Source organism: Ramlibacter cellulosilyticus, assembly GCF_014297465.1.
In the GTDB taxonomy this organism is placed as follows: Bacteria; Pseudomonadota; Gammaproteobacteria; order Burkholderiales; family Burkholderiaceae_C; genus Ramlibacter; species Ramlibacter cellulosilyticus.
In genome coordinates, this window is sequence record NZ_JACORT010000003.1 from 112,401 (window position 1) to 168,369 (window position 55,969).

Sequence of the window (55,969 nt, forward strand, 5' to 3'; positions counted from 1 at the left end):
AAGGGCAACCCCGCCCTGGGCGCGCCCAACCTGGCCGACGACATCTGGCTGCACGGCTGGGGCGAGCAGGCGATCATCGCCATGATCAACAACGGCAAGACCAACCAGATGCCCGCCCAGGAAGACAAGCTCACCCCCGCGCAGATCCACGTGCTGTCCGGGTACGTGTGGGGCCTGTCGAACAAGCCGCAGGTGGCGGCGAAGCAGTAGCGTCGTATCCGTCTCCGTAGGGAGGCGGTGCGACAGCGGAGAGTTGGAACGCAGAGGTCGCAGAGAACCACCGAAAAGGATGTTCTCTGCGACTTCTGCGTTCCTTCTGTTTCCACCCCCACCCCGCCCCCCGGGGAGACAGGGTACGTAGGCTGGGTTGCCCGAAGGGCACCCCAGCTTTTCGCAACGGCGCGGGTTGCTGGGGTGCGCTCCGCGCAACCCAGCCTACCGGTGCTGGGGGTTGTCGAACAAGCCGCAAGGGAGGCGGTGCGACAGCGGAGAATTGGAACGCAGAGGTCGCAGAGGATACGCAGAGGTCGCAGAGAACCACCGAAAAGGATGTTCTCTGCGACCTCTGCGTTCCTTCTGTTTCCACCCCCACCCGCCTTCGCGTAGAGACGGAGAGCACCTCCCGAAGCCGAGCTGCGTTTCTTCCTTGCGTCTGATCAAGGTCAACTGGCACATCCCTTGCCCGGCGCACCATGGAGGGACCATGAAAGTGATCCCCATCGTCCCGGTCGCGCCGTCCGAAGAGGACAGCCAGGGGCTGTACGTTTCGGAGAAGAAGATCTACCCCCGTGCCGTGACCGGCACGTTCGCCAAGTGGCGCTGGGCCTTCGTGTGGCTCACGCAGGTGATCTTCTACGGGCTGCCCTGGCTGCAGTGGGGCGAGCGCCAGGCCGTGCTGTTCGACCTGGCCGCGCGCCGGTTCTACATCTTCGGCTACGTCCTGTACCCGCAGGACTTCATCTACCTCACCGGCCTGCTGGTGCTGAGCGCGCTGTCGCTCTTCCTCTTCACCGCCGTCGCCGGCCGCCTCTGGTGCGGCTTCGCCTGCCCGCAGACGGTGTACACGGAGATGTTCCTCTGGATCGAGCGCAAGGTGGAGGGCGACCGCCCGCACCGCATGAAGCTCGATGCCGCGCCCTTCTCGCTGGAGAAGCTGGTCAAGAAGTGGTTCAAGCACCTGCTGTGGGGGATGGTGGCCATGTGGACCGGCTTCACCTTCGTCGGCTACTTCACGCCCATCACCGACCTCGGCATGGAGTTCCTGCAGACGCGCATGAGCTCCTGGGAAGTGTTCTGGGTGTTCTTCTACGCCTTCGCGACCTACGGCAACGCCGGCTTCATGCGCGAGCAGGTGTGCAAGTACATGTGCCCCTACGCGCGCTTCCAGAGCGCCATGTTCGACAAGGACACGCTGATCGTCAGCTACGACGCCGTGCGCGGCGAGCCGCGCGGCACGCGGGGCCGCAAGGACGACTACCAGGCCAAGGGCCTCGGCAGCTGCATCGACTGCACCCTCTGCGTCCAGGTCTGCCCCACCGGCATCGACATCCGCCAGGGCCTGCAGTACGAGTGCATCGGCTGCGCCGCCTGCGTGGACGTGTGCGACGGCGTGATGGACAAGATGAACTACCCGCGCGGCCTGATCCGCTTCACGACGCAGAACGCGCTGAAGACCGGCGGCGGCGCCGGGCGCGACTTCATCGTCGGCCGCGTGCTGCGTCCGCGCGTGCTGGTGTACGGCGCGGTGCTGCTGGCCCTCACGGCCGCGATGATGTTCAGCCTGGCCATGCGCACGCCGCTGAAGGTGGACGTGGTGCGCGACCGCGCCGCGCTCTCCCGCATCGTGGCCGGCGGCAAGCTGGAGAACGTGTATCGCCTGCAGGTGATGAACGCCACGGAGCAGCCGCAGCGCTATCGCATCACGGCGGACGGCCTGGAGGGCCTGGCCATCGCCTCGGAGGCGGAGTTCGATGTCGGTCCCGCCGAATCGCGCTGGGTGCCGGTGCGGCTGCAGATCCCCTACGGCAGCGCGGCCCCCGGCTCGCATGCCATCCATTTCGACATCCACACGCACGGCGGCGACGCCCACGTGCGCGAGAAGTCGGTGTTCCTGGTGCCCCGCTGATCGAGGGAATGACGAATGACGAATGAATCCATGAAGAAACCGGCCCCGTGGTGGAAGCACGGCCACGTCTGGCTGCTCATCTCGGGCCCCGCGGCCGTGGTGGTCGCTGGCATCGCGACGGCGGTGATCGCGGTGCGCGGCGCGGATCCCGTGGTGGAAGCCGACTACTATCGCCGCGGCATCGAGATCAACAAGGCGCTCGCCGCCGCCAAGGAGCGCGCGCAGCTGCCGGCGATGCAGGGCCGCAACCACGCGGCGACGCCGGCGCAGCCTTGAGCGCAGGCAATCTGCTTAAGCAGGAAGGAGCCTCGAACGTGACCAACCGTTTCCTCTGGATCGCCTGGCCGGGCTTCCTGGCCGCCTGCCTGCTCGAACTCCTGGTGTTCGCGCTGGTGGACCCGATGGAGCTGCAGTGGTTCGGCCGCGACCTCGGGTGGTCGCGGCAGTCCGTGTACACCACGAGCTTCTTCGTGTTCTGGCTGGTGACCATGGGCGCGTGCGCGCTCACCACGCTGCTGCGGCTCGCGCCCGCGGAAGTGAACGAGTGTCCCTTCGACCCGGGCCAGCGCCCGACCGGCTGCCCGGGCCAGAGCGGCGCCGTGTGAGCTGACTCCTTCCGCTGCCCACCAGGGCCGCTGCGGTTTGCGCCGCAGCGGCCTTTCGTTTTCCTGCGCTGCTTTACACGCGGCTCTGCGGTAGGCAGCGTCCTACCCACGAATGCGCTTGGCCCTTGCGAATCCGCTGACCTTACAAACCCAACATCCCGTTCGAGTTTGAAACACACGACTTGAAACATGCGCGCACCCCGCGCGGACTTGAAAAGGGAAACCCGGCCGGACGCCGGGAGGCGCGGGGCAGGGAGGACGCGCTGCTCGTGTGTAAGCAGACGTGCTGGAGCGGCGTAACGCGCGTTACGCGCCCCGGAACCGCGTTACAGCCGGGTAGGACCCGGACCGACAGGGAGGCAGATTTGAACAAGCGCATCGTGGGGATCGTGAGCGGAACCCGGCCCGAGATCATCAAGCTCGCGCCCGTGTACCACGCCCTGCGCCGGCACGAGGACCTGTGCGTGCTGTGGGTCCACACCGGCCAGCACGGCGAGATGGCCGCGGACATGCTGCGCTGCTTCGGCATCACGCCGGACGAGCAGCTGGGGCGCGGCGGCGCGTCCCTCGAGGAATTCAGCGTCGCCTGCCGCCAGCAGCTCGACGCGCTGATGGCCCGCCAGAAGTGGGACATGTGCATCGTCCAGGGCGACACGGAGAGTGCCTTCCTCGGCGCGCTCGCCGCCTTCTACCGCCGCATCCCGGTCGGCCACGTCGAAGCGGGCCTGCGCACCTACAACCTCGAGCGTCCCTTCCCGGAGGAAGGCCTGCGCCAGATGATCAGCCGCATCGCGGACATCCACTGGGCGCCGACGGAGCGTGCCCGCGCCGCGCTGCTGTCCGAAGGCATCGCGCCCGCGAAGATCGAGATGACCGGCAACACGGTGGTCGACGCGCAGCAGTGGGTGTCCGAGCGCTTCGCCATCCGCCGCGAAGGCGCCGCCGCCGACGGCCACATCCTGGTGACGGCGCACCGCCGCGAGAACTGGGGCGAGGAGATGGAGCAGACCTTCCATGCCGTCGCCGACATCGCGCGCGCCTTCCCCGGCAAGCGCGTCCTGTTCCCCGTGCACCTGAATCCCGTCGTGCAGAAGCCGGCTCACGCGATCCTCGCGGGCCTGGACAACGTGAGGCTGGTCGCCCCGTTCGACTACCTGGAGATGCAGCAGGCGCTCGTGAACGCGTCGCTGCTGCTCACCGATTCCGGGGGCCTGCAGGAAGAAGCGCCGACCTTCGGCGTGCCGACGCTGGTGCTGCGCCACGAGACCGAGCGGCCCGAGGCTGTCGAGGCCGGCTGCGCCCGCATCGTCGGGCCGAAGCGCGAAGCCATCGTGCGCGAAGCCACGCGCCTGCTCGCCGATCCCGCGGCGGCCGATGCGATGCGCAAGGTCGCCAACCCGTTCGGGGACGGGCAAGCGTCCCGCCGGATCGCGCAGGCCGTGCTCGCACGCCTGGTCCCGCACACCGAAACCGAAACCGAAGAAGCCGCCCTCGCGGCCTGAAACAGGAGCACCACCGATGCACACCCGCAGACTCCGGCTCGCCCTCGCCGCCGCCGCTGCCTGCCTGGCGGGCCTTGCGCACGCGCAGACGATCGCGCCGCCCCCGCTGCCGATCGGCTCCGCACTTGCGCGCCCCGAGCCCGGCATGAGCGAACCCGAGCGCAAGCGCGCCGTCCGTGCGCACCACCACAAGTTCCACCACGGCAAGGACGTCACGCGCGACGACAGCGTGCACGGGCACGAGAGCGACCACCCCGAGTCGCTCCGCCCCGTCGGCACGCGTGCCACGTCGCCGCGCCTCGCTCCTGCGGGAACCGCCCCCGTGGGCGGCGCCGGCACAGGCCCCGCGCGCGAGCAGACCGACAAGGGCGCCAGCGGGTATTTCTTCGGCCAAGACAAGAAGTGAGAAGCACCATGCAGTTCCTCCGCCGCCTCCTCCTCTCCCTCGCTGCCTGCCTGGCGTTCGCCGGCGCCCCCGCCGTGCAGGCGCAGGCGCTGCACATCGACAAGGCGAAGCTCCAGCTGCTGGTCAACCAGGTCAAGGACCCGGCCATGCGGCAGCAGCTCCAGGCGCTGCTGAACAACGCCCCGGACAAGGCCGACAAGGCCACGCTGCAGGCGCTGGCCACGCAGGTGACGCAGATCATCCGCACCGGCACGACCACCACGACGACCACGCCGCCCCCGGCGTCGACCACCACGCCGCCGAAGGTGCTGGTGCTCTACGACGCGCCGAGCGGCACGCCGTGGGACAAGCTGCCGCAGGCGTACGCGATCATGCTGCGCAACCTGCTCGGCCACTTCGACGCCGCCGTGGACATGGTCCCCGTGCAGCAGTACGCGGCCGGTGCCGTCGAGAACTACACCGCCACGTTCTACCTGGGCGGCATCTACGACAACCAGCTGCCCGCGGCCTTCCTCGGCGACGCGGCGACCACGACGAAGACGCTCGTCTGGTTCAAGTACAACATCTGGCAGCTCGCCTGGAACAGCACGTACAACTTCACCGCGAACCGCGGCATCCAGTACAACGGCCTGAAGGGCATGAACGCCGCCCCGAGCTCGGGCAAGCCGAACCCCGGCTTCTTCGACACGGTCAAGTACAAGGGCCTGGACTTCGTCAAGTACTACCAGTACGACGCCGCCCGCAACCAGATCAACGGCGACCCCGACATGGGCTGGGCCGTGATCGCCGATGCGACGAAGGCGCAGCAGGTGGTGCCCGTGGCGAACTCCGGCACCGCCGAACAGATCCCCTACATCCTGCGCTCGGGCAACTTCTGGTACGTCGCCGACCTGCCTTTCAGCTTCATCGGCCCGCGGGACCGCTACCTGGTGTTCACCGACCTGCTGCACGACATGCTGGGCGTGAACCACGCCGAGAGCCACAAGGCGCTGGTCCGCCTGGAGGACGTGGGTGCGCTGGTCTCCGTGCAGGCGATGAAGACCCTGAGCGACTACCTGGGCAGCAAGCGGATCCCGTTCTCCGTCGCCGTGATCCCGCGCTACCGTGATCCGCTGGGCGCCTACAACGGCGGCGTGGCGATGGAAGTGCCGCTGTCCGAGGCGAAGAACCTGCAGACCGCCATCAACCACGCCCGCACCAAGGGGGCGGAGCTGGTGATGCACGGCTTCACCCACCAGTACGGCAACATGCGCAACCCGCACACGGGCGTGAGCGGCGACGACTACGAGTTCTGGAACATCGTCGACAACAGCCCGGTGCAGGAGGACTCCACCGCCTGGGCGTACGGCCGCATGAGCAACGGCCTGACCGACATGCGCGCCATCGGCTGGAACCCGGTCGCCTGGGAGCCGCCGCACTACCACACCTCCGCGATCGCGGCGCGCACGTCGACGCAGCTGTTCCCGGTCACCTACATGCGCTCGGTGTACTACACGGCCGACAAGCCGAACTTCTACGCCTCCGTCGCCAAGGACTTCAGCGTCGGCCAGTTCTACCCGTATGCGATCGGCCGCGACTACTATGGCCAGCGCATCATCCCCGAGAACCTGGGGAACATCGAATACGACATCAGCACGATCGACCCGACCTCGAACTACAACTACACGTCCGAGGACCTGGTGACCAATGCGAAGTACGCCAAGGCCGTCCGCGACGGGTACGCGTCCTTCTTCTTCCATCCCTTCTGGCTCGAACCCAACCTCGGCACGCCCGGCTTCGAGGATTTCAAGAAAACGGTCGAAGGGATCAGTGCGCTGGGCTTCACCTGGGTTGCGCCCAGCACCGTACGCTGAGCTCGGCCGGCCATGACTATGACGATGAGGTGCTCCATGAAACTCCACCGTGTCCTGCCCGCCGCCGCGCTGGCGGCCCTGTGCCTGCTCCCCGGCTGGGGCACGGCGCAGCAACCGACGCAGCCCACGCTGCGCCCCGCCACGCAGATGACGCCTGCGAACGTGCCGCCCCAGACGGCGGTGTTCAAGCCGGCGGACAGCGCGGGCGTGTGGGTGCCGCGCACCATCACCTTCGCGGACCTCGGCTTCACCGAGCCGGTGGTCCTGGGCTACCCGGACACGATCAAGGAGATCTACCTCCCCGTGCCGCCCGGCGTGAACCTCAACGGCGCGTCGCTGCAGCTGGATGGCAGCTACGTGCGCGCTGACGGCGGCCGCACCTCGCTGGTCTACACGATCGACAACGCGCCGGTGCAGGCCTTCGGCTACACCGCCGACCGCGGCGACGCGAGCGTGCAGCTGCCGATCGACGGCCGTCCGCGTCCCAGCGGCTACATCAAGCTGAACATCGACTGGCGCACGGCCGTCGCCCGCGAGAACACCTGCGCCGATGCGCGCACGCCGGGCAACATCCTGCGCATCGAGCCCAGCTCGCGCTTCGTCTTCCAGTACGACGGCTCCGCGGTCCGCGACCTCACCACGGCCTGGGGCGCGCTGCCGCCCAACCCGGTGATCCAGATCCCGTCGAACAACGTGTCGCCCGAGGTGTACGACACGGCCTGGCGCGTCGGCGTGGCCCTCGAGCGCGCCGGCAAGCGTCCGCGCATCCGCACCGCCGACGGCAGCGGCACCGCTCCCGCGCCGGTGCAACCGGTCGCGCCCGGCGCGCCGCCGGTGACGGCCTCGAACGAGCCGGACATCATCATCGCCGGCCCCGGCAGCAACCAGCAGATCGGCTCCAAGCAGATCGGCCTGGCCAACGTGGGCAACCGTCCCGTGATCGTCGTCGCCCCCGACGCCGGTCCGCAGGCCGCGGGCATCTTCTCGCAGATCTGGACGCAGGTCGCCGCCGGCCCGACGCTGACGGTGAACGCGGTCGACACGCCGAAGAACACGGACAGCAACGCGGTCTCGCTGCAGTACCTCGGCGCCAAGCCCACCAGCTTCGACGTGCTCGCGCACGCCGACTGGAACGCCAGCTTCGACATCGGTTCCGTCGCCGCCGACGGCAAGGGCCCCGGCACGCTGGTGATCGACGTCGCCGCCGCGCCGTCCGCCGCCCGCACCCCGCCCGTCGTGTCCGTGTTCATGAACGACGTGCTGCTGGGCGCCAAGGAGATGGAGGCCAACGGCAAGCGCGAGCGCATCGTCGCACCCGTGCCCCGCTACGCGCTGCAGACCCGCAACGTGATCCGCGTGTCCTTCGTGCGCCAGCTCGCCTCCGACCGCTGCCGCGAGACGCCGGAGCCGTATCCCGTGTCCGTGCTGGCTTCCAGCCACATGCTGCTGGACAAGATCGACCCGTCCTCCGACTTCACGGGCCTGATGTCCAAGTTCTCCGACGGCGGTACGCTGCTGGTCCCGCAGTCGCACCTGGCTGACGCGTCCGGCACGCTGCCGCGCGTGATCCGCCTCGCCGCGGGCACGGGCCTGTCGCCGTCCAAGGCGAAGTTCCAGCCGGTCGCGCAGGGTTCCAACCCGAAGGTGAGCGGCCCCTACCTCGCGGTGGACGTCATTCCCGACGGCTATGCCGAAGGCGTGAAGCCCGAGCAGGACCGCCTGTTCCTGGCCGGCACCAAGGACCGCCCGCTGCTGGACGTCCGCGGCCTGAACCGCGTCGGCATCCTGGAAGTCACCGGCTCCGGCAACGACATCGGCGCGGTCTACCGCACGCTCGGCCAGCAGCCGCCCGAGATGAACAAGCCGATCCAGCTGTCCGGCGGCAACCTCGCGGTCATGGGCAACAACGGCCTGCGCACCGAAGTCAACACCCGCGATCCCTCGGGGCAGGGCGCGATGAAGGAAGCGCAGCCGGGCCTTTTCGAGCGCGGCTACTGGTGGCTGATGCCGATCATCCTGGTCGCCCTGTTCGTGGGTCTCCTGGTGTTCGCGAGCCGCATGCGCCGCCGCAAGGCCATGTCCGGCGATCGTTGACGAGTGACGCGAACCCGCAGTAAGCAGGAGGTGACGAGATGACCTGGGATCTGATGCTGGCCGAGTACAACTCGGGCCTGGAAGTACTGGCGGTGATCCTGACGCTGGTCATCTTCGTCTCCTCGCTGGACGACCTCTTCATCGACGTCTGGTACTGGGTGCGGCGCGTCGTGCGCCGCAGCAAGGTGGAGAAGTCGCCGAAGTACCGGCGCCTCACGGTCGAGCAACTGCGCGACCGCGAGGAGCAGCCGCTCGCGATCATGGTTCCGGCATGGCAGGAGAGCGACGTGATCGCCGCCATGATCCAGAACATGGTGGAGGTGATGGAATACCACAACTACCGCGTCTTCGTCGGCACCTATCCCAACGACCAGCCGACGATCGACGAGGTGGAGCGCATGTCGAAGCGCTACCCGCAGCTGCAGCGCGTGGAGGTCCCGCACCCGGGGCCCACCAGCAAGGCGGACTGCCTGAACGCGGTGGTCGCGGCGATCTTCGAGCACGAGCGCGAGAAGGGCGTGGAGTTCGCGGGCGTGATCCTGCACGACAGCGAGGACGTGCTCCATCCGCTGGAGCTGAAGTTCTTCAACTACCTGCTGCCGCGCAAGGACATGATCCAGCTGCCGGTGGCTTCGCTGGAGCGCGAGTGGTACGAGCTCGTGGCCGGCACCTACATGGACGAGTTCGCCGAGAGCCACGCCAAGGAGATGGTCGTGCGCGAGAGCGTCTCGGGCATGGTGCCGTCCGCCGGCGTGGGCACGTGCTTCTCGCGCAAGGCCCTCATGGGCCTGGTGGGCGCCACGCGCAACAAGCCTTTCAACATCGACAGCCTGACGGAAGACTACGACGTCGGCATGCGCCTGTCGCAGCTCAACATGAGCTCGATCTTCGGTGTGTTCCCCGTCACCTTCCACATCAACCGCACGTCCTGGGGCAGCAGGAAGCGGCGCGAGCTGCTGCTGCAGATGCCGCTGTGCGTGCGCGAGTACTTCCCGGACAACTTCCGCGCGGCGTACCGGCAGAAGGCGCGCTGGGTGCTGGGCATCGGCTTGCAGAGCTGGGAGCAGATCAAGTGGCGCGGCCGCACGACCGCGGCGCGCTACCTGCTGCTGCACGACCGCAAGGGCGTGGTGACGTCCTTCGTCAGCATCCTGGCGTACATCCTCGTGGCGCACTTCGTCGTTTTCCACGTCGGACTCGCCACGGGCTGGTGGCATGCGTACTATCCTTCGCTGTTCCAGGAAGGCAGCATCTGGCGCAAGATGATCTACATCAACGCGTTCTTCCTCGCGATCCGCGCGGCCCACCGTGTGTACTTCACGACGGTGCTGTACGGATGGGAGCACGGCGTGATGTCGCTGCCGCGCATGGTGGTGGGCAACTTCGTGAACTGCATGGCCGTGGCCCGCGCCTGGAAGATGTACCTCTCGTACCTGTTCAAGGGCACGCGCCTCGCGTGGGACAAGACGGCCCATGAATTCCCGAGCAGCACGCAGCTCGCCCGCCGGCGCCAGCGCCTGGGCGAACTGCTCGTGTCCTGGAACGCGGTGGAAGAGGGCGCCATCCAGCGCGCGCTGGAAAAGCAGGCCGACTACGACGTGCCGCTCGGCCGCGTGCTGGTGTCCAACGGCTGGCTCGACGAAGAGACGCTGGCGGAAGCCATCGCCTACCAGGCGGACCTGCCGCGGGCGCACCTCTCGGCGGAACTCGTGCGCCAGCATGCCGACGACATGCCGCACGAACTGGCGATCCGCCACCGCGCGATCCACATGGGCCTGAACAAGCACAACCGCCCGATCCTCGCCGTGACGAGCCCGCTGTCCGAAACGGCGGTCCAGGAGATCACCGCGGCGGTCGGCATGGAGCCGGTGCAGCGCATCGCCCGCGAGGGCGAGCTGGCGGTGGCCCTGCGCCTGCTGCGCGACACGGAAGCCGACGGCAAGCCGGGGTCCGTGCCCACGGGTCCGCTGCTGGGCGACATGCTGATCGAGCGCGGGCTGCTCAAGCGCGAGGAGTTCGACGCCGCGATGCAGGAATACATGCCGGACAAGCACGGCCGCATCGGCGACTACCTGGTCGACCGCGGCGTGATCGCCCGCGAGATGCTGGACCAGGTGGTCCAGGACCAGCGCACCCATTTCGCGCGCAGCGCCGCGCAATCGGAACAACAACAGAGGGGATTCTTCGGCAAGCCGTCCGCCCAACCCACATAGGGGCCCTCACAACGATGAAACAACAACAACGAAAGGCGCTGGCACTCGCCGCCGTGCTGGCGCTTTCTGCTTTCTCCGCGGCAGCCCAGGGAACTGGAGCTGCCGCGCGCGGTGCCCAGGCGGCGAACAGCGCCGCCGACACGGGCTACAAGGCCTACGCCCGGCGCGACTACGCCGCCGCGGTGGAGGCCGCGCAGCGAGCGGTGCAACTGGCACCGCAACGCCGCGACTACTGGCTGCTGCTCGCGCAGGCCCTCGCGGCCAACGGGCAGCTGTCCCAGGCCGACCAGGCGCTCGAACGCGCGGCGCAGGCCAGGGGCGACGATGCCGCCCTCACGCGTGCCCGCGCCGACCTGGGCCGGATGCATGCGCAGGCGGCGGGCGACGCCATGTACAAGGCGCTGGCGGCCGGTGACGTGAAGACGGCCGTCGCGCAAGGCACCGAGGCCGTGCGCTGGGCGCCGGAGAACGCCGGCTACCGGCTGGTGCTGGTGCACGCGCTGCTGCGCGACATGCGCTACGCCGATGCGGACCGCGTCGCGACCGAGGCGCTGGCCCTGCTGCCGGAAAGCGCGGCGCCGCTGGCCTTGCGGGCCTACGCGCGCCAGGGACTGAACCGGCCGGCCGAAGCGGCAGCGGACGTCGACCGGGCGCTGCAGCAACGCGGCGTGTCCGCGGCGGCGCACCGGCAATTGCGCCTGCTCGCCGCGGATCTCGCGCTGGCGCAAGGCAATGGCCAGCGCGCGATGGACCTGCTGGCCGCCTTCCCCGCGAACGACGGCGATGCCGCCGCGCGGCGCGAACTCGCGCGCCAGCGCCTCGCCGGCATGGCGGGTGACTTCGCCTTGCGCGCGCCCGGCATCGACTGCAGCAACGTCGACGCCGCGCAGACCTGCACGCTGCAGGCCGCCGCATTGCCGCCCATGCCCGGTTTCGCCAACGCCACCGCCGCCTACCGCGCGCTGGAGCAGAAGGACGTGCAGCGCGCGCTGGAGCAGGCGCGCATCGCCACGAATGCGTCCCCCGGCAATCGCGACTGGCAGCTGATGCACATGAACGCCGCGCTCGCGGCCAACGAGAACGCGGAAGCGGAGCGGGCCGCGACCGCGGCGCTCGCGCTGCGCGCCGACGCCGCGACGCTGGCGCAGCGCTCCACGATCCGCCGCAGCCTGGGCGACGTCGCGGGCGCGAATGCGGATGCGGAAGCCGCGCTGCAATCGGGCGAGCTCCCGGTGACGACGCAGGCCGCGCTGCTGGCCGACCTGGGCCGCACCCGCGAAGCGCGCGAGCGCCTCGCCAGCGCGCCGGCCGAACAGGCCACGCCGCAAACCCGGCTCGACCAGGCCTACCTCTCCACGCGCATCGGCGATTCCGAAGGCGCGCGCCAGGCCTTCGCGGCGGCGGATGCGGCGGGCGGCCTGCCGCCCACGTCCTTGCTCGACGCCGGCTATGCCGCGATGAAGAGCAAGCACGACCAGGAGGCCATCGGCTACTTCCACCGCGCGATCGACGCCGTCAACGGCATGCAGCTGAAGCTGGATCCGCAGCTCGTGTACGACACGCGCCGTTCCGTCGCGGACCTGGAGCGGCGCTGGGGCGTGCTGGCATCGCTCACGATGCGCAACGCCGGCGGCGTGGTGCCGGGCATCGGCGTGGTGGGCGGGCCCACGGGCAGCCGCACCACGCAGGCGGGCGCGGAGGTGTACTACCGGCCCTGGGGCTGGCGCAACGGCGAGTTCGTCGAGTTCTTCGCGCGCGGCTTCATGACGCTGGACAGCCAGGCGAACGGCGACACCGGTTCCGACAGCTTCAGTGGCGCCCTGGGCGCGCGCTGGAAGCCCTTCTCCTCGCAGAACCTCGTGCTGTCCCTGGCCCGCGTGTTCGGTCCCAACGTCAACGGCGACTGGCTCGCGCAGGTGGGCTACTCGTACGACTACGGCAACGACCTGCGCGTCGACGTCCCGAGCTGGTGGACCCACCGCTTCTACGGCGAGGTGGGCCGCTACCTGGAAGAGGGCAACAACTACGGCCTGGCCTACCTCTACCTCGGGCGCCAGTACCTGGTGGGCAACAGCGGCCGCACGACGGTGTACCCGCACCTGTTCGCGGGCCTGGAGTACAACTCCGCGGACCTGGTGGAGAAGACCTCGTCGGGCGTCGGCCCGGGCATCAGCCTGCGGCACTGGTTCCGCGAGGACGTGTACACGGCGCCGCGCTCGTACTGGGACATCACGGCGCAGTACCGCTTCCGCACGTCCGGCGACGACCGCCTGAAAGGCTTCTACCTGAACGCCTTCCTGAATTATTGACCCACCCCCGAAGCGCCTGCGGCGCCTCCCCCTCAAGGGGGCGCCCCCAGCGGCCCGGCAAAGCCGGTTCCGCGGCGGCACTGGACCGGGGCGCTTCGTACTGTTCGAAGCACTGATGCGAACTCTTTTCTATGCATGCGCGGCCGCCGCGGCGCTGCTCGCGGGCTGCGCCAGCCAGGTCGTGCCTCCCATCGAGGGCGTGGTCTGGCAGATCGACAACGAGCACACGCGGCCCCAGGGCGACTGGGAGAAGCTGGGCGTGAAGCGGCTGCTGGTGCAGTGGACGGTGGTGGACAACCTCGCGTTCCTGCCCGGCACCGACGTGCCGCCCGGCGCGGCCATGCCGGACTGGCCGAAGATCGGCCAGCAGCCCTGGGCGCGCGAGGTGATCGTGGGGCTGGCGGGCCGCTTCGACGAGCGCGGCGCGCGCGGCGACCTGGAGAACCTGGTCGCCCAGTCGGCCAAGGTCGCCCGCACGCCGCCCCCCGTGAACGTAACGGGTTACTACTTCCCGATCGAGATCGACCCCACCTGGATGGAGGCCTACCGCCTCAAGACGCTGTTGAACCAGCTGCCCCGGCCGCTGTGGATCAGCGTCTACGACAGCGCCAACGTGGGGCCCGAGGAGCTGGCGCAGAGCCTCGTCGAATGGCTGCCCGAGGACGTGGGCGTGTTCTTCCAGGACGGAGTCGGCGTGCATGCGCGGGAGGCTTTCGTCGCGCGCCACTACATCAATGTCCTGGTGCGCCGCCTCGGGAAGGACAGGGTGCGCGTGATCGCGGAAGCGTTCCGTCCGCAGGTGGGCGGGGGCTTCCGCCCGGCGACGCTGGACGAACTGCGGCCGCAGCTCGCGACCTACCAGGGCCTGCCCATCTACCTGTTCGAAGGGCCGCGCTACGTCCCGCCGCAGCTGGTGCAAGGCCTGTCGGCAGCACAGAAGGAACGGTAGTCGCCGTCCTACAGCGGGACCGCCGCGATTCCTACCCGGCGCGCTCTGACGAGCTTCGTACAGTGCGACATCCCATGAAAAACTTGCTTACGCCCGGCAGCACCCTCGCAGTCGCGCTCCTGCTGGGCTGGGCAGGGGCGCACGGCCAGATGCTGGGCTCGCCGAATGCCGACGTGCTCATGGGCAAGCCGCTGGACATGTCGCTGCCGGCGCGCTTCGCTTCGCCGGACGCCGGGGACGAGTGCGTGCAGGCCGACGTGTTCTACGGCGAGTCGCGCGTGAACGCGGGCAACGTGCGCGCCACCGTCACGGGCCCGGCGGACCAGCGCCGCATCCGCGTGGAATCCACGGCGCCGATCGACGAACCGGTGGTGACGGTGTCGGTGCGCGCCGGCTGCCGCAACACCGTCACCCGCAACTACACGCTGCTGCCGGAGTACCCGTCCGAGACCCGGCTGGCCGCGCTCGACGCGCGCGCCGCCCTCGCTTCCGCGGCCGCGGCGGTGCCCCTGCGCATGGCCAACGGCACCGCGCCCAACACCTCGCCGCGCCGCCCGGCCGCCGGGCCCGCGATCGTCGCGCGTGCCGATGCCGCCACGCAGCCCGCCGCGGTCGCAACGCGCAATGCCCCTCCCGCGCGCGCCTTGCGCAAGGAGGCCCGCGCCACCGGCCCGCGCCTGCGCCTCGAGCCCGTCGACCTGCCGGAACGCGACGCCATCCTGCGCGTGAGCACCACGCTGGCGGAGCCCGATGGCGACGCTTCGCGCCGCGCGACCGCCGCCCTCCTGTGGCAGGCGATCAACGCCGATCCGGCCGAAGTGCTGCGCACCAGCCTCATGATCCAGAAGCTGGAACAGGAGCTCGCGCAGCTGCGCCAGAGCACCAGCCAGACGCGCGCGGAGATGGCGGCGCTGCGGCAGCGCCTGGACCAGGCGCAGCAACCCTGGTACGTGTCGCCGCTGGTGGTGCAACTGCTGGCGCTGCTGGTGCTGGCGGGTGCCGCGGCGGCGGGGCTGTTCTGGTATCGCACGCGCGACGTCAAGGTGCTGGGCGAGCCCTGGTACGTGCCGGGACCGGCCGCGAACGAACCCGAAGTGGCGAGCGCGACGGCGGACGTCGTGCACGAGGAGCCCGCGCGCGTCGAACCGGCCGTGGAAGCCGTGCCTTCGCAGCCGGTCGTGGCGCCCGTCGTGGCCGCGCCTATCGTCGCCGCTGCCGCCGCCGACGACGACGACCACAGCATCGACTTCGAACTGCCCGGGAAGCCCGCGGTGCGCAGCGTCCCGCGCGGCGACGGCGTCATGCGCGTCGAGACGCTCGCCGCGACCCTGGAAGAGGCCGATTTCCTGCGTTCGCTGGGCCTGCGCGGGGACGCGATGGACATCCTCAAGGCCTACCTGCAGGACAGCACGGGGCCGGCCCCGCTGGCCTACCTGGAACTGATGCGCCTGTGCGAAGAGGCCGAAGACCCGGCCGCCGTCGCCACAGTGCGCCGCCGCTACGCGCAGGTCTTCGGCGTCGAGGCGCCGCGGCTCGCGCAGATCACCGCGGAACACGGCATGGACACCATGCCCGACCTCAGCGCGCGCATCACGCGCAGCTGGTCCTCCGGCGAGGCGCTGCAGGTGATCGAGGAAGCGCTCTTCGTCGTGCCGACGCCGGCCGCGCCGCTGACGCTGCAGGCCGGCCGCGACCTGCTGGGCCTCTACGACCTGGCGCTCGTGCGCGCCGCCGAAGGCGGCATGCCGCAGCCGGCCGACGCGCCGCTCGCCCCCTGGGCGCATGCCGAGGACGCGCAGGCCGCCGCGCAGCAGATGGCGGACGCCGACGGCGGCCGCCACTTCGCCCTGGACGTCGACCTGACCGCGCCGGCGCCGCTCGAAGACACGACCGAATTCCAGCTCGAGCCGATGCTCGAACGCGTGAAGGAGTCCGCCCGCGAGCAGGCGGCGCGCGACCAGGCCGCCCGCGAAGAGGCCGCCCGCAAGGCGCGGGAAGAAGAAGATGCCTTCAGTGCCGCGGTGGCCTCGGAGCGCGCACCGGTGAGCCGATATTGAGAAAAGGAGGAGCGCACATGACGCTGGTGCAGCCCAGACCCGCAGGGGCCGACCGCACGGCGCCCCTCCTCGACGAGCTCACCCAGCGGCCGGAACGCATGGCGCGTCCCGCCTGGCTGTACACGGCGGCCCTGCAGCCCGCCGACGAGCCGCAGCGCATGTCGGAGCTGCGCGGCTTCGGCATCCTGGACACCGAACCCGACGAAGACTACGACCGCCTCGTGCAGCTCGCCACGGTGCTGTGCGGCGCGCCCATGGGCGCCCTGACGCTCGTCGACGGCGAGCGCCAGTGGTACAAGTCCCGCGTGGGTATCCCGGTGGCGCAGGTGGCCCGCGACAAGTCCTTCTGCGCGCACGCCATCCTCGACCCGGACCGCGTGCTGGAGATTCCCGACGTCGCGCGGCTCGGCTGGGCCGACCAGCAGCCCTGGGGTCCGCAAGGGCCGACGCTCGGCTTCTATGCGGGCGTGCCGCTGCACACGCGCGACGGCAGCGCCATCGGCACGCTGTGCGTGATGGACCAGGTGCCGCGCCGCCTCACCGAGACGCAGCGCGACGGCCTGGTCAAGCTGGCCAAGGCCGTCGGCAGCCTTCTGAGCCTGCGCCGGCAGCTGCGCATCGCCACCGAGACGGACCGGCTCACGGGCCTGCCCAACTGGTTCCACTTCGAGCACGAGTTCGACCACACCAAGCCCGCCTGCGGCATGGTGTGCTTCGTGCGGCTGAAGACGATCAATCAGATCAACTCGGCGCACGGCTTCCGCGTGGCCGATGCGCTGATCAAGCAGACGGCCGACCGGCTGCGCGCGTTCGAGCAGCGCGGCGCCTTCATCGGGCGCATCAAGCGCGGCCTGTTCATCCTCTTCTTCCCCGACGCGAAGCCGGGCGAGTTCGCGCAGAAGGTGGCGCCCGAGCTCGCCACGAGCCTGGGCAAGCCCTACGACGTGAACAACCTGTCGCTGGTCTGCCCGGTGAACCTCGGCTTCGCGGCGTATCCGGACGACGGCAAGTCGCTGGACGAGGTCGTCAACGCGGCGGACACGGCGCTGCAGGTCGCGATCGAGCGCGAGCAGTCGATGGCCTTCTTCGACCGCACGGTGGACAACGTGCTCAGCACGCACTTCCGCCTGGAGCCACAGCTGCGGCGCGCGCTGGAGAAGAACGAATTCGTCAACTTCTACCAGCCGAAGGTGGAGCTCGCCACGGGCCGCATCGTCGGCGTGGAAGCGCTGGTGCGCTGGATGGATCCCGCGCGCGGCCTGGTGCCGCCGGGCGAGTTCGTCCCGGCGCTGGAGACCACGGGCCTGATCGGCGAGGTCGCGCAGAAGATCATGGACCGCGCCATCGCCGACTGGCGGGGCTGGCGCGACGCGGGCCTCACGGCACCGCGCATCGCCGTCAACGTCGCGGCCGCGCAGCTGCGCAACGACGACTTCGTGCCGGCGCTGCAGCGTGCGCTGGAGGCGCTGCACGGCGACCCGTCCGCCATCAGCATCGAGGTGACGGAGAGCATCCTGATCTCGAACATGGAACGCGCGATCGAGGTGCTGCAGCAGGTGCGCGCGCTCGGCGTGCCGGTGGCCATCGACGACTTCGGCACGGGCTATTCCTCACTCGCGTACATCGTCACGCTCCCGATCGACGAACTCAAGATCGACCGCGCGTTCGTCAAGAAGATCACGGCGGACCCGGCGTATGAAGGCATCGTGCGCACCTGCGTCTCGCTGGCGCGGGGCCTGAACCTCAAGGTCGTCGCGGAAGGCGTGGAGACGGAGGCGCAAGCCACGAAGCTGCGCGCCCTCGAATGCGACCAGGCCCAGGGCTTCTTCTACAGCCCCCCGGTCCCGGCAGACCAGCTGGTGCGGATGCTGAAGAAGGGGCCGTTCACGGCCTGATCCGGCTCTCGCCGGTCTGATCAGGGCAGCAAAGTGAACCCTGATTCAAAGCGCGTTTTCCCCGATGACGCCAGCACCATCTGCAGGAAGCCCAGTGCTTCCAGTTGCCTTGAACGCTGGAGAGGGCCGACGTCGACTGCGCGAAGCCCCGCCGCTCGAATGATCTCCGCGAGTGCGATCTTCCCCTCGGCGTCGTCTCCCGCGAACAAGACTGTTGTCGCTGTGGTGCCATTCGTGCGGGTAATGAGCGTCTCCGCAAGATTCGCGTTGAACGCCTTCAGGACGGCGACGTCCCCGGGAAGCTGCTTCGCAAGTTCAAGAGCAGTGGAGGTGCCCACCAGAGCCTCTGGTTGCTCGTACGTGGTGAAATCGATGGTGTTGCTGATGTCGATGACGACCTTGCCGCCGAGCCTGTCCCGATAATGCCTCAAGATGTTCGGGTAGGCGCCATACGGGACTGCGAGCACGACAAGTTCCCCGGTCAGATCGTCGCCCAGTGCCGCATACCTGGCGTCGGGGTGATCCTTGGTGGCCTTGGCAGTGCGGTTGACCAGTTGGATATCCGCGCCCGCGAGTGCCGCGATGTTCGCGATGGCCGAACCCATCTTGCCGCGGCCGATGATGCTGATCGACGTCATATGGATCAAAGCCTCTTGAATCGTTCGAGTGCCTTCTCGGCCACCTTGAGCGCGTCGTAGTCGAAGACTGCCGCTCTGCGAAAGTCGCGTCCCGAAGCGAGGTCGACGTCACGCTTCCTGGTGTTGGTGAACTGCAATTGCGAATCGAACATTGCGCCGGCCCTGCGTGAACCCACCTGCAGGATCGTCGCACGCTGCATGCGAACGGCGGTGTAGCGCCTGAAAGCTTCCGGGATGTCGCTGGCACTTTCGGCCTGCTTCAGGAAGAAGGCCAGCGTGATGCAGTCCTCGAAGGCCTGGTTCACCCCCTGGCCCTGGTGCGGGACCATGGTGTGCGCTGCGTCGCCCAGCAGCGCGATCGGCCCTCGCGACCAATTGGTGAGGGGGTCGATGTCGAACAGGCCCCACCAGAAGGTCTCCTTGATCGCCGAGATGAACTGATGGACTTTGGGGTCCCAGGCTTGACGGCTGAATTCGGTCTTGATTTCGTCCACGTCCGCAGGCCCGGACCAAGGTCCCTTCAGCGGCCTGTCGCTGGGCACGCAAGCGACGTAGTTGTACAACTTGTGTTGCTGCAATGGATAGGTCATCAGGTGGCGGTCATTGCCTAACCACGTCTGACTGGTCCTGTTCCAGTCGTTGGGGAGATCGGAGGCATCGATCACACCCCGATACGCCATGAATCCGGAGTAGACGAACCGCGTGGGTTGCCCGACGGCCTTGCGCACCACGGAGCGGATCCCATCGGCGCCGATGACGGCATCAAAGTCTTCCTGCTTGCCGTTTTCAAAGTGAACGCGGACACGTGAATCCAGCATTTCGACCGTCTTCGCGCGATGGCGGAGCCGGATCGCCTCCGGATCCACCGCTTGCACCAGGATGTCGATCATGTCCGGCCTGTACATGCCGATGTTCTGGTACTGCTTCGATGTGTCTTCCCAGGCTGCGTCAGTCACCACGTTGCCCATCGCGTCCAGATAGACGCCGTGGCCATCCGGGATCGCTCCCGCGCGCTGCATCGGTTCGAGCAGCCCCAACTTGTCGAGGACCCGACTGCCATTGGGTGAAATGGTGACCCCCGCGCCCACCTCATCGTGCTTGTGTGATTGCTCGAACACGGTGGCATCGATCCCCGCGATCTTCTTCAGTGCAATCGCCGCGGAGAGCCCGCCCAAGCCTCCACCGATGATTCCAACCCTTGTCGACTTGCCTAGCATTCTGGCCCCTTTACTCATTCATGCGGTCCGGCGAAACCAGGATCAGCGATCCATTCTAGGAGTCGCGCACTCACCGAGAAACCCGCGCCGGGAGACACACAGTTCCGATTTCTGGACAATTGGCGCGCCGCGATCGTGACACCTGTGTCCGCTGAACTTCAGTGGGCGTCCTGTTCGCGGGCACCAGGATCACCGGCGTCCACCGTCCAGCGCAGCGACGGATTGTTCGAATTCCGGAACACAGTAGCCAGATTTGTGCGTTGACCCACATCAACATGCTTTCTAGGATCGACGCAGACCCCGCGAGAGATCGCGCGTGCGGGGCGCCGTGATTTCCTCATGCCAGGAGCACAACATGACCGTTTCCCGTCGCCAGTTCATCCAGGCTTCCGCCGCCGCCGGCGGTGCGCTCGGCGGCTTCCCACTGCCGGCATGGAGCCAGAGCCTCGAGAGCGCAAAGGTCGTGATCGGCTTCGCGCCGGGCGGCACTGTCGACACCGCAGGGCGCCGCGTTGCCGAGAAGCTCGCACCGGGTTATGCAAGGACGGCGATTGCGGAGAACAAGACCGGAGCAGGCGGCCAGATCGCAGTGCAGGCCGTGAAGGCTGCGCCGCCCGATGGAAGCACGCTGCTCATTACACCGACGTCGCCGGTGTCGCTGCACCTGTTCACGTACAGGAAGCTGCCGTACGACCCGGTCGCTGACCTGACGCCGGTGTCCGGTGCGGCTTCGTTCGACTACGCACTGGCGGTCGGGCCGAAGGTCCCCGCGGACGTGCGGACAGTCCCGGAGTTCCTTGCGTGGTGCAAAGCCAATCCGGCGGATGCGAATTTTGGCTCGCCGGGTTCGGGCTCTGCTCCCCACTTCCTCGGCTCGGGGCTGGCAAAGGCGTCGCAGGTGGACCTTCGCCACATTGCGTTCCGCGGTTCGCAGCCGGCGATCGTCGACATGCTGGGTGGACAGATCGCCGCGGTCGTCGGCCCCACCGGTGAGTTCATGCCGAACGTGCAGGCGGGCAAGCTGCGGCTGCTCGGCACCAGCGGTACGCGGCGAAGCAGGTTCACACCCGAGGTCGCCACATTCGTGGAACAGGGCTTTCGCGACATCGGCTACACCGGCTGGTTCGGCTTCTACGCGCCCGCGAAAACACCCAGCGACATCGTGCAGCGCGCCAATGCGGCGATTCGCGCGGCATTGGCCGCACCGGAAACAGTGAACAGCTACGCGACGTTCTTCATGGAGCCGATGCCTGCCGCACCCGAGCAGCTCGCTGCAATGCTCAGGACGGAAACCAACTTCTGGAACAGTCTCGTGAAGACCGTCGGCTTCACGCCGGAGGGGTGATCAGCAGGGCGGTTGGCTCGCATCCATCCCTCAGCCAGTCTCCACGCTCACCCGCGAAGCGCGACTCAGGTGTGTACGCACGGCGCGATGCCCTGGGTTCCCGCCTTCGCGGGAATGACGAGGGGGAGCGGGAATGACGAGCGGGGGCGGGATTGACTCCTCAGGCCACCTTCACCAGCTCGAACAACACCGTCGGCGGCAATTCCGCGGTGAGCTGTTCGCGCCCCACCTTCGGCGTTTCGAAGCGGTCGAAGCCGCTCAGGTGGAAGGAAGGCAGGTCGCGCGTGATCTCCACCAGCGGGCAGCGCTCCTCGCCGCCCAGCACTTCCTGGCGGAAGCGCGCGATCTCGTCGGCCGGGACGTCCCAGGCGGTCACCAGGACGTTGGGCCTGGTCTCCCGCATCACGGCACGCGCCTGCGCGGCGTCGGCCGCGGGAAGGGCGTCGATGCCCATCTTGCGCAGCGAGTCGATGGCTTCGCCGCGGATCTTCTCGTCCTTCGCGATCACGAGCACCCAGGTCTCGCGCAGCGGCGCGGCCTCGTCGCCGGAACCGGTGAGTTCCAGGCAGGCCATGCCTTCGGTGCTGAGGAAGGTCTTGGGGAAGTCGATCGTGAGCAGCGCCGCGCCGTTCTCGCGCGTGCGCGTGACTTCGAGGCTGGAGGACGCGGCGATCTGCCGCAGCAGCATCCAGTGCAGGCCGTCGTTCAGCCGGCGGCCGCGCGGGCGCACCGTCCAGCCCACGCCGTTCGGGTGCGCGGCATGCGCGGGCGCCGGCGTGGTCACGCGCACCTTCAGCTGTGCGGGGCCGGGGAAGTCCGCGGGCGAGAGCATCACGTGGATCTGCTTGCTGAAGCTCATGGCCCAGTCGAGGATGGCGTTCACCAGGCTGATGGCCACGGGCGGGTCCAGCAGCACGTCGACGCCCTGCAGCTCCGAACTGACCGTCACGCCGGCGGCCTCGATCTCGTCGGCGCGATCGTGCAGCACGTGGCGCACCAGGTCCGACAGGTCCACGCGCTCGCGCGCCTGGCGGATGCGGCCGCCGGCGAGGCGCGTGATCTGCTGCGCGCGCAGGCTCGTGCCGCGCAGCTGGTGCATCGCATCGCTCAGCGCCTTGGCCTCGCTGCGGCGCAGGCGCCCGGCGCCCACGAGGTAGTTCAGTGCGCGCAGCAGCAGGTTGCTGCTTTCCACGGCCTGCTCGGAGAGGGCCGCCACGAGGTTGGGCCACTGCTGCGACATGGACCACGGAATGTTGGGATCCGTCGGCACGAAGCCGCCGGCGCCGTCCGACCAGCGACGTCCGAGTTGCGGGGCGCTGCTCGCGGGCGCTTCGGGCTGCGCGGGGGCGGCCTCCGGTTCGACCAGGGAGAGGCCGGGGAATTCGAGGGCGTTGCTCATAGGGAACCTCCGGAGGGGGTGAGGGGCGCCGGGGCGGAGTTCGCGCCCATCAGCGTGCACTGGTGGGAGCAGTAGTCCACGAGGGCGTCGATTTCAGTGGACTTGTCGAAGACGGCGTCGACACCGAGCTGCGCGCAGCGCTTGCGCACGCTCGCATTGACGTAGTTGCTGAACACGATGATCTTCTGCTCGGGCCGCGCGCGCTGCACGTGCTGCACGAGGCGCATGCCGCTGCCGCCCTTGAGGAACAGGTCCACGATCAGCATGTCCCAGTCGTTCTGCGCCGCGATCCACGCGAGCGCGCCTTCCTCGGTGGCGGTACCGCCCACGACCTTCACGCACGTCAGCTCCTCCAGGGCCCCTACCAGGTTCTCCTGAATCTCTGCGTTGTCCTCGACGACAAAGACGGCAAGTTGCACGGAAGCTCAATCGGTAAAGGTCGGTTTCAAGGCGTAAGGCACTCTAGCCCCTGAGGTACGCGGGCCGTTCCGGGAAGCGCTCGCGTTTGCGTGTAGGAGGGTGCCTACGGGCAGCCCCAGAGCTTGCGCACGCAACGTAAGATGCGCGACAAGGAAAGACATGGACCCGGTGACCGCGCACAACCCAGCCAGCCTGCTGCAGCTCGTCGAACGCAGCGCTTTCGTGGGGTTCTGGCGTCGCGACGCACGCCGCCGCACCCTGTACTGGTCGCCGCAGATGGCCCGCCTGCACGGCGCGCCCGACGACTACACGCCCACCTTCGAGGCCGCGCTTTCGCACTACGCGGACGAACACCGCACCGAACTCGCCGCACGGCTTCGTGCCTGCGAGGAGCAGGGCGAGACCTTCGACGTGGAGGTGCAGCTGCAGTCGCTGCAGGGCCGGCGCACGTGGGTGCGTTGCGTGGGCCAGCCCGTGCGCGACGACGCCGGCGCGATCGTCGGCAGCGAAGGCATCGTGCAGGAGATCGCGCCCGCGGGCTACGCCGAAGGCACGCTGCTGCGCCACACCGTGAGCATGGGCGGCGCCCTCGGCAGCGGCGAGGCGTTCGTCACCGTCGACAAGCAGGGCCGCATCAGCTATGCGAACGAGCAGGCGCAACACCTGCTCGCGGCGGGCGGCGAGCCGCTGATCGGCCGCAAGATCTGGACCTTCTTCCAGAAGCGCGTGCGGCTCGGCCTCGAGGAGCGCTTCGTGCAGGCGCTCGAGAGGCGCGAGGCGCTCGAACTGGAGGAACTCGACGCCCAGGTCGCGCACTGGCTGGAGCTGCGGGGCTTTCCCTTCGGCGCGGGGCTGGCCCTGCACCTGCGCGACGTGTCCTCGCGCCGGCGCGCGCAGCAGCACCTGACGCTGCTCGAAGGCAGCATCGCGCGCCTGAACGACATCGTCATCATCACCGAGGCCGCGCCCTTTCGCGCGCCGGGGCCGCGCATCGTGTTCGTCAACGAGGCGTTCGAGCGCCGCACCGGTTACACACGTGACGAGGTGATCGGCCATTCGCCGCGCCTGCTGCAGGGCCCCGACACGCAGCGCGCGCAGCTCGATCGCATCCGCTCCGCGCTTGAGCAGTGGGAGCGCGTGCGCGTCGACCTGATCAACTACACCAAGGCGGGCGAGCCGTACTGGGTGGACCTCGACGTGTCGCCGGTCTGGGACGAGACGCGGCGGCTCACGCACTGGGTCGCCGTCGGCCGCGACATCACCGAGCGCAAGCGCGACGAGGAGAAGATCCAGTACCTCGCGTTCTACGACCCGCTCACGCAGCTGCCCAACCGCCAGATGCTGCTGGATCGGCTGCGCGAAGCGGCAGGGGAGAGCGGGCACCCGCGCGAAGGCGCGCTGATGTTCATCGACCTGGACAACTTCAAGGTGCTCAACGACACGCTGGGCCACCAGAAGGGCGACATGCTGCTGCAGCAGGTGGGCCGGCGGCTGCGCAACTGCGTGGCGAAAGGCGACATCGTCGCGCGCCTCGGCGGCGACGAATTCGTCGTGCTGATCGAGAACACGCCCGAGAAGCCGCTCGACCCGCTGACCGCCGCCCGCGTGGTGAGCCAGCGCATCCTGGACGCCCTCGGCGAGCCCTACGTGCTGCCCGGCTACCTGCACCACAGCACCTGCAGCGTCGGCGTCACGCTCTTCGGCAAGACGGCGTCCACTTCCACCGAACTGCTGAAGCAGGCGGACCTGGCGATGTACCAGGCCAAGGCCGCGGGCCGCAATGCGGTGCGCTTCTTCGATCCCGAGATGCAGGCCGTGGCGACGGAGAACGCGGCGCTCGCCGCCGACCTGCGCCAGGCGTGGCGCGACAACCACCTGAGGGTCGAGTACCAGCCGCAGGTGGGCATGGACGGCCGCATGACGGGCGTCGAGGCCCTGCTGCGTTGGGAACATCCGACGCGTGGCATCGTCGGCCCGGACCAGTTCATCCCCACCGCGGAAGAGACGTCGCTGATCATCCCGATCGGCCACTGGGTGCTCGAGGCGGCGTGCGCACAGCTCGCCGTGTGGGCGCAGCGGCCCGACCGTGCCCACCTCAGCATCGCGGTGAACGTCAGCGTGCGGCAGTTCCGCCATCCCGAGTTCATCGACGAGGTGGTGAGCTGCGTGAAGCGGTCCGGCATCCGGCCCGAGAAGCTCAAGCTGGAGCTCACCGAGAGCCTGCTCGCCGACAACCTCGACGCCACCATCGCCAAGATGCGCAACCTCAAGGACATGGGGGTGCGCCTCTCGGTGGACGACTTCGGGATCGGCTATTCGTCGCTGTCGTACCTGAAGCGCCTGCCGATCGACGAACTCAAGATCGACCGGGGCTTCATCAAGGACATCCTCACCGACGGCAACGACGCCGCCATCGCGGGCACGATCATCGGCCTGTGCCGCAACCTGGGCCTCGAGGTGATCGCCGAAGGGGTGGAGACGGAGGAGCAGCGCGCCTTCCTCGCGCGCCAGGGCTGCCACCGCTACCAGGGCTACCTGTTCTGCCGGCCGCTGCCGCTGGAGCAGCTGGAGGCCTTCATCGAGGCGGCGGGCGCCGCCCCGTCCCTCACACCGGAACCATCGTCAGTGGAGTCGTGATCACGGCGCGCGGCAGGCGCAGGATGATCGCCTGGCCGCTGCGCAGCAGTTCCACGCCGTGCTCCTGCGCGAGTGCCTGCACTTCCACCCAGGACAGCGGCGCGTCCCCGGCTTCGTGCAGCTGCGTGAAGGTGCCTTGCGGCTGCGGCTGGTACTCCACCGCGATGACGCCGTGCGACGAAGACTGCTCGGTGCGCACCGCGACTTCGCCCGGGGCGGGCGCCGCATCGGTGAGGGTGAGGATCGCGGCGGCGAGCAGGAAGCGCAGGGCGCTGCGCGAGACGTCGAACTCGCCGTCGCCCAGTTCCATGCGGAGGTCGAAGCCGCGGAAGTTCAGGCTGGTGGAGAGCAGGCGCACGATCTCGGTGGCGCCTTCGCGCAGGGTGATCGTGTCGTCTTCCGCGGGCTCCATCCACGTGCACACTTCCAGGCAACGGGCCACGGCCTGGCGCGAGAGCCGGTTCAGCTTGGAGACGGAGCCGGCGAGGTCGTCGCTGGCGACGGCGCCGCGCTCCATGCGCGCGCTCAGCGCTTCGGCCATCATGCCCAGCGACTGCAGGTGCACCACCATGTCGTGCCTCAGCGGCGGCGTGAGGCGGCGCAGGATGTCGTGCTGCGCAGCACGCGCGAGGCTGCGTTGTCGCTGGGGCGAGGCGTCCATGGCAGGGGGCGGCAGGGCTCCGGCGGACGTGACGATGGGGTTCTCGATGGCCAACACTGCTAAGGTTTGAAGCGTTCAGGTTGGAAGCGAGTCTCGGATGCGGGTTCCCCGCGCCGTGTCAGGGGGTCCCGGGGCGCCATGTAGGACGCGTGCCCCACCCCGTGTGGCCCGCGCTGTCGGTTGTGCTGTAATTTTGGCTTATGCAGCCTTCCGCGTCCCTTTCCCTGCCCTCCGACGACAGTGCCGCCGCGCGCCTGGCGGGCCTGCTCGATTCCGCGATGGACGGAATCATCAGCGTGGACGACACGCAGCGCATCGTCATCTACAACCGTGCCGCGGAGCGCATGTTCGGCTGGAAGTCCGATGAGGTGCGCGGCAAGTCGCTGGACCTCCTGATTCCCGAGCGCTACCGGCGCGGCCACGGCCAGCAGGTGCGGCGCTTCGGCGCCACCGGCACCACGTCGCGCCGCATGGGCGACAACACCGTGCTCTATGCGATGCGCAAGGACGGCAGCGAGTTCCCGATCGACGCCTCGATCTCGCAGCTGCAGACGCCGGAGGGCAAGCTCTACACCGTGATCCTGCGCGACGTGACCGAGCGCGTGCGCGCGCGCGAGGAGCTGGCCAACTTCGCGGCCGAATCCGCCGGCGTGCGCGAACAGGAGAAGTCCCGCATCGCCCGCGAGCTGCACGACGAGCTCGCGCAATCCCTCACGGCGCTGAAGATGGACACCATCTGGCTGCGGGACCACGTACCCGCCGGCGATGCCGCGGCGCACGACAAGATGGCCCAGATGCTGGCGCTGCTGGATTCCTCGGTCGCGGCGGTGCGGCGCATCGCCGCGGACCTGCGGCCGCTGGTCCTCGACGACCTGGGCCTGGTGCCGGCCATCGAGTGGGTGGTGCAGAGCTTCACGCAGCGCAGCGGCGTGCCGTGCGAGCTGGACCTGGACGAGTCGCTGGAACTGAAGGAGCCCTACGCCACGGGCGTGTTCCGCATCGTGCAGGAGTCCCTGAACAACGTCGCGAAGCACGCACGCGCCACGCGCGTGCGGGTGGTGCTGCGCCCCGCGGGCGAGCACCTGCTGCTGCGCGTGGAGGACGACGGCATCGGCTTCCGCCTGGGCGCGCCGCGCCCGCCGCAGTCCCTGGGCCTCGTCGGCCTGCGCGAACGCGCGCAGCTGCTGCGCGGCGAGGTGCGCGTGGAAAGCAGCCCCGGCGCGGGCACCCGCGTGGAAGCCCGCATTCCCCTGGTTCCCGAAGGAACGCCATGACCGTCCGCATCGTCCTGGCGGACGACCACGCCATCGTCCGCGAAGGCCTCAAGCGCATCGTTTCCGACGTCGAGGACTTCACCGTCGCCGGCGAGGCCGCGGACGGCACGGACGTGATGCGCATCGTGCGCAGCCTGGAGTTCGACGTGCTGGTGCTGGACCTGTCGATGCCGGGCCGCAGCGGCATGGAGCTGATCAAGCTGGTGAAGGCGGAGAAGCCGCGCCTGCGCATCCTCGTGCTGAGCATGCACCAGGAGACGCAGTACGCGGTGCGCGCGATCAAGTCCGGCGCGAGCGGCTACCTCACGAAGGAAAGTGCCCCCGCGCAACTGGAACAGGCGATCCGCAAGATCGCAGGCGGCGGCGCCTACATCAGCGCCGAAGTCGCGGAGCAGCTCGCCCTCGGCGCCATGCCGGGCAGCGACGCGCCGCCGCACGAGACGCTCTCGGACCGGGAGTTCGAAGTCTTCCGGCTACTGGTGGCGGGCGAGGCCGTGTCCGATATCGCGGCCAAGCTCAACCTGTCGGTGAAGACGGTGAGCACGCACAAGTCGAACCTGATGCAGAAGATCGGGTTGACGAACCAGACGGAACTGGTGCGCTACGCGATCAAGCACGGGCTGGTGGATCTCTGACTTCCTCCACCACTTCGAACTCCATCACGCAATCCCCCCGCAAGGCATGCACGGTCATGCGGTTGCGGGTGTCCGCCACGTAGCTCTGGGACGGCCGCAGGAACACGTCGCGCGGGTCGCCGTCGTGCGTGATCCACGCTTCCCCGTTGCGGCAATGCACCGTCACCGTGCCGGGCAGCGGCGCGACCTCGCGCGTGGCGCCTTGCCGCACCTGGGCGAAGAAGCGGCGCGTGATGTGCCGGGGCCGCGGCGGTGCCAGGCCGAAGAGGCGGGCGATGTCGGGCAGGCTGGGCAGGGCGGTTTCCATGGGTGGCGATCATCGGGGCGCGGCGCAGCCCATCCAGTCGGACGGCCGCGCCAGCCGCTGTAGTCGGCCGCCTGCGGCGCTCCGGGTGCGTAGTCGCCGTGCGCCCGCAGGGCGCGGCAAAGCCTCAGCGCCGTCGCGCGGCCGTCCTACAGTCGCGCCAAGCTCGGCCCTCCTAGATTCGTGCACCACCAGGAAGAGAGCACCATGAAGGAACGCATCGAGGGAGCATCCGCGGGCATCGGCGACCGGCTGCGCCGCATCGGCCGCTGGATCCGCCGGCACCCCGTGAAGACCGTTGCGGCCGTGCCGCTCGCGCTTGCCGTCTACGTGGCGGCGCTGTACCCGTTCACGCCGAGCATCGGCGACATCCGCAAGTCCAAGCAGGAGTCCCCCTCGGTCGTGCTCTCGGCGGACGGCAAGGAACTGGCCGTCTTCAAGCGCGCCAACCGCGACTGGGTGAAGCTGGAGGACATCTCGCCCAAGGTGACCGAGGCGCTGCTCGCCACCGAGGACAAGCGCTTCTACGACCACCACGGCATCGACCTCGTGCGCACGGCCAAGGCGGTGGTGAACACGCTCACCGGCGACGTCGAGGGCGGCTCCACCATCACGCAGCAGCTCGCCCGCAACCTGTACCCGGAGGAGATCGGCCGGGAGCAGACGGTCACGCGCAAGATCAAGGAAGCGATCACCGCGCTGAAGATCGAGGCGATCTACAGCAAGGACGAGATCCTGGAGACCTACCTCAACTCGGTCTCCTTCCTCTACAACGCGTGGGGCATCGAGATGGCTGCACGCACCTACTTCGGCAAGTCGGCGAAGGAGCTCGACGAGCTGCAGGCCGCCACGCTGATCGGCATGCTGAAGGGAACCGCGTACTACAACCCGGTGATCAACCCCGACCGCGCCGTGCAGCGCCGCAACACGGTGCTGGCGATGATGGTGAAGGAAGGCAAGCTGCCCGAAGCGCGCTACGAGCAGCTGAAGGCGCAGCCGATGAAGCTGGACTTCGAGCGGCCCGAGGAGAACACCGGCCCCGCCCCGCACCTGGCCGAATACCTCAAGCGCTGGCTGCTGGAATGGGCGGACCGCCACGACTACAACATCTATGCCGACGGCCTGGTCGTGAAGACCACGATCGACTCGCGCCTGCAGGCGATGGCCAACCAGGCGGTGGAGCGCCAGACCCGGGCGCTGCAGGCGGTGGCGGACGTGGAGTGGAGCAAGAGCGGCCTCGCGGGACTGGGCAGCGACACCGCCGCCTATGTCGCGGCGCGCAGCCGCGTGTCGCCCTTCGAGTACTTCTGGAACAGCAACCAGGGCGTGGTGAAGTCCTGGATCAAGGAGTCGCTGGAGTACAAGCAGGCCCGCGACCAGGGGCTGGACGAAGCCGCAGCCATCAAGCAGCTGCAGGGCAACGCCGAATTCATGCGCGACCTCCGCAAGCAGAAGACGATGCTGCAGGCGGGCTTCCTCGCCATCGAGCCGGGCAGCGGCGCCATCCGCGCCTGGGTGGGCAGCCGCGACTACAACGACGACAAGTTCGACCACGTGCAGCAGGCGAAGCGCCAGCCCGGCTCCACCTTCAAGCCCTTCGTGTACGGCGCCGCCTTCGAGCAGGGGCACCAGCCGAACGAGACGCTGATGGACGAGCCCGTGGCGATCCAGATCGACCGCAAGCAGGTCTGGCGCCCGGGCGACGTGGAAGGCTCGCCGACCAACCAGCCGATGACGCTGCGCGAAGGACTGGCGCGCTCCAAGAACACGATCACGGCGCAGCTCATGATGCAGGTCGGGCCTTCGCGCGTCGCCAGCCTGGCGCGTGCCATGGGCGTGCGCCAGAGCAAGCTGAACGAAGTGCCTTCGCTCGCCCTCGGCACCAGCCCGGTCACGCTGAAGGAAATGGTGACCTCCTTCGCCACCATCGCCAACAGCGGCAACTACGTGGAGCCGGTCGTCGTCACGGCGGTGGAGGACCGCAGCGGCAACGTGCTGGAAAGCTTCGGCCGCGGCGCGTCCGAGCAGGCGCTGTCCACGCAAGCTGCGCAGACGCTGCTGGACGTGCTGCGCGGCACCGTCGAATACGGCACCGCCGCCGGCCTGCGCCCGCGCTTCGGCCTCTCCGGCGACCTCGCCGGCAAGACGGGAACGACCCAGGACAACACGGACGGCTGGTTCATCCTGATGCATCCGCAGCTCGTGGCCGGTGCCTGGATGGGATTCAACGACAACCGCGTGACCATGCGCAGCTCCTACTGGGGCCAGGGCGCGCACAACGCGCTGTTCGTGGTCGGCGACATGATGCAGCAGGCGCAGAAGGCCGGCGTGATCGACACCAAGGCCACCTTCGCCGCGCCGCGCCTGCGCGACCAGGAAAAGCCGCTGATGGACCGCATGGGCGACTGGTGGAACAGCGTGTTCAACTCGGCGCCGTCCGCGGCCGACCCGCAGGTGGCCACCGTGCCGGAGGTGAAGCTGCCGGAGATCAGCCTGGAGCCGCCGAAGCTCGAGCCGCCGCCGCGCACGCTGGACATGGCGCAGACGCCCGCATCGCCGGTGGTGACGCCGGACGCGCCGGTGATCGCCTCGGATTCGCAGCGCGTGCCGTCCTTCCCGCGCCCGCTGGAGCCCACCCGTCCCATCGAGACGGTGCCCGGCACGCAGGTGTACCGCAGCCCCGATCCGTCCACGCGCCTGCCGGATCCCTCCGCGCCTGCGGACGTGGTGCGCGCGCCGGCGCAGACGGCCCGCGTGGCGCCGCCGACGTCGACGTACACGGCGCCGACGTACACCGCGCCGACGAGCAGTGGCACCGCGGCGATGGGCGCAGCTTCCGCAAGCGGCAGCAGCAGCACGCCCGTAGCGCGCGAGTCGACGGCTTCCCCGCCGCGGCCGCCCGCGCCCGCGAGCGGCAGTTCGCGGGACGGCACGGTCACGCTCTCGCGGGACAGCGCGACGACGATCACGGTCCCGCGCGAGATGCCGCGGCGCGAGACGCGCCAGGTGCCGATCATCGACGGGGATGCGGCGGGGAACGTGGGGCCCAGCGTCTCGGCGCCGGCGTCCCCGGCTCCCGCGGCGATGGGATCGGTCGGCGAGGCGTCGGGGAGCGCCACCGAATGACCGTAGGCTGGGTTTCGCGGAGCGAACCCCAGCTTCCTGCGCAGCAGGGCGATCTTGCTGGGGTCGCTGCGCGAACCCAGCCTACAGGTCCCGTCGAGGGCAAACGAAAAGAGCCGGGTGACCCGGCTCTTTTCCTTCATGCGGACGGCGTTCAGCGATCCAGGTCCTTCTTGTCGATCTCGCGATCGAGCTCGCGCTCTTCGCGGATGTCGTCCTTGGCGTCGCCCACTCGCTGCTGCAGCTTGCCCTTCAGCTCGCGCGCATGGCCCTTGACCTCGAGCGACTTGTCGCCCGTCATGCGGCCGACGCGCTCCTTGATCTCGCCGGTCACCTCGTTCGTGGCGCCCTTGATGTGGTCTTTGTTCATGGGATCTCCTTTCGTACTGGGATGCTTCCCATCTTGGGACGCCACCCGCGCCGAGGTAGACCCGGGGCGCCGCACTTGGCGTGCGGACCCTCCTACAGCCGAGGACGCTACTGCAAGGCGCCTTCGGCGCGCTGGCTGTTCCACCAGGCCATCAGCGCCCGGAAGTTGCCGCCGAACTGCTGGCTCAGCAGCGCTTCGTAGCCGAACGAGCACACGGCGGCCGAGCCGAAGTCCAGCAGGTGGCGGTTGGCCGCTTCGGCGCGGCGGGGATCAGCCGATTCCCACGCGCGGGTCGGCGAAGCGCTAGAAGCTGCCGCCCGGCTGCGCGAGCACGCCGCGCAGGCGCTCGACGTCGACGATCTTCACCTGGCGCTGGTGCACCTCCAGCATGCCTTCCTCGGCGAAGCGAGAGAAGGTGCGGCTGACCGTCTCCAGCTTCAGCCCCAGGTAGCTGCCGATCTCCTGGCGCGTCATGCGCAGCACCAGCTCGGACCGCGAGAAGCCGCGCGCCTGCAGGCGTTGCACGAGGTTGAGGAGGAAGGCCGCGACACGTTCCTCGGCGCGCATGGTGCCCAGCAAGAGCATCACGCCGTGCTCGCGCACGATCTCGCGGCTCATGACGCGGTGCAGGTGGTGCTGCAGTGCGCCCACCTCGCGCGAGAGCTCGCCGATGCGGTCGAAGGGCAGCACGCACACTTCGGCATCCTCCAGCGCCACCGCGTCGCAGGTGTGCTGGTCGTTGACGATGCCGTCCAGCCCGACGATCTCTCCTGCCATCTGGAAGCCCGTCACCTGGTCGCGGCCGTCTTCGGCGGTGACGCAGGTCTTGAACACGCCGGTGCGGATCGCATAGAGCGCGTGGAACTTCTCGCCCGTGCGGAACAAGGGCGTCTTGCGCTTGACCTTCCGGCGGGTGGTGATCAGCTGGTCGATGCGCGACATCTCGTCGTCGGACAGGCCGACCGGCATGCACAGCTCGCGCAGGCTGCAGTTGGAACAGGCGACCTTCATGCCGGAATGGCTCAGCGGCGCGGGCTTGGTCTCGGACTCGGGCAGGATGGAGGTCACGGCAGGTCGGTGGGTGGTTCTGATCTGAATCAAATTGTCCGGGGCGACGGACGGCGCCGGTTGACACAGGTCAAGCGGGGCGGACCTTGCGGCGCGCACCATGGGGCCCAGACGCAAGAACACCCGCCATGAACTCCCCGATCACCCCCGAACTCCTGCGCCAGTACGACGTGCCCGGCCCCCGCTACACGTCCTATCCCACCGCGGATCGCTTCGTCGAGGCCTTCGGCCCCGGCGACTACGGCCAGGCGCTCACGCAGCGCCGCGAAGGCCCGGCCGCCATGAGCCTGCCGCTGTCGCTGTACGTGCACATCCCCTTCTGCGAGTCGCTCTGCTACTACTGCGCCTGCAACAAGATCATCACCAAGCACCACAGCAAGGCCGCGAGCTACCTGCGCTACCTGTCGCAGGAGGTGGAGCTGCACACGGCGGTGCTCGGGACTTCGCAGCCGGTCAGCCAGCTGCACCTGGGCGGCGGCTCGCCCACCTTCCTGTCGGACGACGAACTGCGCGAGCTCATGGCCATGCTGCGCCGGAACTTCGCCGTGGCGCCCGGCGCCGAGTGCTCCATCGAGATCGACCCGCGCACGGTGACGGCCGAGCGCCTGCAGGTGCTGGCCGACCTGGGTTTCAACCGCATCAGCTTCGGCGTGCAGGACTTCGACCCCGAGGTGCAGAAGGCCGTGCACCGCGTGCAGCCTTACGAGCAGGTGGCCGCGCTGATGGCCGACGCCCGCCGCATCGGCTTCGACTCCATCAACGTCGACCTGATCTACGGCCTGCCGCGGCAGACGCCGGAGTCCTTCGCCCGCACGCTGGCGCAGGTGTCCACGCTGCGGCCGGACCGCATCGCCCTGTACGGCTACGCGCACCTGCCGGAGCGCTTCAAGCCGCAGCGCCGCATCCTCTCGGCCGAACTGCCGGCGGGCGGGGCCAAGATCAACATGCTGTCGTCGGCGCTCGCGGCCTTCCTGAGCGCGGGCTACGTCTACATCGGCATGGACCACTTCGCGCTGCCGGGCGACGCGCTCGCCGTGGCCAAGCGCCAGGGCCGGCTGCACCGCAACTTCCAGGGCTACAGCACGCACGCGGACTGCGACCTGATCGGCCTGGGCGTGTCGGCGATCGGCAAGGTGGGCGCCACCTACAGCCAGAACGCCAAGACGATGGAGGAGTACTGCGACCTGCTGGACCAGGGCAAGCTGCCCGTGGTGCGCGGGCTGGCGCTCTCGCGCGACGACCTCGCGCGGCGTGCCGTGATCATGGCGCTCATGTGCCAGGGGCAGCTGGTGTTCGAGTCGATCGAGCTCGCCTGGCTGCTGGACTTCCGCCAGTACTTCGCGGCCGAGATGGAGCAGATGAAGGAACTTCAGGCGCAGGGGCTCGTCGCCATCGACGACACCGGCATCCAGGTCACGGCCAAGGGCTGGTTCTTCGTGCGGGCCGTGGCCATGCAGTTCGACAAGTACCTGCAGGCCGACCGCAACCGCGCCCGCTTCTCCCGCATCATCTGATGACCCTCACGCTCGCGGGCACGGCCTTCCTCATGGGCCTCGTGGGGGGACCCCACTGCCTGGCCATGTGCGGCGCGGCGTGCGGCGGCGTGGTTCGTGCCGCCGGCGCCCAGCCGGTGCGCGGGATGTGGACCTTCCAGGGCGGGCGCCTGGTCGGCTATTCGCTGGCGGGGGCGGCGGCGGGGCTCGCGGTCCAGAGTTTCGCGTGGCTGTCCTCGAACACGGCGGCGCTGAAGCCGGTGTGGACGCTCTTCCACGTGATGGTGCTGCTCTGGGGCCTGATGCTCCTGGCGAAGGCGCGGCAGCCGGCCTGGGTGGAGAGCGCCGGGCGCGGCGTCTGGTCGCGCGTGCGGCCGATGGCGCAGCGGCGCGGCGGCCTGCTCGCCACGGGCGCGTTGTGGGCCTTCATGCCTTGCGGGCTGCTCTATTCGGCGCTGCTGGTCGCCTCGCTCTCGGGCGGGGCGCTGGAAGGGGCGCTCTCCATGGCCCTGTTCGCGATCGGCAGCGGCATCTCGCTGGGCCTCGCGCCCTCGGCGCTGCGCAAGCTGCAGGAACTGGGCAACCGCCTGCGCAAGGACTGGGGCACCCGCATCGCCGGCGGGCTGCTGGCCCTCACCGCCGCGTGGGCGCTGTGGATGGACCTGGCGCACCGCATCGCCCAGTGGTGCGGGATCGGTTGAGCTGAGGGCGCGCGACTGGCATTGCGCGCGCCCGGAGACCACAATCCGCAGCGACGCGTCGCCACGACGCGAGGGGAGGGCGCCATGTCCGACAACCCTGCTGCCGCCGACCCGGTCACCGTCGCCCTGACCGGCATGTTCCCCGCGATGGTGCTGCTGGCCGCGCTGCTGTCGTATCCCGTCGCGCGCTGGCTCCTGGCGCTCTATCACCGCAGTGTCGGGCGCGGCATGCAGGCTTCCAGCGGTGCGTCCGCGCAGCACGCCGCGCAGGTGCCGGGCCGGCCGCCCGCCACGCCGCTGCGGATCGTGGACATTCCCGCCGCCCCCGGGGGCGGGAGCGACCTGGCCTGGCTGCTCGAGGCGCCCCGCCGCGCCGGCTACGTGTACGCCGCCGCGGGCGCCGTGTATGCGCTCGTCATGGCGGTCGGCTGGCTCGTCGCAAGCGGCATCGGCTTGTCCGTCACGCGCGTGGCGGCGATCGGCTGGACCTACTTCTGGCCCACGGTCCTCGGCGTCAGCCTGGTGGCCACCGTGGAGCGCAGCAAGTGGCGCCTGGTGGGCGCCTACGCGGCGGCGCTGGCGGTGCTGACGCTCGTCGCGTACGCGGTCAGCCCCGACCTGCACTGGCACGAGATGCCGGTGTTCTGGCTGCTGGAGAACGCCGTGCCCACCCTGCTGCTGGCGGCGTTCCTCTCCCGCCGCATCCGCGCCGTGGGGCCGATGGTGCTGGCCTTCATGGTGCTGGCGCTCATCGGGTCGCAGCTTCCGCCCCTGTTCCTGGCCGACGACGCGTCCATCCGCGCGCTCGCCGCGGCCGGGGGCGCCCTGGGCCTGGGCGGCGTCGAGACCTTCTGGGCCATGCTGCTGGCGGGCGCCGGCGCTTTCGGCGTCGTGGGCTGGTGGCTGCTGCGCTGGCTGGGGCGCCGCTACGAGCAGAAGCGGATCACCGACCACATGCTCGTGACCGATGCGCTGTGGCTGCTGTTCGGGATCACGCATTCGTACACGCTGGCCTTCCATGGGTGGCCGTGGGTGTTCACGGGGCTCCTCGCCTTCGCCTGCTTCCGCCTCACGCGCGCGCTCGGCTTCCGCTGGCTGCGCGCGCGGCCGCACCCCGCCCGGCGCACCTTGCTGCTGCTGCGCGTGTTCGCCCTCGGCCCGCGCAGCGCGCGCCTGTTCGACGTGCTGCAGACGCACTGGCTGCGCCTGGGCGACATCACGATGATCGCCGGCCCGGACCTCGTCACGACGACGGTGGAGCCGCACGAATTCCTCGCCTTCCTCGGCGGCAAGCTCTCGCGCCAGTTCGTCGAAGGCCGCGCCGACCTCGACCAGCGCCTCGCGCGCCTGGACACGGAGCGCGACGTCGACGGCCGCTACCGCGTGAACGAGTTCTTCTGCCGCGCGGACACCTGGCAGATGGCGATGCGCGAGCTCGCCGCGCGCAGCGACGCGGTGCTGATGGACCTGCGCAGCTTCTCCCCTGCCAACCGCGGTTGCCTCTTCGAACTCGGGGAACTGTTGCAGGGCGTCGACCTGGAGCGCGTGGTCTTCGTCGTCGACGCGAGCACGGACCGCGCCTTCCTGGAGGCTTCGCTCGCGGAGTTGTGGACGCACGTCACGCCGCAGTCGCCGAACCGCCGGCGCGGCGAGGCCTGCGCCCGCATCTTCGACCTGGCGGTACGGCCCACGGCGACCAGGTGGCACGCGCTGCTCGCCGCGCTGGCCGGGCGCAGGGGAGAGACCGAGCCGCGGCCGCGCGGCACAATGGCGGAGACCGAACCCTCCGGAGCCGCGCCATGAACGTCGTCCTGCGTGCCGCGCTTGCCTGTGCACTCCTCGCCCCCGCCGGCTGGGCCGGGGCCGAGACGCTGCGCTGCAACGGCGCGATCGCGGCCGAAGGCGACTCGAAGGTGTCGGTGCTGTACAAGTGCGGCCAGCCCGCTTTGGCGGACACCTTCTGCGCACCCGTCTACGTGTGGGGCAGCCCGTACCCGGTGCCCGCGCCCCTGGTGCCGCTGTCGGTGCCTTGCCAGGCCGTGGAGGAGTGGCTGTACGACCGCGGGCCGGGCAACCTGATGGCCACCGTGCGCTTCCGCGACGGGCGCGTGGCGTCGATCCGCTACGATCGCCAGCCGCAATGAAGACCTACTTCGGCCTGCTGGCGATCCTGTTCCTGGTGGGCGGCGCCTGGCTGCTCGTGCGGCGCCTCGCCGTCGCGTGGCGCGGCGTGCCCGCGGTGGGCCAGGTGGTCGCCTTCGAGGAACGCCGTGCCGAGCAGCAGGTGCACTACCTGCCGGTGGTCTCCTTCCGCGACCAGCGCGGCCTCGCGCACTGTTTCACCTCGCCCGCGGGCAGCGCGGACCGCGAGCCCGCGATCGGCTCGATCGTGCCCGTGCGCTACCTGCCGGACGCACCGGAGCAGGTGTTCATCGTTTCTTCGCTGCACATGTGGGCGGCTCCGGCGGGCTTCTTCGTCCTCGGCCTGGGCTCGCTGCTTGCCTGGATCAAGGCCTGACCCGATGCGCACCCAGTACTACACCGCCTGCAGCCTCGACGGCTTCCTCGCCACGCCGGACGACTCGCTCGAGTGGCTGTTCCCGCTCGGGGACATCAACGACACCAGCTACCCCGGGTTCATCCGCGAAGTCGGCGCGCTGGCGATGGGTTCGTCCACGTACGAGTGGATGTTGCGGCACGTGGTGAAGGAGGACCGCTCCGGCCCGTGGCCCTACACGCAGCCGACGTGGGTGTTCTCCAGCCGCTCGCTGCCCGACGTGCCGGGCGCGGACATCCGCTTCGTGCGCGGCGACGTGCGCCCGGTGCACGCGCAGATGGTGGCTGCCGCGGGCGGGCGCAACGTCTGGCTGGTCGGCGGCGGCGAACTGGTGGGGCAGTTCCACGACGCGGGCCTGCTGGACGAGATCATCGTGCAGGTGGGCTCGGTGACGCTGGGCGCCGGCAAGCCCTTGCTGCCGCGGAAGATCACCTCGCCGTCCCTTCGGCTCGTATCAGCGCGGAAGGTGGGCGAAGGGTTCGCGGAATTGCGTTATGAGGTGCCGCAGGGCGAGTGATCGGGGGTTCGCTGCGCTCACCGAGAGCCAGCGAAGCCTGCGGGCGGTTCCGTACGCTTGCCGCGGGGATTGTCTGCGTCCGATCCTGGATGTCCATCATGACCACTGCCTCCCGGGCGAAGCCGGCACTCGCAGTTCAGGATCTGGTTGATTAGGACGATGCCGTCGCTCACCATGAAGTCGTCCGTGACGAGGCGCCGCGCTGGCTCAGGGACACTTCGCATGCACTTCGAGCCCCTGCACGAATCCACCCTCCCTCTCCTGCACGCCTGGCTGCAACGCCCGCACGTGGCGGCCTGGTGGCAGCCCACGCCGGCGCTGGAGGAGCTGCGCGAGGACTACTTCGGGGCGGGCGCGGATCCGACCGAAGCCTTCGTCGCGTGGCACGAAGGCGTGCCCATCGGCTTCATCCAGTGCTACGCGACGTCGACATCGTGGGCACCCCCGACGGTCCCGCCTTGCTGATGCGCGTGCGCCGCAGAGCGCTGCCCGCGGCGCCCGCCGGTAACTTTTCGTTGTAAGTACGCACCTGCCTCTTTCCGCCGCCGAGCACGCGCCCGAAAATCGGGCAAAGACCCGAAAGGCGGCGACATGAAATGGATCTTCTGGCCGGCCGTGCGGCTGATGCTGCGGCTTCCGAACGAGAAGAAGCTGCCCCTGATGATGGTGGTCTTCTACCTGCCGCTCGCGGTTCTGTACTTCGGAACCTCGGAGCAGCTCGCTCCCGCGGCCAAGGCGTGGCTCGCGGGCGGCGTGCTGCTCGGGCTGTACGTGATGGCCGCGTTCTACCTGCAGGCCAACGAAGGCTGGACGCGCGTGCTGGGCCCCTTCCGCAAGCTGGCCGACGGCGAGCTCGCGGGCAAGGTGGAGACGCAGGGGCTCGGCGGGCACTTCGGGCTGTTCCTGCGCCTGCTCGGCGACATCAATCGCAACCTGGGCCAGATCGTCACGCAGGTGCGCCACAGCTCCGAGGCGGTGGCGCATGCCGCGCGCGAAGTCACCGAAGGCAGCACCGACCTGTCGCGCCGCACCGAGCAGCAGGCCGCGACGCTGGAGGAGACGGCGGCGGGCATGGAAGAACTCGCCGCCACGGTGCAGCAGAACGCGGAGAACTGCAAGGTGGCCTCCAGCCTGGCGCAGCGCGCGGAAACCGTCGCCCGTGACGGCGCGCGCGAGGTGCACGGGGTGGTGCAAGGCATGGGACGCATCCAGCAGGGCTCCGACCGCATGGCGGACATCATCGGCGCCATCGAGGGCATCGCCTTCCAGACGAACATCCTCGCGTTGAATGCGGCGGTCGAGGCCGCGCGCGCCGGCGAGCAGGGCCGCGGCTTCGCCGTGGTGGCGACCGAGGTGCGCGCGCTGGCACAGCGCAGCGCCGGTGCCGCCAAGGAGATCCGCGCGCTGATCGAGGATTCCGCGAGCGAGATCCGCGCGGGCAGCCGGCAGGTGGAAGCGGCAGGCAAGGTGATCGACGAGATCGTGACCAGCGTGCACCAGGTGAACGAGCTGATCGGAACCATCGCGACCGCGTCCACGCAGCAGAGCGTCGGCGTGGGCGAGATCAACCGCGCCATCGTGCAGCTGGAGAGCGTGACGCAGGAGAACGCGGCGCTGGTGGAGGCGGCCGCCTCCAGCTCGCATGCCTTCCTGCACGAGGCACACCGGCTGACGGAGGTGGTGGCGCGGTTCCGCACGGGGGCGGAGGCCGTGCAGGCGGCGCCACGCCAGCCTGTGCCCGCGGTGCCGCACGCACAGCCGCGGCTCGCGAACTAGCGAGGACCGGGACCCTCAGCTCGCGGCCGCATCGGGGGGCGCACCCGCCGGGCCGTCCTTCAGCCGCGCCGCGATGCCATACAGCACCGAGGTCGAGAAGAAGACGAGCGCGGCCATGATGATCCACTCCGCCCAGGCCTCCCACGCCAGCACCGGCGGGAACAGGCCCACCGCGCGCATCACGGCGATGCTGAAAGACACGCCCAGCACGGGCGTGACGGCCGACAGCACGATCTGGAGGAACTTCCGCATGGGCTGCTCCTGGACGGGAAGCGGAGCCGGCATTGTGCGCCCGCACCAGGCGCAGCGCTAGGGTTTTCCCGCGCGGTGCGATGTCGATTTCCGCCATAGTCCCTCGTCGTGGAAGCAGAGGGTCGTCCTCTGCCTCTTCCAGGGAATCCGTCATGGCCAGCACCAACACCGTCCGCCTGCACCGCGTCCTGCGCGCTGCGCCCGATCGCGTCTACCGCGCCTTCCTCGACGCCGACGCCATGTGCAAGTGGCTGCCGCCCTACGGCTTCACCGCCAAGTGCTACCGCCTGGACGCCGAGGTCGGCGGCGAGTGGCGCATGTCCTTCACGAACTTCGGCTCGAAGCACACCCATGCCTTCGGCGGCAAGTACCTCGAGCTTGTGCCCGGCCAGAAGCTGCGCTACACGAGCGCCTTCGACGACCCGCACCTGCCCGGCGAGATGACCACCACCATCGTGCTCACGCCGGTGTCGGTGGGCACCGAGATGCAGGTCACGCAGGAAGGCATCCCCGCAGTGATCCCGGCGGAAGCGTGCTACCTCGGCTGGCAGGAGTCGCTGCTGCAGCTCGCGCGGCTGGTCGAGCCCGAGATCCCGGGCTGAACGCCATGCACAAGAGCCGCCTGGGCACCATCGTCATCGACTGCCAGACCGGCGACGTGGAAGCGGCCGCGGCCTTCTGGTCGCAGGCGCTCGGCTGGGAAGCGCGCGCGCTGTCCGACCCGAACGACGCGCAGTACCGCCTGTTCGACACGCCGGCCGACCAGCCGACGATGCTGGTGCAGGCCGTTTCGCATCCGAGCCGCGTGCACATCGACATCGAGACCGACGACATCGAGGCCGAGGTGGCGCGGCTCGAGAAGCTGGGCGCCAGGCGCCTGCAGTTCGTCAAGCGCTGGTGGGTCATGGAGTCGCCCACGGGCCAGCGCTTCTGCGTCGTGCGCCCGCAGCGCCCCGACTTCGCGGAGCGCGCCAACACCTGGGGCGGGGACCGCTAGCCCTTGGACCTGCTGCTGGTCCTCGTCGCGGGCCTCTTCGCCGGCACGCTCGGCGGCATCGTGGGCACCGGCTCCTCGCTGGTGCTGATGCCCATCCTCGTGGTGATGTTCGGGCCGCGGCAGGCCGTGCCGATCATGGCCGTCGCCGCGATTCTGGGCAATCTCGGGCGCGTGCTGGCCTGGCGCCGCGACATCGACTGGCGCGCCTGTGGTGCGTACTGCGTGACCGCCGTGCCGGGCGCGATGCTCGGGGCACGGCTGCTGCTCACGATCCCGCCGGGCGTCGCGGAAACGGCGCTGGGCGTGTTCTTCCTGTCGCTGATTCCCGTGCGGCGCTGGCTGCACCGCCACGCGTTCAGGCTCTCGCTGTACCACTTGATGCTGCTGGGGGCGCCCATCGGCCTCCTGACCGGGCTGGTCGTGTCGACGGGGCCGATCACCGTGCCGCTGTTCACCTTCTACGGGCTGGAACGCGGCGCGTTCCTGGGCACGGAAGCGGCGGCATCGATCGGCATGTACGGCGCGAAGGTGGCGACGTTCCAGGCCTTCGGTGCACTTCCGCTGGAGGTGGTGGTGCAAGGCGTGGGCGTGGGCGCGACGCTGATGGCGGGCTCGTTCGCGGGCCGCTTCGTCGTGCTCAAGATCTCGCCGGGCGCGTACCGGTCGCTCATCGACGGGTTGATGCTGTGCTCGGGGGTGTCGCTGCTGTGGGCGGCTGTCCGGTAGGGGACGCGGGGTCGCGGGGATGACTGCCGGGGGTGGGGCGGTGGGGTTCACTCCGTTCACCTTCCGCGGCTTCGCCGCGCCACCCTACGAATGCATGGATTTGTAGGGTGGCCCGGCGAAGCCGGGGAAGGTGAGCGACAGCGAACCCCACCGCCAAAGCGAACGCGAGGCCGCCCATGTCCATCCCCGATCCCCTTTCATTCGTCCGCGACATCAACGCCACCGCCGCCTTCAACCGCTGGTGCGGCATCCAGGTCCTCTCCGCCGGCGAAGGCCGCGCGGAGATCGCCGTCGCCTGGCGCGACGACCTCGGACAGTACGCCGGCTTCCTGCACGCCGGCCTGGTCGGCGCGCTGGTCGACACCGCCTGCGGGTTCGCGGCCGTGACCGTCGTCGGCCGCGTGCTGGCCTCGCATTTCGCGGTGAACTGCCTGCGGCCCGCCGTCGGCGAGCGCTTCATCGCGCGTGCCCGCGTGGTGAAGCCGGGCAGGACCCAGGTCTTCACCGCCTGCGAGCTCTTCGCCGTCGCCGACGGCGTGGAGAAACTCGTCGCGACCGGCGAGACGCTGCTGACGCCCGTCAGTCCAGCGTGAACGCCTGCAGGTAGTCGGGCACCGTCACGGTCCACCGCAGGTTGCGCTCGATGCGCTGGCGCAGCGCATCGGCCGCGTCGGGCTCGCCGTGCGTGATGAAGGTGCGGCGCGGCGCCGAGGGGGCCGTGCGCAGCCAGGCTTCGACGCCGGCCGCATCCGCATGCGCCGAGAGCGCGTCGATGCGCGCCACCTCCGCGCGGATGGGAATGTCCTGGCCGTGGATGCGTACGGTCGGCGCGCCGGCCGCCAGTGAAGCACCGCGCGTGCCGCCGGCCTGGAAGCCCACCAGCAGGATGGTGTTGCGCCGCTCCGGCGCGAAGCGCTCGATGTGGTGCACGACGCGGCCGCCCGTGGCCATGCCGCTGCCGGCGATGATGACCATCGGCCCCTTGCGTGCGTTGAGCGCGCGCGACTCGTCGGGCGTGCGCACGATCTCCGCGCCGTGGCAGATGCCCTCGCACTCCTCGGCCGAGATCCGCAGTTCCGGCCGGTGGTGGCGGTACACCTCCAGCGCGTCGGCCGCCATGGGGCTGTTGAGGTAGACCGGCAGGTGGTGGATGCGCTTCGCCTTCTTCAGCAGCTGGATGCCGTGCAGCAGCGTCTGCGCGCGGCCGACCGCGAAGGCGGGAATGACCAGCGTGCCGCCGCGCGCGGACGTGCGGTTGATGATTTCCGCGAGCTGGTCGAAGGGGTCCCCGTGCGGGTGCAGGCGGTCGCCGTAGGTCGACTCCACGACGGCATAGTCCGCCTGCGGCATGGGCTCCGGCGCGCGCAGCACCGGGTCGTCGCCGCGGCCGAGGTCGCCGGAGAACACGATGGACCGCTTGCCGTCCGACAGGTGCACCACCGAGCCGCCGGGCATGTGGCCCGCGTGCGAGAGCCGCCCCGTGAGCCACGGGACGGGATGGAAGTCTTCGTGCCAGCGCACGGGCTCGAAGCTTTCCAGGCAGCGCACGGCATCGGCGCGCGTGTAGAGGGGCAGCGCGGGCTCGTGCTTGCTGGTGTGGTGGCGGTTGGCGAACTCCGCTTCCTCCTCCTGCAGGCCGCCGCTGTCCGGCAGCAGGATGCGGCACAGGTCCCGCGTCGCCGCGCTGCAGAAGATGCGCCCCCGGAAGCCCTGCTTCACCAGCAGCGGCAGGTAGCCGCTGTGGTCGATGTGCGCGTGCGTGAGCACGACGGAGGAGATCTCGTCCGCGCGCACCGGCAACGGTTCCCAGTTGCGCAGCCGCAGCTGCTTCCAGCCCTGGAAGAGGCCGCAGTCGACGAGCACGGTGCTGCCGCCATGGCGCAGCAGGTACTTGGAGCCGGTGACGGTGCCGGTGGCACCCAGGAACTGGATCTGCATGCCCGCACTGTCCGCGCAGCCGCGAGGCTCGCGCTTGCGCTGGATCAACCCCATGGCCGCGCAGGCTTGCGCTACGCTGTCCCGGCCGTTTCGTCGGGGAGGAAGCATGGGCGGTCCTCGCAGCCCGGTGTCGTTCGGCGGCCGGGTCGTCATCGTCGGTTTCGGCAGCATCGCGCAAGGCCTGGTGCCGCTGCTGTTCCAGGCGCTGGGCGTGCAGCCTTCGCAGGTGCTGGTGGTCACCGGCGTGCCGGACCGCCAGGGCGTGGCGCGCGCGCTCGGCATCGAGCTGCGCGTCCATCGCCTCACGCAAGCCAACCACGCACAGGTGCTGCGGCCGCTGCTGCGCGCGGGCGACTTCCTCCTCAACCTCGCCGTCGACGTGTGCAGCCTGGACCTCGTGCGCCTGTGCCACAGCTGCGGCGCGTTCTACCTCGATGCGGACAACCAGCCCTGGCCCGGCCGCTACGAGAACGCGGCGCTGCCGCCGTCGCAGCGCTCCAACTACGCGCTGCGCGAGGAGATGCTCGCCTATGGCCGCGACCATCCGCATGCGCCTACCGCCTGCATCACGCAAGGTGCGAACCCGGGGCTGGTGAACTCCTTCCTGAAGGTGGCGCTGCTCGCCATGGCCGCCGACCTGCGCGTGGATGTGCGCACGCCCGAGAACCGGCGCGAGTGGGCTGCGCTCGCCCGCCGGCTCGACGTCAAGGTGATCCACGTGGCCGAGCGCGACACGCAGACCACGCCGCAGCGGCGCCGGCGCGGCGAGTTCGTCAACACCTGGTCCGTCGATGCCTTCGTCGACGAGGGCCTGCAGCCCGCGGAGCTGGGCTGGGGCACGCACGAGCGGCACTGGCCCCCCGATGCGCAGCGCCACGGCTACGGCTGCGACGCGGCCATCCTGCTGGATCGCCCGGGGATGGGCACGCGCGTGCGCAGCTGGGCGCCCCTGGAAGGCCCGTACCAGGGCTTCCTGGTGACGCACGCGGAGTCGATCTCGATCGCCGACTTCCTCACGGTGCGCGAGGCGGGGCAGGTGGCGTACCGGCCGACGGTGCATTACGCCTACCACCCTTGCGACGACGCCGTGGCTTCCATCCACGAGCTGGCCGGGCGTCACTGGCGGTTGCAGGGGCGGCAGCGCATCCTGCGCGAGGAGATCAGCGAAGGCCGCGACGAGCTGGGCGTGCTGCTCATGGGCAATGCGCGCGGCGTCTACTGGTACGGCTCGCGGCTCGCGATCGAGCAGGCGCGTGCGCTGCTGCCGTTCAACAACGCGACGTCCCTGCAGGTGGCGGCCGGCATCCTCGGCGCGATGGTGTGGGCCTTGCAGAACCCGGAGCGCGGGGTGGTGGAGCCGGACGCGGTCGACCACCGCGTGGTGATGGAGGCTGCCATGCCCTGGCTGGGCGAGGTGGTCGGCGTGTGGGGCGACTGGACGCCACTGAAGGACCGCAGCCCCCTGTTCCCTGAGCCGCGCGACGGCGGCGACCCCTGGCAGTTCGTCAATTTCCGCGTCGGCTGAGCCGTTGCTGGCTCTTCGGCAGGGATACCACACACGATTGCACGCGATTCCTACAGGCAAGACCCTGTCATGGCGGGACCATGGGTTCACCTCTACCATGGGACCATCGCATGCCTGAAGTGAAGCAGGAGCCTGCCAGCCAATCCATGGACGCGACCCGCAAGCCGCCTCCCGCCGCCGCCAGGCCGCCGCTCGACGCGCGGCTCACGGAACAGCGCAATCCGCGCAGCATGCGGATCGACCAGCTGTCGTCGCTCGAGATCGTCGATCTCGTCAACGCGGAGGACCGCCTCGTGGCGGCCGCCGTGAGCGACGAACGCGTGCAGATCGCGCGCGCGATCGACCTCGTCGTCGACGGCTTCCGCCGCGGCGGCCGCCTGATCTACGTCGGTGCCGGCACGTCGGGCCGCCTCGGCGTGCTCGACGCCTCGGAGATGCCGCCCACGTACCGCACCGACCCGGAGATGGTGCAAGGCGTGATGGCCGGCGGTTACGAGGCGCTCCTGCGTGCGCAGGAAGGCGCCGAAGACCATCCGGAAGACGGTGCCGCCGCCATGGACGAGCGCAGCATCGACGACAAGGACTTCGTGCTGGGCATCGCCGCCTCCGGTACCACGCCTTACGTGCACGGCGCGCTGAAGCGCGCGCGCGAGCGCGGGGCGCGCACCGGTTTCCTGCTGTGCACCTACCCGTCGGAAGAACTGCTGCAGGCCCACGACGTGGTCATCGCGCCGCTGGTGGGGCCGGAGGTCGTGACGGGCTCCACGCGCATGAAGGCGGGGACCGCGACCAAGATGGTGCTGAACATGCTGAGCACCGGCGCGATGGTGCGCATGGGCAAGGTCTACGGCAACCTGATGGTGGACCTGCAGGTCACCTGCCAGAAGCTGCAGGACCGGGGCGAACGCATCCTGATGGAAACCGTCGGCGTGGATCGCGCCGAGGCCGAGCGCCTGCTCGAAGCATCGGGCGGCCACGTGAAGACCGCGATCGTCATGAAGCGCTTCGGCGTGGATGCGGCGGAAGCGCGGAGGAAGATCGAGCAGGCGGGTGGGGCGATCGGCGCGTTGAAGTAGGGTGGCGCGGCGAAGCCGCGGGAGGTGAGCAACGCGAACCCCACCGATCGGCGTCCACCAAAAAAGAAAGCGGCCATCGGCCGCTTTTTTCGTGGGAGCCCTGGGTTCCCGCCTCCGCGGGAATGACGGGAATCACTTCGTCGCGCTCTCGCTCCAGGGCATGTCCTTCCACAGCTGCCTGAAGCCGTTCTCGGCTCCCTTCAGCTCCGCCTCGTACTGCGCCGGCGGCAGGTAGCGCAGGGGCGCGAAGTAGCCAGCGGCCTTCTGCTGGAACTCCGGATCGGCCGCGGCCTTCTGCACGGCGTTCACCAGCTGCTCGCGGATCGCGGGCGGCAGGCCCTTGGGCGCGGCGATGCCGCGCAGCGAGGCCATGACGATGTCGTAGCCCTGTTCCTTGAACGTGGGCAGCGTCGGCGCCAGCGTCGTGCGCGTGCCGCTCATCTGGCCCAGGTTGCGCATGGGCGAGCCGCCCTTCTCGTACTGCAGCGCCTCGCCGATGTTCATCGACGCCATGTAGATCTGCTTGCCCACCACGCCCTGGTGCACTTCCGCCGCGCCCTTGAACGGCACGTGCGTGAGTTTCACGCCCGCCGCGCGCTCGAACATCATGGCCGCGAGGTGGTCGTCGGAGCCGATGCCCGTGGTGCCGTAGCTCACCTTGCCGGGATTCGCCTTCGCGTAGGCCACCAGTTCCGCCAGGTTCTTCACCGGCGTGTCGTTGTGCACCGAGAAGTTGCCCGGGTCGTCGATCACGTTGCCCAGCAGGTCGAAGCCGGTCCAGTGGTAGTTGGCCTTGCGCTCGATCGGGATCGTCAGCACGTTGGGCGTGTTGATGAAGCCGATGGTGTAGCCGTCCGCCGGCGCGTTCGCGATCTCCGCGAAGCCGATGCCGCCGCCCGCGCCGGGCCGGTTCAGCACCACGATGGACGCGTTGGTCCCCAGGTACTTGGCGATGTAGGGCGCGATCAGCCGCGCGGTGATGTCGGTGCCGCCGCCGGGCGCGTAGGCCACGACCATCTTGATCGGCTGCTCGGGGTAGGCCGCATGCGCCGCCACCGCGGTGGCGGCGAGCAGCAGGGCGGAAAGGGTCTTCTTCATCTCTTCGTCTCCTTGGGGTCTTTTCGGGCTCAGCGCAGGATGCGCGCGCGCCGCTGTTCGTACGCGGGCCACACCTCGGGGTTCACCAGGCGCGGCGGGCGGCCGCCCTGCAGCAGCAGGGCAATCTGGTCGGCGGACATGGCGGCCACGTCGCGCCGGCATTCGTGCGTCACGCCCGCCGTGTGGAAGGTGGCGTAGACGTTCTCCATGGCCAGCAGCGGGTGGTCCAGCGGCGGCGGTTCGCGGTCCCAGACGTCGACGCCGGCGCCCGCGAGGTGGCCGGAGCGCAGCGCCTCGACCAGCGCCTGCTCGTCGTGGATGCCGCCGCGGGCGGTCGTGAGGAACAGCGCGCCCTTCTTCATGCGCGCGAACGCGCGGGCGTCGATCATCTTCAGCGTGGTGGCGTCGCGCGGGCAGTGCAGCGACACGATGTCGGCTTCGGCCAGCAGCTGGTCCAGCGTGCGGGGCTGCGCGCCGCGGCGCTGGATCTCGTCCGGCGCCAGCAGCGGGTCGCAGGCGATCACTTCGAGGCCGAAGGCTTTCGCCAGCGCCGCCACGCGGGTGCCCACGTGCCCGATGCCGACCAGTCCGACGGTCTGGCCGCGCAGCTCGTGGCCCATGATGGCTTCGCGGCTCGTGATCGTCTCGCGGCGCATGCGCTTGTCGCACTCGGTCATGCGCCGCGACAGCGACAGCATCATCGCGAGCGTGTGCTCCGCCACCGAGGCGGCGTTGCCGCCGGCCTGGTTCACCACCGCCACGCCGGCCGCCGTGCAGGCCGCGACGTCCACGGTGTCGTACCCGGCGCCGCTGGAGGAGACGCACAGCAGCTGCGGGCAGCGCGCCAGCAGCTCGCCGGACACGAACCACTCGCGCGGCAGTTCGTCCTTGGCCGCGGACACGTGGTAGACGTGCGCGGCACCGAGCAGGTCCCACGCGGCGGCGGCGTTGCCGCGGGTGGGGAACACGGCGAGCGAAACGCCCGGCTCGTCCTTCAGCCGCCGGTCGAAGGCTTCGTTGATCCACAGGTCCGTGCGGACCACGCGCTTGTTGTCGGCCATGGCGTCAGCGCGGCGTGGGGTCGCAGCCCAGGGCCTTCAGGCGGGCGTCCACCCAGGAGGTGTCGTGCTTGCCCGAGCGGATGTTCGCGATCGTCGTCTGCTCCAGCGCCACCTTCTCGCGCGAGGCGGCGAGCACCTGCTCCACGTCGTCGTAGGGCACGCACAGGAGGCCGTCGGCGTCGCCCAGCATCAGGTCGCCGGGGTGGATCACCATGCCGTCGATGGCGACCGGCACGTTGATCTCGCCGGGGCCGTCCTTGTACGGGCCACGGTGCGTGACGCCCGCCGCGTACAGCGGGAAGCTGCCGGCGGAGACCACGTCGATGTCGCGCACCGCGCCGTTCAGCACGATGCCCGCGAGCTTGCGCGTGATGGCGTACGACAGCATCAGCTCGCCGAACAGCGAGTTCGTGAGGTCGCCGCCCGCGTCGACGACGATCACGTCGCCGGGCTGCGCCATGTCCAGCGCCTTGTGGATCATCAGGTTGTCGCCGGGACGGCACTTCACCGTGAGGGCGGGGCCGCCGAGGCGCCCGCCCTTGTGCATGGGGCGCAGGCGCGGGCCGCCGGCCGTGAGGCGGGTCATGCAGTCGCTGACGTTCGCGACGGGGATGTCCGCGAAGGCCTGCACGTAGCGGGCGTCCACCTGGCGGCGGCGCTGGAGGATCTGGAAACCGACCATGTTGTTCGTTCCGGGTTGGGAAAGGAGGGGATTGTCAGCTGCCGGCCGGAAGCAGGTAGCTGGCATCGAGTTCGGACAGCTGGTTCACGCCCAGCATCGCCATGTTGCGCGAGACTTCCTCGCGCAGCAGCGTGATCGCCTTGCGCACGCCGGGCTCGCCGGCGACGGAAGCCGCATAGTTGAACGGCCGGCCGATGAAGACGAACTTCGCGCCGAGGGCGAGCGCCTTCAGCACGTCGGTGCCGCGGCGGAAGCCGCTGTCGATCATCACCGGCACCTCGGGGCAGGCCTGCACGATGCGGGGCAGCACCTTCAGCGGCGCCACCGTGCCATCGAGCTGGCGGCCGCCGTGGTTGGAGACGATGATGCCGTCGGCGCCCAGGTCCACCGCGAAGCGCGCATCGCGCACGTCGAGGATGCCCTTGACCACCAGCTGGCCCGGCCACAGGCGGCGGATGGTGCGCAGGTCGTCCCAGTCGAGGTGCCCGCGGTCGGAGAAGTCCCGCTGCACGTTGGACGACAGGATGGGCGCGCCGCGCCGCGCGTGGTTGTTCTCGAAGTGCGGCATGCCGTGCTGCACGATCGTGCGCAGGAAGGTGCCGACCGTCCAGCGCGGATGGGTGATGCCTTGCCACGCCAGCGACAGGCTGGGGCGCAAGGGCGTGGAGAAGCCGGCACGGATGTTGTTCTCGCGGTTGGACGCGATCGAAGCGTCGAGCGTGATCACCAGCGTGCGATAGCCCGCGGCCTTCACGCGCTCGACCAGCGCGATGCGGTTCGGCTCGTCGCCCGGCAGGTAGGCCTGGAACCAGGCGTCGGGGTTCGCCTGCACGATCTCTTCGAGCCGGATCAGCGACGAGCCGCTCATCACCATGGGCACGTTCTCGGCGGCCGCGGCGCGCGCCAGCACGAGGTCGCCACGGTAGGCGGAAAGGGCGCAGATGCCCATGGGCGCCATGCCGAAGGGCGCGGCGTAGCGCTTGCCCAGGAGCGTGGTGGCCGTGGTGCGGCGGGAGATGTCCACCAGCATGCGCGGCACGAATTCGTAGTGCTCGAAGCTGGCCGCGTTGGCGCGCAGCGAGGCGTTGCGCTCCACCGCGCCGGAGACGTACGCGAAGACCGGGCCGGGCAGGTGGCTGCGGGCGGCGCGCTCGAAGTCGTCGAGCGACAGGATGTGGCCGAGGCGCGCCGGCAACGCCACCTGCGTGGCGGCGGGCGTCTCGGCGGCCGGTTGCGCCGCGGCGGTGCCGCCGGCGGAGGGTTCGAGTTGCATGGGACGCGCGAGTGTGGCCCGCCGGGCGGGCCTGCGTCCAATACATAATAGGCGCCCGATTGATGCCGCACCGGCATCACGCCCCGCATGATCGACCTCCGCCAGCTGCGCTACTTCCAGGCCGTCGCCGAGGAACTCCACTTCGGCCGGGCCGCCGCGCGCCTGGCGATCGCGCAGCCGGCGCTGTCGCGCCAGATCCAGCAGATCGAGGAGGAGCTCGGCACGCCGTTGTTGCGGCGCACGCAGCGGCGCGTGGAACTGCTGCCGGCCGGCGCCCTGCTGCTGGAGCGCAGCCGCGCGATCCAGCAGGAGCTGGCCCGCACGCTGGCGGACGTGCGCCGCACCGGCGCGGGCGAGCTGGGCAAGCTGACGCTGGGCTTCATCCACTCGTCCACCTACGGGCTGCTGCCTTCGGTGATCCGCCGCTTCCGCCAGCTCTATCCCGGCATCGAGCTGGAGCTGCACGAGATGCCGATCACTGCGCAGCTCTCGGGGCTGGTGCGCGGCACCATCGACCTGGGGCTGCTGCGCGTGCAGCCGGGGCCGCCCGAGCTGGAGATGGCGATCGTGATGCCCGATCCCTTCGTGCTCGCCGTGCCGGCCAAGCACCCGCTGGCGGCCCGGGAGCGCGTGCGGCTGAAGGAAGTGGCGGGCGAGCCTTTCCTGATGTTCAACCAGGCCGAGGCGCCGCTGCTGCACGACCGCGTGCAGGCCATGTGCGAGCAGGCCGGGTTCACGCCGGAGGTGGTGCAGCGCGCGACGCAGCTCCACACGATGGTGGGGCTCGTCGGCGGCGGCATGGGCGTGGCGGTGCTGCCCGCATCGGCCCGCAACCTGCACCCGCGGCAGGTGCGCTTCCTGCAGATCGCCGACAAGGCGGACCCGCTGCACGTGGCGCTCGCCTGGCGGCGCGGGCACGAGACGCCGGCGATCCGCTCCTTCCGCAAGGTGACGGAGGAAGTCGCGGCCGCCATGATGCCCTGACGGCATCACTGGAAACGCTCTTATGTATTGGACGGCGCCGCGGCGCCGGCCCACACTCGCGCGACCCAACAAGACTGGAGACAGCATGACCTCGCAACGCGCCGGCGCGATCCGCCGCCGGGCCGCCCTGGGCCTCCTCGCCGCCACCGCCATCGCTCCCGCCTGGGCGCAGGAATGGACGCCCACGCAGCCCATCACCATCCTCGTGGGCTTCGCGCCGGGCGGTTCCGCCGACCAGATCGCGCGCCAGCTCTCCTTCGCGGCCAAGGGCATCATCCCCGTGCCGGTCGTGGTGGTGAACAAGGTCGGCGCCGCCGGGGCGATCGCCGCGCAGGCCGTCGCCGAGGCGAAGCCGGACGGCTACACGCTGTTCGTGGGCGGCGGCAGCGAGACGACGGCCGTCGGCAACTTCAAGGCGCTGCCTTACGACCCCCGCAAGTCCTTCACGCCCGTGATCAAGGTCTCGCGCGCGCCGAGCATCCTGGCCGTGCGCGCCGATGCGCGCTTCGCCGACATGAAGGCGCTGCTCGCCGAAGCGAAGCAGGCCCCGGAGAAAGTCTCCTACGGCTCCACCGGCGAAGGCGGCATCTTCCACGCCACCGGCGTCGTGCTCGAACGGCAGACCGGCGTGAAGCTGCTGCACGTGCCGTACAAGGGCGCGGCCGATTCCATGACGGCGCTGCTGGGCGGCCAGGTGGACACGGCCTTCGGTGCCTACGAGGAGATGAAGCCCATGATCGACGCGGGCCGCGCGCGGCCGCTGGCGCTGTTCTCGCGCACGCGCCTGCCCGCGCTGCCGAACACGCCGACGATGAGCGAGATCGGCGTGCCGATCGTCCTGGACAACATGAAGGGCTTGATGGGCCCGGCCGGGATGCCGGCGCCCGTCGTGCGCTACCTGCACGACAGCTTCCGCAAGGCCATGCAGACGCCCGCGTGGAAGGACTACGTCGCCAAGTCCGGGCTGACGGAAGACTACGCGGACGGGGCTGCCTTCCAGAAGGAAATCGTGGACGCCTATGAGCTGATCGGAAAGGCGATCGCGAAATGAGTTTCGGCAAGGACGACGGCATCGGCTTCATCGGCCTGGGCGTGATGGGCAGCGGCATGGCGAAGTGCCTGCTGCGGGCAGGTGGTCCGCTGCACGTCTACGCGCGGCGCGACGAGGCGGCGCAGCCCGTGGTGGCTGCGGGCGCGCGGCGTGCGGCCACGCCCGCTGCCCTGGCGCGCGAATGCAAGCTGGTGTTCCTGTGCCTCGCGGACGATGCGGCGGTGGAGGACGTGCTGTTCGGGGCCCAGGGCCTCGCGGCGGGGCTCGCGATGGGCAGCTGCGTGGTCGACACGAGCACGATCGCGGCGACCTCGGCACGTGCGTTCGCGCAGCGCCTGGCGGAGCAGGGCGTGCGCTACCTCGATGCGCCGATCAGCGGCGGCCAGCAGGGGGCCGAAACCGGCACGCTGGCCTGCATGGTGGGCGGCCCCGTCGAGACGGTGGAGGCCTGCCGCGCGGTGATGTCCGCGTTCTGCAAGACGATCACGCACGTGGGCGACGTGGGCGCGGGCCAGACGGTGAAGGCCTGCAACCAGGTCGCCGTCGCGGGCGCGATGCTGGGCGTCGCCGATGCCATCGCGCTCGCGAAGTCGCAGGGCGTCGACCCGAAGGTGATGCGCGAGGTCCTGCTGGGCGGCACGGCGCGCAGCTTCGCGCTGGAGAAGCACGGGCAGCGGATCATCGACGGGGATTTCCAGCCGGGGTTCCGGGCGCGGCTGATGCGCAAGGACCTGCGGATCGCGCTGGAGACGGCGCGGGCGGGCGGGGCGGAACTGCAGGGGGCGGCGCTGGCGGAGAAGCTGGTGGGCGAACTCTGCGACACGGGGCGCGCGGAGATGGACTGGAATACCGTGGGGTTGCTGGTGCAGGAGAAGGGACCCCCGCTGTAGGGTGGCGCGGCGAACGCCGCGGAAGGTGAGCGAAGCGAACCCCACCGACCCCCTCACGCACCCCCGCCCATCCGCCGTGACAACTCGCTCCCACGCGACCCCAGGAACGCCCGCAGCCGTTCCGGGTAGTCCGGCATCACCGCCGCATGCACCGACGCCCGGGCCGCCAGCGCATCCCGCCACGCGCGCACGCGCGGCGTCCGGTCGAAGAAGCCTCTCTCACCGACCGCCTCGAACGCGTCGAAGTACCGGAACACTGGCGCGAACACCGCGTCCACGATGCTGAACGCCGTCCCGGCGAACCACGGGCCGCGGGGGTCCAGCGCCTGCTCCAGCTGCGCGAAGCGCACCTCCAGCACCTCGCGCTGCTTGTCGAGCGCAGCCGCATCCGCAGCGGTGTAGAACGCCCAGATCGTGCTCAGCAGGCTGCTGCCGAACTCCATCCACGCACGATGGCGTGCGCGCTGCAGCGGTTCCGCGGGATGCAACCGCGGCGCCAGCACCTCGTCGACGTACTCGCAGATCACCGCCGACTCGAAGATCGCCTCTCCATCCGCGACGAGCACGGGCGTCTTCCCCAGCGGCGACAGCGCCAGGAACCAGTCGGGCTTCGCGTCCAGGTCCACCCAGCGCCGGGAGAAGGGGCCCCCTTTCTCCGCCAGCACGATGGCCGCGCGCTGCACGTAGGGGCACAGCGCGTGGCTGACGAGCGTGAGTTCCATGGTCAGCCTTTCAGCAGGCCTTCGGCCTGCAGCGCGGCGCGGACCTGCGGGCGCGCGCGCACCCGGTCGAGCCACGCGACGACGTTCGGCCACGCGGCCAGGCTCATTCCCACCATGGGTGCCCAGTTCATGATCGTGAAGCCGTAGGCGTCCGCCACGGTGAAGCGGTCGCCGACCAGCCATTCGCGGCCGGCGAGGCGCGCGTCCAGGTCGGCGAAGCGCACCTTCAGCCTGTCGCGCACGGCCTGCCGCGTGGAGTCCGCCGTTTCCTTGTGGAACAGCCAGGGACTGAAGCCCTTGTGCAGCTCGCTGGAGACGAAGGTGAGCCACTGCAGCACCTCGAAGCGCTCGCGGCTGCCCGCAGCCGGCATCAGCCCGGAAGCGGGCGCGAGGTCCCCTACGTACTGCAGCAGCGCGGCCACTTCGGTGTGGCGGCTGCCGTCGTCGAGTTCCAGCATCGGGACGTAGCCCCGCGGATTGAGGGCGCGGTAGTCGTCGCCGCCGGCGGTGCGGCCCGCCACGGTGTCGACCTGCACGAGGTCCGCGGCGATGCCGGCTTCGCGCAGGGCGATGTGCACGGCCAGGGAGCAGTAGGCGGGCGAGAAATGGAGCTTCACGGTGCGTCCTTTCGTTGAATGAAGGACGCACTGTAGGATTGCGTCGGCGCAATGGAAATAAGCACCGATGAAATCGAAGATTGCAGCAACGCAATACAGCCTGACGGCGGCGGACCTCGAGGTGGTGCTGGCCCTCGTGCGCGGCGGCACCCTGGCGGAGGCGGCGCAGCGCTGGGGCAGCGACGCCTCCACCGTGTTCCGCGCCCTGCAGCGCCTGGAGCAGCGGCTCGGGCAGCGGCTGTTCGAGCGCACGCGCCGGGGCTACCTGCCGACGGAAGCGGCGAGCGAAGTGGCGCGCCACGCGGAGCGCATCGAGGCGGAGCTGGAAGCGGCACGCGCGGCAGCGACGGGCGCCAGCGCGCAGGTGTCGGGCCGCGTGCGGCTGACCACGACGGATTCGGTCCTGCGCGGCCTCGTGCTGCCGTGCCTCCCCGCCCTCGCGCGCGAGCACCCGGCGCTGCAACTGGAACTGCGCGCCACCAACGAGCTCATGAGCCTCAGCCGGCGCGACGCGGACCTCGCCCTGCGTGCCACGCCCAAGCCGCCCGAGCACCTCGTGGGCCGCCACCTCGGGACCATCCGCTTTGTGGCCTGCGGCCTGCGGGGGCGGGGCAGGACGCCGCCGCTGGACCAGGCGGACTGGATCGCGCCGGACGAAGCCATGCCGGACCATCCTTCGGTGCGCTGGCGGCGCAAGCACCTGCCCAAGGTGGCGCCGCGGCACCTGGTCGATGGCATCGTCGGCGCCGTCGACGCCATCAAGGCCGGACTCGGCGTAGGGATCGTCCCGCTCTTCATGCTGGACGTGGAGCCGCAGCTGAAGGCCTTGTCCGAGCCGCTGGAAGGCTGCGAGTCCACCCTGTGGCTGCTCGCGCATCCCGAGTCGCGGCACCTGCGCCGCATCGCGGCGGTGTACCAGCACCTGGCGGAGGGG

52 protein-coding genes (2 of these 52 only partly in view) are annotated in these 55,969 nt (G+C 69.8%); 36 read left to right on the forward strand and 16 right to left on the reverse strand.

What is annotated here, in order from left to right; genetic code table 11:
- The 13 genes from ccoP to H8N03_RS09270 all read left to right on the forward strand — a co-directional run.
- A protein-coding gene (ccoP, locus tag H8N03_RS09210) for a cytochrome-c oxidase, cbb3-type subunit III (RefSeq protein ID WP_187075873.1) crosses the window boundary here: on the forward strand, positions 1-210 show its 3' portion. It extends 711 nt beyond the left edge of the window; only the last 210 of its 921 coding nucleotides appear in the window; the start codon falls outside the window, past its left edge; the stop codon is at positions 208-210.
- Positions 211-703: 493 nt separating this feature from the next.
- Positions 704-2,125, forward strand: a complete 1,422-nt coding sequence (gene ccoG / locus H8N03_RS09215) for a cytochrome c oxidase accessory protein CcoG (RefSeq protein WP_187075874.1) — start codon at positions 704-706, stop codon at positions 2,123-2,125.
- A gap of 30 nt (positions 2,126-2,155) precedes the next feature.
- The gene (locus H8N03_RS09220) at positions 2,156-2,401 is read left to right on the forward strand and encodes a FixH family protein (RefSeq protein ID WP_255428148.1); all 246 of its coding nucleotides are present in this window, start codon (positions 2,156-2,158) and stop codon (positions 2,399-2,401) included.
- A 38-nt stretch (positions 2,402-2,439) separates the two neighbouring features.
- Positions 2,440-2,730: a hypothetical protein gene (locus H8N03_RS09225; RefSeq protein ID WP_187075876.1), complete on the forward strand. Its 291-nt coding sequence runs from the start codon at positions 2,440-2,442 to the stop codon at positions 2,728-2,730.
- A gap of 365 nt (positions 2,731-3,095) precedes the next feature.
- On the forward strand, positions 3,096-4,232 hold the full coding sequence (gene wecB / locus H8N03_RS09230; RefSeq protein ID WP_255428149.1) for a non-hydrolyzing UDP-N-acetylglucosamine 2-epimerase: 1,137 nt from the start codon (positions 3,096-3,098) through the stop codon (positions 4,230-4,232).
- 16 nt (positions 4,233-4,248) lie between these two features.
- Positions 4,249-4,638 (forward strand): hypothetical protein, encoded by a 390-nt coding sequence (locus H8N03_RS09235; RefSeq protein WP_187075878.1) that lies wholly within the window; start codon positions 4,249-4,251, stop codon positions 4,636-4,638.
- 8 nt (positions 4,639-4,646) lie between these two features.
- On the forward strand, positions 4,647-6,491 hold the full coding sequence (locus H8N03_RS09240) for a DUF2334 domain-containing protein (protein ID WP_255428150.1): 1,845 nt from the start codon (positions 4,647-4,649) through the stop codon (positions 6,489-6,491).
- A gap of 36 nt (positions 6,492-6,527) precedes the next feature.
- Positions 6,528-8,585, forward strand: a complete 2,058-nt coding sequence (locus tag H8N03_RS09245; protein ID WP_187075879.1) for a hypothetical protein — start codon at positions 6,528-6,530, stop codon at positions 8,583-8,585.
- A 38-nt stretch (positions 8,586-8,623) separates the two neighbouring features.
- Positions 8,624-10,798 carry a glycosyl transferase family protein gene (locus H8N03_RS09250; RefSeq protein WP_187075880.1) on the forward strand — a complete coding sequence of 725 codons (2,175 nt, stop codon included), beginning with the start codon at positions 8,624-8,626 and terminating at the stop codon, positions 10,796-10,798.
- A gap of 14 nt (positions 10,799-10,812) precedes the next feature.
- Positions 10,813-13,107: an NfrA family protein gene (locus H8N03_RS09255; RefSeq protein WP_187075881.1), complete on the forward strand. Its 2,295-nt coding sequence runs from the start codon at positions 10,813-10,815 to the stop codon at positions 13,105-13,107.
- A 115-nt stretch (positions 13,108-13,222) separates the two neighbouring features.
- The gene (locus tag H8N03_RS09260) at positions 13,223-14,056 is read left to right on the forward strand and encodes an alpha-amylase family protein (protein ID WP_255428151.1); all 834 of its coding nucleotides are present in this window, start codon (positions 13,223-13,225) and stop codon (positions 14,054-14,056) included.
- A gap of 74 nt (positions 14,057-14,130) precedes the next feature.
- The gene (locus H8N03_RS09265) at positions 14,131-16,113 is read left to right on the forward strand and encodes a hypothetical protein (protein WP_187075882.1); all 1,983 of its coding nucleotides are present in this window, start codon (positions 14,131-14,133) and stop codon (positions 16,111-16,113) included.
- A 17-nt stretch (positions 16,114-16,130) separates the two neighbouring features.
- Positions 16,131-18,008, forward strand: a complete 1,878-nt coding sequence (locus H8N03_RS09270; RefSeq protein ID WP_187075883.1) for a putative bifunctional diguanylate cyclase/phosphodiesterase — start codon at positions 16,131-16,133, stop codon at positions 18,006-18,008.
- A 20-nt stretch (positions 18,009-18,028) separates the two neighbouring features.
- On the opposite strand, the gene H8N03_RS09275 is transcribed toward H8N03_RS09270, so the two are convergent.
- Together H8N03_RS09275 and H8N03_RS09280 are read right to left on the reverse strand one after the other, a co-directional pair.
- A complete protein-coding gene (locus H8N03_RS09275) occupies positions 18,029-18,646 on the reverse strand; it encodes an NADPH-dependent F420 reductase (protein ID WP_187075884.1) in 618 nt (205 codons plus the stop codon).
- A gap of 5 nt (positions 18,647-18,651) precedes the next feature.
- Positions 18,652-19,881, reverse strand: a complete 1,230-nt coding sequence (locus H8N03_RS09280; protein ID WP_354005097.1) for an FAD-dependent monooxygenase — start codon at positions 19,879-19,881, stop codon at positions 18,652-18,654.
- 337 nt (positions 19,882-20,218) lie between these two features.
- On the opposite strand from H8N03_RS09280, the gene H8N03_RS09285 reads away from it, so the two are divergent.
- Positions 20,219-21,208, forward strand: a complete 990-nt coding sequence (locus tag H8N03_RS09285; protein ID WP_187075886.1) for a Bug family tripartite tricarboxylate transporter substrate binding protein — start codon at positions 20,219-20,221, stop codon at positions 21,206-21,208.
- 160 nt (positions 21,209-21,368) lie between these two features.
- Here the strand turns inward: H8N03_RS09285 and H8N03_RS09290 are convergent, their stop codons facing one another.
- Together H8N03_RS09290 and H8N03_RS09295 are read right to left on the reverse strand one after the other, a co-directional pair.
- Entirely contained in the window at positions 21,369-22,607 is a 1,239-nt protein-coding gene (locus H8N03_RS09290) for a histidine kinase (RefSeq protein WP_187075887.1), read from the reverse strand.
- On the reverse strand, positions 22,604-23,026 hold the full coding sequence (locus H8N03_RS09295) for a response regulator (RefSeq protein ID WP_187075888.1): 423 nt from the start codon (positions 23,024-23,026) through the stop codon (positions 22,604-22,606). The genes H8N03_RS09290 and H8N03_RS09295 overlap by 4 nt, the downstream gene beginning before the upstream one ends.
- Before the next feature lie 160 nt (positions 23,027-23,186).
- On the opposite strand from H8N03_RS09295, the gene H8N03_RS09300 reads away from it, so the two are divergent.
- A complete protein-coding gene (locus H8N03_RS09300; protein ID WP_187075889.1) occupies positions 23,187-25,664 on the forward strand; it encodes a sensor domain-containing protein in 2,478 nt (825 codons plus the stop codon).
- On the opposite strand, the gene H8N03_RS09305 is transcribed toward H8N03_RS09300, so the two are convergent.
- Entirely contained in the window at positions 25,633-26,379 is a 747-nt protein-coding gene (locus H8N03_RS09305; protein ID WP_187075890.1) for a hypothetical protein, read from the reverse strand. The two genes, H8N03_RS09300 and H8N03_RS09305, sit on opposite strands and share 32 nt — an antisense overlap.
- Positions 26,380-26,525: 146 nt before the next feature.
- On the opposite strand from H8N03_RS09305, the gene H8N03_RS09310 reads away from it, so the two are divergent.
- Both H8N03_RS09310 and H8N03_RS09315 read left to right on the forward strand, forming a co-directional pair.
- Positions 26,526-27,599 (forward strand): PAS domain-containing sensor histidine kinase, encoded by a 1,074-nt coding sequence (locus H8N03_RS09310; RefSeq protein WP_187075891.1) that lies wholly within the window; start codon positions 26,526-26,528, stop codon positions 27,597-27,599.
- Positions 27,596-28,234, forward strand: a complete 639-nt coding sequence (locus tag H8N03_RS09315) for a response regulator (RefSeq protein ID WP_187075892.1) — start codon at positions 27,596-27,598, stop codon at positions 28,232-28,234. The genes H8N03_RS09310 and H8N03_RS09315 overlap by 4 nt, the downstream gene beginning before the upstream one ends.
- Here H8N03_RS09315 and H8N03_RS09320 read toward each other — a convergent pair.
- Positions 28,209-28,541, reverse strand: coding sequence for a DUF2917 domain-containing protein (locus tag H8N03_RS09320; RefSeq protein ID WP_187075893.1), 333 nt, complete (start codon positions 28,539-28,541; stop codon positions 28,209-28,211). The genes H8N03_RS09315 and H8N03_RS09320 overlap by 26 nt on opposite strands.
- Before the next feature lie 204 nt (positions 28,542-28,745).
- Here H8N03_RS09320 and H8N03_RS09325 point away from each other — a divergent pair, with 204 nt between their 5' ends.
- Positions 28,746-31,664: a penicillin-binding protein 1A gene (locus H8N03_RS09325; protein WP_222622918.1), complete on the forward strand. Its 2,919-nt coding sequence runs from the start codon at positions 28,746-28,748 to the stop codon at positions 31,662-31,664.
- A gap of 151 nt (positions 31,665-31,815) precedes the next feature.
- On the opposite strand, the gene H8N03_RS09330 is transcribed toward H8N03_RS09325, so the two are convergent.
- Both H8N03_RS09330 and fnr read right to left on the reverse strand, forming a co-directional pair.
- Complete coding sequence (locus H8N03_RS09330) at positions 31,816-32,031, reverse strand: CsbD family protein (protein WP_187075894.1); 216 nt, start codon at positions 32,029-32,031, stop codon at positions 31,816-31,818.
- 303 nt (positions 32,032-32,334) lie between these two features.
- Complete coding sequence (gene fnr / locus H8N03_RS09335; protein ID WP_435531661.1) at positions 32,335-33,042, reverse strand: fumarate/nitrate reduction transcriptional regulator Fnr; 708 nt, start codon at positions 33,040-33,042, stop codon at positions 32,335-32,337.
- A 185-nt stretch (positions 33,043-33,227) separates the two neighbouring features.
- Between fnr and hemN the strand changes: the two genes are divergently transcribed.
- The 8 genes from hemN to H8N03_RS09375 all read left to right on the forward strand — a co-directional run bounded on the left by hemN (position 33,228) and on the right by H8N03_RS09375 (position 40,143).
- Entirely contained in the window at positions 33,228-34,613 is a 1,386-nt protein-coding gene (gene hemN, locus H8N03_RS09340; protein WP_187075895.1) for an oxygen-independent coproporphyrinogen III oxidase, read from the forward strand.
- Positions 34,613-35,293, forward strand: coding sequence for a sulfite exporter TauE/SafE family protein (locus tag H8N03_RS09345; RefSeq protein ID WP_187075896.1), 681 nt, complete (start codon positions 34,613-34,615; stop codon positions 35,291-35,293). Before hemN ends, H8N03_RS09345 begins: the two co-directional genes overlap by 1 nt.
- 84 nt (positions 35,294-35,377) lie before the next feature.
- A complete protein-coding gene (locus H8N03_RS09350; RefSeq protein ID WP_187075897.1) occupies positions 35,378-37,096 on the forward strand; it encodes a hypothetical protein in 1,719 nt (572 codons plus the stop codon).
- Positions 37,093-37,437: a DUF2845 domain-containing protein gene (locus tag H8N03_RS09355; RefSeq protein WP_187075898.1), complete on the forward strand. Its 345-nt coding sequence runs from the start codon at positions 37,093-37,095 to the stop codon at positions 37,435-37,437. The genes H8N03_RS09350 and H8N03_RS09355 overlap by 4 nt, the downstream gene beginning before the upstream one ends.
- Positions 37,434-37,811 (forward strand): DUF3592 domain-containing protein, encoded by a 378-nt coding sequence (locus tag H8N03_RS09360; protein WP_187075899.1) that lies wholly within the window; start codon positions 37,434-37,436, stop codon positions 37,809-37,811. The genes H8N03_RS09355 and H8N03_RS09360 overlap by 4 nt, the downstream gene beginning before the upstream one ends.
- 4 nt (positions 37,812-37,815) lie before the next feature.
- Positions 37,816-38,367, forward strand: a complete 552-nt coding sequence (locus H8N03_RS09365) for a dihydrofolate reductase family protein (RefSeq protein WP_187075900.1) — start codon at positions 37,816-37,818, stop codon at positions 38,365-38,367.
- 222 nt (positions 38,368-38,589) lie between these two features.
- Positions 38,590-38,832, forward strand: a complete 243-nt coding sequence (locus H8N03_RS09370; protein ID WP_187075901.1) for a GNAT family N-acetyltransferase — start codon at positions 38,590-38,592, stop codon at positions 38,830-38,832.
- Between the two features lie 126 nt (positions 38,833-38,958).
- Positions 38,959-40,143 (forward strand): methyl-accepting chemotaxis protein, encoded by a 1,185-nt coding sequence (locus tag H8N03_RS09375; RefSeq protein ID WP_187075902.1) that lies wholly within the window; start codon positions 38,959-38,961, stop codon positions 40,141-40,143.
- 15 nt (positions 40,144-40,158) lie between these two features.
- Here the strand turns inward: H8N03_RS09375 and H8N03_RS09380 are convergent, their stop codons facing one another.
- Positions 40,159-40,395: a hypothetical protein gene (locus H8N03_RS09380; protein WP_187075903.1), complete on the reverse strand. Its 237-nt coding sequence runs from the start codon at positions 40,393-40,395 to the stop codon at positions 40,159-40,161.
- Positions 40,396-40,547: 152 nt separating this feature from the next.
- Between H8N03_RS09380 and H8N03_RS09385 the strand changes: the two genes are divergently transcribed.
- The 4 genes from H8N03_RS09385 to H8N03_RS09400 all read left to right on the forward strand — a co-directional run bounded on the left by H8N03_RS09385 (position 40,548) and on the right by H8N03_RS09400 (position 42,711).
- Positions 40,548-40,997, forward strand: coding sequence for an SRPBCC family protein (locus H8N03_RS09385; RefSeq protein ID WP_187075904.1), 450 nt, complete (start codon positions 40,548-40,550; stop codon positions 40,995-40,997).
- Between the two features lie 5 nt (positions 40,998-41,002).
- Positions 41,003-41,392, forward strand: coding sequence for a VOC family protein (locus H8N03_RS09390; protein WP_187075905.1), 390 nt, complete (start codon positions 41,003-41,005; stop codon positions 41,390-41,392).
- Between the two features lie 3 nt (positions 41,393-41,395).
- Positions 41,396-42,118, forward strand: a complete 723-nt coding sequence (locus H8N03_RS09395; RefSeq protein ID WP_187075906.1) for a sulfite exporter TauE/SafE family protein — start codon at positions 41,396-41,398, stop codon at positions 42,116-42,118.
- Between the two features lie 176 nt (positions 42,119-42,294).
- On the forward strand, positions 42,295-42,711 hold the full coding sequence (locus H8N03_RS09400; RefSeq protein WP_187075907.1) for a PaaI family thioesterase: 417 nt from the start codon (positions 42,295-42,297) through the stop codon (positions 42,709-42,711).
- On the opposite strand, the gene H8N03_RS09405 is transcribed toward H8N03_RS09400, so the two are convergent.
- A complete protein-coding gene (locus H8N03_RS09405; protein WP_187075908.1) occupies positions 42,698-44,056 on the reverse strand; it encodes an MBL fold metallo-hydrolase RNA specificity domain-containing protein in 1,359 nt (452 codons plus the stop codon). The two genes, H8N03_RS09400 and H8N03_RS09405, sit on opposite strands and share 14 nt — an antisense overlap.
- A gap of 106 nt (positions 44,057-44,162) precedes the next feature.
- Between H8N03_RS09405 and H8N03_RS09410 the strand changes: the two genes are divergently transcribed.
- A complete protein-coding gene (locus H8N03_RS09410; RefSeq protein ID WP_187075909.1) occupies positions 44,163-45,581 on the forward strand; it encodes a homospermidine synthase in 1,419 nt (472 codons plus the stop codon).
- Positions 45,582-45,691: 110 nt separating this feature from the next.
- On the forward strand, positions 45,692-46,657 hold the full coding sequence (gene murQ, locus H8N03_RS09415; protein WP_222622919.1) for an N-acetylmuramic acid 6-phosphate etherase: 966 nt from the start codon (positions 45,692-45,694) through the stop codon (positions 46,655-46,657).
- A gap of 132 nt (positions 46,658-46,789) precedes the next feature.
- Here murQ and H8N03_RS09420 read toward each other — a convergent pair whose 3' ends face one another.
- From H8N03_RS09420 to H8N03_RS09435, 4 genes are read right to left on the reverse strand one after another with little or no spacing between them, the layout of a single operon-like run.
- Positions 46,790-47,755: a tripartite tricarboxylate transporter substrate binding protein gene (locus H8N03_RS09420; protein WP_255428153.1), complete on the reverse strand. Its 966-nt coding sequence runs from the start codon at positions 47,753-47,755 to the stop codon at positions 46,790-46,792.
- A gap of 29 nt (positions 47,756-47,784) precedes the next feature.
- Positions 47,785-48,816 (reverse strand): hydroxyacid dehydrogenase, encoded by a 1,032-nt coding sequence (locus tag H8N03_RS09425; RefSeq protein WP_187075910.1) that lies wholly within the window; start codon positions 48,814-48,816, stop codon positions 47,785-47,787.
- A 4-nt stretch (positions 48,817-48,820) separates the two neighbouring features.
- Positions 48,821-49,498: an RraA family protein gene (locus tag H8N03_RS09430; protein ID WP_187075911.1), complete on the reverse strand. Its 678-nt coding sequence runs from the start codon at positions 49,496-49,498 to the stop codon at positions 48,821-48,823.
- Positions 49,499-49,532: 34 nt separating this feature from the next.
- Entirely contained in the window at positions 49,533-50,771 is a 1,239-nt protein-coding gene (locus tag H8N03_RS09435; RefSeq protein ID WP_187075912.1) for an alpha-hydroxy acid oxidase, read from the reverse strand.
- Positions 50,772-50,858: 87 nt separating this feature from the next.
- Here H8N03_RS09435 and H8N03_RS09440 point away from each other — a divergent pair, with 87 nt between their 5' ends.
- The 3 genes from H8N03_RS09440 to H8N03_RS09450 all read left to right on the forward strand — a co-directional run bounded on the left by H8N03_RS09440 (position 50,859) and on the right by H8N03_RS09450 (position 53,696).
- Positions 50,859-51,755, forward strand: coding sequence for a LysR family transcriptional regulator (locus tag H8N03_RS09440; RefSeq protein WP_187075913.1), 897 nt, complete (start codon positions 50,859-50,861; stop codon positions 51,753-51,755).
- Positions 51,756-51,840: 85 nt separating this feature from the next.
- Positions 51,841-52,806 carry a tripartite tricarboxylate transporter substrate binding protein gene (locus tag H8N03_RS09445; RefSeq protein ID WP_187075914.1) on the forward strand — a complete coding sequence of 322 codons (966 nt, stop codon included), beginning with the start codon at positions 51,841-51,843 and terminating at the stop codon, positions 52,804-52,806.
- Positions 52,803-53,696: an NAD(P)-dependent oxidoreductase gene (locus tag H8N03_RS09450; protein ID WP_187075915.1), complete on the forward strand. Its 894-nt coding sequence runs from the start codon at positions 52,803-52,805 to the stop codon at positions 53,694-53,696. Before H8N03_RS09445 ends, H8N03_RS09450 begins: the two co-directional genes overlap by 4 nt.
- A gap of 53 nt (positions 53,697-53,749) precedes the next feature.
- On the opposite strand, the gene H8N03_RS09455 is transcribed toward H8N03_RS09450, so the two are convergent.
- Positions 53,750-54,418 carry a glutathione S-transferase family protein gene (locus H8N03_RS09455; RefSeq protein WP_187075916.1) on the reverse strand — a complete coding sequence of 223 codons (669 nt, stop codon included), beginning with the start codon at positions 54,416-54,418 and terminating at the stop codon, positions 53,750-53,752.
- Between the two features lie 2 nt (positions 54,419-54,420).
- Positions 54,421-55,035: a glutathione transferase GstA gene (gstA, locus tag H8N03_RS09460; protein WP_187075917.1), complete on the reverse strand. Its 615-nt coding sequence runs from the start codon at positions 55,033-55,035 to the stop codon at positions 54,421-54,423.
- 67 nt (positions 55,036-55,102) lie between these two features.
- Between gstA and H8N03_RS09465 the strand changes: the two genes are divergently transcribed.
- Positions 55,103-55,969, forward strand: partial view of a LysR family transcriptional regulator gene (locus tag H8N03_RS09465; protein ID WP_187075918.1) — the 5' portion only. Its footprint extends 27 nt past the window's final position; only the first 867 of its 894 coding nucleotides appear in the window; the start codon lies at positions 55,103-55,105; its stop codon lies beyond the right edge, outside the window.

Excerpts from the sequence above, each read along its gene's own strand:
- H8N03_RS09345 (WP_187075896.1), top strand. The coding sequence starts at position 34,613 with ATGACCCTCACGCTCGCGGGCACGGCCTTCCTCATGGGCCTCGTGGGG.
- H8N03_RS09220 (WP_255428148.1), top strand. The coding sequence starts at position 2,156 with ATGAAGAAACCGGCCCCGTGGTGGAAGCACGGCCACGTCTGGCTGCTC.
- H8N03_RS09390 (WP_187075905.1), top strand. The coding sequence starts at position 41,003 with ATGCACAAGAGCCGCCTGGGCACCATCGTCATCGACTGCCAGACCGGC.
- H8N03_RS09245 (WP_187075879.1), top strand. The coding sequence starts at position 6,528 with ATGAAACTCCACCGTGTCCTGCCCGCCGCCGCGCTGGCGGCCCTGTGC.
- H8N03_RS09315 (WP_187075892.1), top strand. The coding sequence starts at position 27,596 with ATGACCGTCCGCATCGTCCTGGCGGACGACCACGCCATCGTCCGCGAA.
- H8N03_RS09365 (WP_187075900.1), top strand. The coding sequence starts at position 37,816 with ATGCGCACCCAGTACTACACCGCCTGCAGCCTCGACGGCTTCCTCGCC.
- H8N03_RS09420 (WP_255428153.1), bottom strand. The coding sequence starts at position 47,755 with ATGAAGAAGACCCTTTCCGCCCTGCTGCTCGCCGCCACCGCGGTGGCG.
- H8N03_RS09250 (WP_187075880.1), top strand. The coding sequence starts at position 8,624 with ATGACCTGGGATCTGATGCTGGCCGAGTACAACTCGGGCCTGGAAGTA.
- H8N03_RS09270 (WP_187075883.1), top strand. The coding sequence starts at position 16,131 with ATGACGCTGGTGCAGCCCAGACCCGCAGGGGCCGACCGCACGGCGCCC.
- H8N03_RS09325 (WP_222622918.1), top strand. The coding sequence starts at position 28,746 with ATGAAGGAACGCATCGAGGGAGCATCCGCGGGCATCGGCGACCGGCTG.
- H8N03_RS09360 (WP_187075899.1), top strand. The coding sequence starts at position 37,434 with ATGAAGACCTACTTCGGCCTGCTGGCGATCCTGTTCCTGGTGGGCGGC.
- H8N03_RS09310 (WP_187075891.1), top strand. The coding sequence starts at position 26,526 with ATGCAGCCTTCCGCGTCCCTTTCCCTGCCCTCCGACGACAGTGCCGCC.
- fnr (WP_435531661.1), bottom strand. The coding sequence starts at position 33,042 with ATGAAGGTCGCCTGTTCCAACTGCAGCCTGCGCGAGCTGTGCATGCCG.
- H8N03_RS09445 (WP_187075914.1), top strand. The coding sequence starts at position 51,841 with ATGACCTCGCAACGCGCCGGCGCGATCCGCCGCCGGGCCGCCCTGGGC.
- H8N03_RS09385 (WP_187075904.1), top strand. The coding sequence starts at position 40,548 with ATGGCCAGCACCAACACCGTCCGCCTGCACCGCGTCCTGCGCGCTGCG.
- H8N03_RS09350 (WP_187075897.1), top strand. The coding sequence starts at position 35,378 with ATGTCCGACAACCCTGCTGCCGCCGACCCGGTCACCGTCGCCCTGACC.
- H8N03_RS09265 (WP_187075882.1), top strand. The coding sequence starts at position 14,131 with ATGAAAAACTTGCTTACGCCCGGCAGCACCCTCGCAGTCGCGCTCCTG.
- H8N03_RS09440 (WP_187075913.1), top strand. The coding sequence starts at position 50,859 with ATGATCGACCTCCGCCAGCTGCGCTACTTCCAGGCCGTCGCCGAGGAA.
- H8N03_RS09400 (WP_187075907.1), top strand. The coding sequence starts at position 42,295 with ATGTCCATCCCCGATCCCCTTTCATTCGTCCGCGACATCAACGCCACC.
- H8N03_RS09235 (WP_187075878.1), top strand. The coding sequence starts at position 4,249 with ATGCACACCCGCAGACTCCGGCTCGCCCTCGCCGCCGCCGCTGCCTGC.
- H8N03_RS09280 (WP_354005097.1), bottom strand. The coding sequence starts at position 19,881 with ATGAGTAAAGGGGCCAGAATGCTAGGCAAGTCGACAAGGGTTGGAATC.
- H8N03_RS09450 (WP_187075915.1), top strand. The coding sequence starts at position 52,803 with ATGAGTTTCGGCAAGGACGACGGCATCGGCTTCATCGGCCTGGGCGTG.
- H8N03_RS09455 (WP_187075916.1), bottom strand. The coding sequence starts at position 54,418 with ATGGAACTCACGCTCGTCAGCCACGCGCTGTGCCCCTACGTGCAGCGC.
- H8N03_RS09290 (WP_187075887.1), bottom strand. The coding sequence starts at position 22,607 with ATGAGCAACGCCCTCGAATTCCCCGGCCTCTCCCTGGTCGAACCGGAG.
- H8N03_RS09285 (WP_187075886.1), top strand. The coding sequence starts at position 20,219 with ATGACCGTTTCCCGTCGCCAGTTCATCCAGGCTTCCGCCGCCGCCGGC.
- H8N03_RS09275 (WP_187075884.1), bottom strand. The coding sequence starts at position 18,646 with ATGACGTCGATCAGCATCATCGGCCGCGGCAAGATGGGTTCGGCCATC.
- H8N03_RS09410 (WP_187075909.1), top strand. The coding sequence starts at position 44,163 with ATGGGCGGTCCTCGCAGCCCGGTGTCGTTCGGCGGCCGGGTCGTCATC.
- H8N03_RS09430 (WP_187075911.1), bottom strand. The coding sequence starts at position 49,498 with ATGGTCGGTTTCCAGATCCTCCAGCGCCGCCGCCAGGTGGACGCCCGC.
- H8N03_RS09320 (WP_187075893.1), bottom strand. The coding sequence starts at position 28,541 with ATGGAAACCGCCCTGCCCAGCCTGCCCGACATCGCCCGCCTCTTCGGC.
- hemN (WP_187075895.1), top strand. The coding sequence starts at position 33,228 with ATGAACTCCCCGATCACCCCCGAACTCCTGCGCCAGTACGACGTGCCC.
- H8N03_RS09330 (WP_187075894.1), bottom strand. The coding sequence starts at position 32,031 with ATGAACAAAGACCACATCAAGGGCGCCACGAACGAGGTGACCGGCGAG.
- H8N03_RS09375 (WP_187075902.1), top strand. The coding sequence starts at position 38,959 with ATGAAATGGATCTTCTGGCCGGCCGTGCGGCTGATGCTGCGGCTTCCG.
- H8N03_RS09240 (WP_255428150.1), top strand. The coding sequence starts at position 4,647 with ATGCAGTTCCTCCGCCGCCTCCTCCTCTCCCTCGCTGCCTGCCTGGCG.
- ccoG (WP_187075874.1), top strand. The coding sequence starts at position 704 with ATGAAAGTGATCCCCATCGTCCCGGTCGCGCCGTCCGAAGAGGACAGC.
- H8N03_RS09380 (WP_187075903.1), bottom strand. The coding sequence starts at position 40,395 with ATGCGGAAGTTCCTCCAGATCGTGCTGTCGGCCGTCACGCCCGTGCTG.
- H8N03_RS09425 (WP_187075910.1), bottom strand. The coding sequence starts at position 48,816 with ATGGCCGACAACAAGCGCGTGGTCCGCACGGACCTGTGGATCAACGAA.
- H8N03_RS09370 (WP_187075901.1), top strand. The coding sequence starts at position 38,590 with ATGCACTTCGAGCCCCTGCACGAATCCACCCTCCCTCTCCTGCACGCC.
- H8N03_RS09300 (WP_187075889.1), top strand. The coding sequence starts at position 23,187 with ATGGACCCGGTGACCGCGCACAACCCAGCCAGCCTGCTGCAGCTCGTC.
- H8N03_RS09435 (WP_187075912.1), bottom strand. The coding sequence starts at position 50,771 with ATGCAACTCGAACCCTCCGCCGGCGGCACCGCCGCGGCGCAACCGGCC.
- murQ (WP_222622919.1), top strand. The coding sequence starts at position 45,692 with ATGCCTGAAGTGAAGCAGGAGCCTGCCAGCCAATCCATGGACGCGACC.
- H8N03_RS09255 (WP_187075881.1), top strand. The coding sequence starts at position 10,813 with ATGAAACAACAACAACGAAAGGCGCTGGCACTCGCCGCCGTGCTGGCG.
- H8N03_RS09260 (WP_255428151.1), top strand. The coding sequence starts at position 13,223 with ATGCGAACTCTTTTCTATGCATGCGCGGCCGCCGCGGCGCTGCTCGCG.
- H8N03_RS09355 (WP_187075898.1), top strand. The coding sequence starts at position 37,093 with ATGAACGTCGTCCTGCGTGCCGCGCTTGCCTGTGCACTCCTCGCCCCC.
- H8N03_RS09405 (WP_187075908.1), bottom strand. The coding sequence starts at position 44,056 with ATGCAGATCCAGTTCCTGGGTGCCACCGGCACCGTCACCGGCTCCAAG.